Here is a 49,332-nt window from a genome sequence, read left to right on the forward strand (position 1 = left end):
GATTTGGCTTCGGCGTGGATTGTAATGGCTCTCGGAATAATTGGCAGCGTTAATGAAACCCCTGTAAATCAAATCCATTACCATATTCTTCCGCATTTCACTTTTTTGTAGTAACTTTGCAGGACATATCTACTATTATATAGTCGTTTTTTGAGTATTTTGTTCTTCATATTCGTAGTATAGGAAGTTAAATCAATTAAAAGAAGCATTATGAATAAATATTTTCTTGTTGTATTGTTGTCATTATTCATGCAGGTTGCTAAGGTGGCAGCAGCCCCCTGGCAATGGTCAGTGGAAATAAAAGAGCTGATTTCAGAAGAGACAAACGCCCACCCTTCTGCCTATCTATGGATACCGGAAAACTGTAAACAAGTCCGTGCCGTCATCATCGGGCAACACAATATGACCGAAGAAACAATTTTCGAGCATCCTGAATTTCGGAAGAATATGGGCAAACTGGGAATTGCAGAGATATGGATCACTCCCGGAATAGACCAACGCTGGGACGTGACAAAAGGTACCCAACAAATCTTTGAAACAATGATGAAGAACTTGTCTGAAATAAGCGGATATACAGAACTGGAGTTTGCCCCGGTTATACCCATCGGACACTCGGCAATGGCTACTTATCCGTGGAACTTTGCCGCCTGGAATCCTGAACGTACATTGGCCGTACTCTCTATTCACGGTGATTCTCCCAGAACTCATTTGACGGGTTACGGGCGTGCGAATTTGGATTGGGGAACCCGTACGATTGAAGGTATCCCCTCATTAATGGTAATGGGAGAGGACGAATGGTGGGAAGACCGGTTGATAACCTCTTTCGATTATCGTCGTGAATATCCGAATGCTCCCCTTTCATTTCTTGCTGATGCAGGACACGGACATTTCGACATATCCGATGAATTGATTGATTATCTTTCTCTCTTTCTGAAAAAGACAGTGGAATATCGGTTGCCGGAGCATTCGTCATTGGATGCTCCGATTCAGTTAATTCCGGTAGAAGCAAAGAATGGCTGGCTGGCAGACCGTTGGCGAAAGAATGAAAAGCCTACAGCCGAAGCCGCTTCCTATGATAAGTATAAAGGAGACAAGAACCATGCGTTTTGGTATTTTGATAAGGAAATGGCAGATGCCACAGAAAAATATTACGCCAATGAGCGTGGAAAGACAGAGCAGTATATCGGCTTTGAGCAAAAAGGAAAACTGATAACTTTCAATCCGAAATCCCATGTACGTATGTCTCCTTCTTTTCAACCCGAAGCGGACGGAGTCACTTTCCACCTGAAAGCAGTGTACACAGATACGTTAAGGAACGAATATTCAAAAGAACACAGTACGCATCCCATTCGAATGTCGAGAATTTGCGGTCCGGTGGAAGTGGTGAATGATACAACTTTTACTGTTCGTTTCTATCGGATGGGATTGGATAATCCTAAACGTACAGGAGGCATCTGCCTGATGGCTTCCGTAAAACAGGATCATAAATACCGGAGTGCCGTTCAGCAGGTAGAGATTCGTATTCCTTACCGGAATAAGGAAGGGATACCCCAAAGTATAATTTTCCCGAAACTATCCGATGTAAAAGCTTCAGTGAAAGAAATAAGTTTAAATGGAACTGCTGACTCCGGCCTTCCGGTTTACTATTATGTAAAAGAAGGTCCGGCAGAGATAAAGGGAGATAAACTGGCATTGACTAAAATTCCCCCACGTGCAAAATTTCCGGTAAAGGTGACAGTGGTAGCCTGGCAATATGGGCGTAGCGGAGAACCTAAAGTGCAGACTGCTGAAGCAGTAGAACAGAGCTTTTATATTACTGCCCGTTAGTTTGACAAAGAGATTGTCCAAGGAATCAGAGTACTAATTCCTTGAACAATCTTTCCAAAGTCTTATCTAAATCAGTAGAAAATCCCGGATGTGGGCGAGATACTTGTATGCAGGAACTTTTTACTGCAGTCAGCCAACGAAATCTGTCAGGAATATCCATATTGGCTATGGCTCCTCCCTCTTTATTTCCCATGCATATCTTGTCAAAGACCTGTAACCCTTCTTTCAGGCAATTCATATCCAGTTCGGAAGAAAACAGTTTTAGTTTGTTCTCATCTATCGTATAGAGGGATTTCAGGTATTTGGCTTGTTTGGAAAACAACACAATCCCCATATTGATAAACTCCTCCCGTTCTACTTTAGGAACGAAACGGATGACTGCGTATTCATATAAGTGCCTTTCTTGCATTTTGCGCTTCATTTACAAATGTTTCGGAATGTTTCATCCTTTCTTCTAAGAATCGAATATAAATGTCTCTCAAATCCTGTGGAGTTTCTGTGCCTTCTGTCCAGTTCAACCAGTCGTCGGGAATAGCATTGACTATCTCACGGATTTTATCAGAAGTCAATATCTGTCTGAATTCGATATCTACTTCTTCCAGTCTATCGGCAAACGGTAATAATACATGATCTTTTATCTGTACAAAAGGAACCAGTGCCTGTTTTTGCCAGTTAGTCCAGGAATGGTGGAAATAAAGGGACGCCCCATGATCTATCAGCCATAGTTCTTTGTGCCATATCAACATATTGGTGTTTTTAATGGTACGGTCTACGTTAGTCAGCAAGGCATCCAGCCATACTACTTGCGAAGCCGTTTTTCCATCTACTTGATGTACTATCGGATCAAAGGTCAACGAACCGGAAAGGAAATGCAATCCCATATTCAGTCCTCGACTCCATTGAAGTAAATCCTGTATCTCTTCGTCTGCTTCCGTTCGTCCGAAGGCCTCGTCCAGATTCAGAAAAACTATTTCGGGGACTCTGAAACCCAGTGCACGGGCTATCTCCCCACCAATCAGTTCGGCAATCAGCGCTTTTGTTCCGTGTCCTGCCCCCCTGAATTTGACTACATACTTAAATTCATCGTCAGCTTCGGCTAGAGCAGGCAATGAGCCTCCCTCACGCAGAGGAAGAATATATCTTGTAACATTTGCCGTACGTAAATCCATGTAGCTCCTTTCTTTAATTTGGGGAATAAAGATAGGACGTTTTAGATGAATTTTATAAGAAAGTGGGCTTTAAATTAAAGAATTGTAGCTTAATTAAATAATTTTGTGGCTTTGAGTGTTTAAGGCACCTTGTTCGTATCTTATAGATAAAAGATAGAAATAATATGAATAAGAAAGTTTTAGTTACGGTAATCTTGTTTGGTTCATTGACAGTATCGGGTATAGTGTCAGCTCAATCTGTATATCCCGGACAACATCAGGGAAAGTTGAAAAAGGAAACAGTCGCTCCCCTTCAGGCGGAAAGTTTTGATTTGAAAGATGTTCGCCTGTTGCCAAGTCGTTTCCGTGATAATATGCTTCGGGATTCTGCCTGGATGACGTCAATAGATGTGAATCGTCTGCTACATAGCTTCCGTACCAATGCCGGTGTGTTTGCCGGACGTGAGGGCGGATATATGACAGTGAAGAAACTGGGTGGTTGGGAATCTTTGGATTGCGAACTTCGCGGACATACTACCGGACACATGCTCTCGGCACTTGGTTTGATGTACGCAGCTACCGGCAGTGAGATATTCAAACTGAAAGGCGATAGCTTGGTTAACGGATTGGAAGAAGTGCAGAATGCACTGAAAAACGGGTATTTGAGTGCCTGGCCCGAAGAACTGATAAACCGGAATATTCAGGGAAAAGGTGTATGGGCTCCCTGGTATACTCTGCACAAACTTTTCTCCGGGCTGATAGATCAATATCTGTATGCGGATAATAAGAAAGCATTGACTATCGTCACCCGAATGGGTGATTGGGCATACAATAAATTGAAACCCCTTAGTGAAGAAACACGTAAACTTATGATCCGCAATGAATTTGGCGGTATCAATGAGTCATTCTATAATTTATACTCAATAACGGGAGATGAACGTTATCGCTGGCTGGCGGAATATTTCTACCACAATGACGTAATCGACCCATTGAAAGAACTTCGTGATGACTTGGGAACGAAGCATACCAATACTTTCATCCCGAAAGTGATAGCCGAAGCCCGCAACTACGAGTTAACCCGCAACGAGACAAGCAGGAAACTATCGGAATTCTTCTGGCACACCATGATTGACCATCATACTTTTGCTCCGGGATGTAGCAGTGACAAAGAACACTACTTTGATCCGAGGAAGTTATCCCAACATCTGACCGGCTATACCGGAGAAACTTGTTGTACCTATAATATGCTCAAACTTAGCCGCCATCTTTTCTGCTGGACGGGCGATTCATCTATTGCGGATTATTACGAAAGGGCATTGTATAATCACATCTTGGGACAACAAGACCCTGAAACAGGTATGGTAGCTTATTTTCTGCCTTTGCTTTCCGGGTCTCATAAACTGTATAGCACAAAAGAGAACTCTTTTTGGTGTTGTGTCGGTAGCGGATTTGAGAATCATGCAAAGTTTGGAGAAGCCATCTACCACCATAACAATCAGGGAATATATGTAAATCTATTTATCCCTTCACAGGTAACCTGGAAAGAAAAAGGACTGACAATCCGTCAGGAAACGGAATTCCCACAGGAAGAAACAACACGTTTTACTCTTCAGGCAGAAAATCCTGTCCGCACGACTATTTATCTGCGCTATCCTTCGTGGAGCAAGGATGTAAAAGTTTCGGTGAATGGTAAGAAAATATCTGTAAAACAGAAATCTGGTTCTTATATTGCCATTACCCGTGAATGGAAAGATGGCGATCAAATCTCGGCTACTTATCCGATGCAAATCAAACTGGAAACTACTCCGGATAACCCGGATAAGGCAGCCCTGTTATATGGCCCGTTGGTATTGGCGGGAGAACGGGGAACTGAAGGTATGCAAGCCCCTGCTCCTTTCTCAAATCCTGCTCTTTATAATGATTATTATACCTATAATTTTCATGTCCCAGCACATTTGCGTACCTCTTTGAAACTAGATAAGAAACACCCTGAACGTGCTTTGCAACGTGTAGGAAGTGATTTGAAGTTTACGACAGAACAAGGAGATGTGATTCGTCCGCTATACGATTTGCATCGCCAGCGCTATGTCGTATATTGGGATTTACAATCAGAAAAATAGATAGTAAACAACGAAATGAAGAATCGTTTATTAATTGCCGCTTTTGTAAGTATCTGCTTTTTGTCCGGTTCTTGCAAAATATCATCCGGTCAGGGAAGTCGGTATGACTTCTCTTCTTTGGATTCTGTTATCCAAGGATGGGTAGACAAGGGATATTACCCCGGAGCATCCATTTGTGTAGTGAAGAATGATACCGTCATTTTTCAGAAGAACTATCGGGATTATACACCCGATACAAAAGTATATGTCGCTTCTGCCGGAAAATGGGTAGCGGCTGCTGTCATAGGCGCGGTGGTAGACCGTACTGATTTGGGATGGGATGATCCGGTAGAAAAATGGTTGCCGGAATTTAAAGACGATGCTAAAGGTAAGATTCTTCTCCGGCAATTATTATCCCATACATCAGGAGTACGTCCATATCTTCCCGAGCCTCGTGTAGATAACTATAATCATTTGGATTCGGCAGTCACTGAAATTCTTCCTTTGGATACAGTCTTTACTCCCGGCACTCGTTTTGAATATGGTGGACTTGCCATGCAAATTGCCGGAAGAATGGCAGAAGTGGCGATGGGAAAGGAGTTTGAAACGCTTTTTCAGGAACTGCTGGCACAACCTTTGGAAATGAAGAACTCTCATTTTACCCCAATCAACACGGACGGCGGACATGCACCCATGTTAGGGGGCGGACTGTGTACTACAATGAATGATTATCTTCACTTCCTGTCCATGATTTATCACGATGGAATGTATAATGGCAAGCAAATTATATCAGCAGAAACTGTGAAAGAAATGCAGGCCGACCAAGTGAAAGGCGCCATAATCCCTTCGAATAACTCGGATAATTATGTAGCGAAAGGACTGGGACAATCCCACAATGGAGTCTACGGATTAGGAGAATGGCGTGAATTAATAGATAAAAAGACAGGTGAAGCTTATCAGATTAGTTCACCGGGATGGGCCGGTGCTTATCCGTGGATAAATAAACACGATAAAGTTTACGGATTCTTCATCTCCCATGTAACAGGTTCTTCTGCTAAAGAAGATGGTTTCTCTTCTTTCTTTGGCAGCCCTGTCATTTCACGGACTGTTTCAGAAATACTGAAAGGCAAGCCATTGGTTGTCAAACAAGGGCGTATCAATGTAGGAAACGGCTCTCTATACTATGAAGAAGCCGGTCAGGGTGAACCGATAATTTTTGTTCACGGTCATTCGCTCGACCATCGTATGTGGGATGAACAATTTTCTGTGTTTGCGAAAAAGTATCATGTCATTCGCTATGATTTAAGAGGATACGGCATTTCTTCTTCCCAAACAGAAGATTATCAATTTATGCATGTTGAAGATCTGGTTACTTTAATGGACTCTTTGCACATCAAGAAAGCGCATATTGTCGGGCTTTCTTTGGGCGGGTTCATTACTGCTGATATGTTGGCGTATTTCCCAGACCGGATGTTATCGGCTTTTTTAGCCAGTGGAAACATCCGGAAATCGAAGGGTCCCAGTGAGCCGATGACTAAAGAAGAAGCAAAGGTGCGTGATGAAGAAATAGCTGCCCTGAAAAAGAAAGGAGTGGAGGTGATGAAGAAAGAGTGGTTTGAAGGATTAATGAAATCCGGTGGAAGTCAACGTGAACGGATGCGTGCTCCTTTGTGGCAGATGATTGACGAATGGGATGCATGGCAACCGCTACACAAAGAAGTACGGGTAGTAGCAGGGCTGGATGCTATTGAAGAATTGAAGAAGAGTCACCCTGCCGTACCTTCCTTAATTGTTGAAGGTCATTCTTCTGATAACAAATTTTCAAAAAAAACTCCCATATTGGAATATCTACCTAATGGAAAGCTGAAAATCATAGAGGATTGCGGGCACATGATGAATATGGAGCGACCGGAGGAATTCAATGCAGCTTTAGAAGAATTTTTAATCAATATTGAACAGTAAAATGAAAAAGCAATAAATATCATGAAACAAATAGTTCTATGCCTGATCGGAATATTATTTGCATCGTTTGTATCTGCACAAAAGATAAATCATCCTTCCCTTTTGTACACCCCTCAACGTATTCAGCAGGTAAAACAACGTATGCAGAATGAACCGAAATTGCGGGAAGCCTGGGAGGATATTCAGAAAACCGCCGATGAAGCTTTGCAAAAGGAAGATTTCAATCGGTTGGATTATTTGTCGTTGACCTATCTGATGACGGATAATAAAGAGTATGCAAATATAATCAAAGAAATTCTTTTGAAAGCTGTGGAAGCCGAATCCTGGGGAGATATGGAAATGATGGCACGTATTCCAGTCTGGCGTTCGCAACTGGGCATGGCACATAAGAGCTTCCTTTCTGCCATAGGATATGATGCGGCTTATAACATAATGTCTTCTTCGGAAAGAAAAAAGATTGCCGAAGGCTTGAAACGATTGGCTGTAGAGTCTGCCTTGGGCGACTGGCTGTTGGAACCTACCCGAATCCATTCTTTGAACTCTATGGGACACAACTGGTGGACTTCCTGTGTATGCCAGGGTGGAATATTAGCATTAAGCCTACAAAATGAACTTCCCGAAGTAAAAGATTGGGTGGAGCAACTTCATGAATCACTTCCCGAATGGTTTGACTTTGCAGGCGATGCCTTGCAACAGAAAGCAAAGAGTTTTGATGAGGCTGGAGGAATGTATGAAAGTCTGAATTATGCAAACTTTGGTATTCAGGAAGCTCTATTGTTTCGAATCGCTTGGATAAACACTCATCCGGGACAAAATCCCGGCAATATACCCCAATTGGCAAAACTTCCGAACTACTTTTCTCAAGTATGCTATCCGCGTACAGGAATGCTGCATAGTTTGAATTTTGGAGATAGCCATAAAAATGTATCGGCAGAATCCAGTATGATGTTATTGTATGCATTGGGGATGAAAGATCCAACAATATTGTGGTATATAGCCCAAGTGGAACAAGGACAACATCGTGATGGCTTTTTCCTGAATCGTCCGATGGGCTTTCTCTATACCCCTGATTTGAGTAAAGCTCCCGTAACTCCCGATTTGAAAACCTCACAGCTATTCTCGGATTTCGGTTGGGCCACCATGCGTACTTCTTGGGAGAAGGATGCTACGATGCTTGCTGTGAAAAGCGGTCATACGTGGAATCATTCCCATGCGGATGCCAACTCCTTTATTGTTTTTCATAAAGGCGTTGATATTATCAAGGATGGAGGAAACTGCTGGTATCCCAATCTTGCCTATCGCAACTATTTTTTTCAAAGCCAGGCACATAATGTAGTCCTGTTCAACGGGGAGGGGCAACCTCGTGAACAACAGTATAGCGGCTCTACTTTGCGAGGAAATCTTTATCATCTCTTGGATGCGGGTAATGTGAAATATGTTTTGGCCAATGGAACAGGTCCTGTCTCTAATAATTTCAGCCGTAACTTCCGTCATTTCCTGTGGATGGATAATGTGATTTATATGATCGATGATTTGAAGACACATAAGGTAGGACAGTTCGAATGGTTATGGCATACCAATGGAACTTATAAGAAATCGGGCATTGACGTGAATGTGACAAACGGAAATTCTTCAGTAGTCATCCGTCCTTTATATCCCCGCATGTTGGCTAAGTCCGATTTTGTGCACGACTATCCCGAAGATTTATATTGGGAAGAAATAGAAGCTCCTACGGAAGATTTGAAAGGAACCGAAAAATATTATTCATTCCATTTACCAGCCAAGGTGAACCGTGTGAAAGGACTGACAGCTATTATTCTGAAAGACACTCCCGATGAAAAAGACCTGCCTAAAATGGAAAGACGTGAAGGGCAGGACTGGATAGGGCTTCGTATCCGTCATAAAGGTAAAATTACCGATTTATATATCAACCAACTGGCGGACGGAAGATTAATGCACAGTAATTCATGGATTATGCCCGACGGCTGGATGACAGATGCTTATATGTTTGCAGTTTCTTACCCAGAAGGTACTGAAGCAAAGAACGCTAAGGACTTCTTTATTGCTTATGGAAGTGCATTGAGACGGGGTAATGAAACTTACTTTTCATCATTGGCTAAGCTGTTCGTTATTCAGAAAGCAGAAGATAAGAAACTTGATCTTTGGATAGACGGACAGCCGAAGATAAATACCACCTTTAGAAGCACAAAGAAGCCTGTGTCTGTAGAAGTGAATGATAAGAAAATCCCGGTAGTTTATCAGAAATCGCAGGTGAAAGTGAAATTATAAATTCTACAACATCGTTCTTGTATATATGCTGTTATCTTTTTCTAAGGTAGTAAATTCTTTATTTTTGTTACTCAAATATTTTTCAAATAACATTGAGTAAATAATTTAATCCCTTCGTATTTGTTTATGTGCATATAGAGAATACGAAGGGATGACTTTTTTAATTATAAGTACTTCCTTTTGGAGATTTTTATGTATGTTTGTCACATGTTTAATATGAAAGGAAGCAGTTGTAAGTGAAAGACACGATTAAATATCTGATTCTTATATTAATATATTTGGCTTGTGGTGTGGAACTACAAGCTAAAGACTATATATTCCGTAATATTGTCATGTCCGACGGGCTGTCAGGACTGTTGGTCAATGCTATTTATAAAGATTCCGAAGGTTTTGTGTGGTTAGGGACAGATAATTGTCTCGACCGTTTTGATGGAGTGAAAGTACGCCATTTTGAATTCCGGGGTATTGAGTCAGGAAGAAAGAAGCGGGTAAACAGCGTTACAGAAACAGCCAACAAACAACTGTGGGTAGGAAATGGAATCGGACTTTGGCGATTGAATCGTACAAACAGTCAATTGGAAAGAATTGTCCCTGAAAAGATTGATTTTGCTGTAAATACTTTGTTGGCTAATAAGGATATTCTTTATATTGGAACAGAGAAAGGCTTATTCATTCATAAAGACGGTCAATTACTACAGGTCTTGACAGACCGGAATATGTTTGCCGCCTGTAACAGAATCATGGATATTTGTCTGAATGAAGATAAAACCGTATTATGGCTGGCTACGGTGCAGGGGCTGTATTCTTATTCACTGAAAGACGGCAATATTAATTCCTGGCATTTTCAGGAGAATGTGCCCGAAGCCGATTATTTCCGTTGCCTGACCCGTATTGGAGAAACGCTTTATTTAGGCACAATGAGCCAAGGTGTAGTACGTTTTGATATAAAAAAGGAAACATTCTCTCATACAGTATCTTTAGGCTGCGATGTCATCTCTGATATATCCAGCGATGGGAAAGAGACTGTTTATATAGCTACTGACGGTAATGGCGTCCACTTCCTTTCACACAAAGACCAACAAGTGACACGTCGTTTTTACCATGATGTCAATGATAAGGAAGGAATTCGCAGTAATTCTATTTATTCCTTACTTGTAGATGATAGAGGTGCCGTCTGGGTGGGGCATTTTCAGGCAGGGCTGGATTATTCACTCTATCAGAACGGCCTTTTCCGTACGTATGCCTATCCACCTTTATTCAATTCGGCAAATCTTTCCATTCGTTCTTTCGTAAACAGAGGACAAGAGAAAGTTATCGGTTCACGTGACGGTTTGTTTTATATAAACGAAGCCACCGGAGTAGTGAAAAGTTTTGTAAAGCCCGTTTTGACTTCAGATCTGATACTGACAATCAGCTTCTATCAAGGAGAATATTATATCGGTACGTATGGTGGCGGTATGATGGTACTGAATCCGGGAACATTATCTCTGAAATATTTTGCACAAGGCGATACGGAGCTTTTTCAAAAGGGACATATATTCTGTGTGAAACCGGATGCAAAAGGAAATCTTTGGATAGGGACTTCACAAGGACTCTTCTGTTATAACGGACAGACCAAACAGATCAAACACTTTACTAGTGCTAATTCCCAACTGCCGGAGGGCAATGTGTATGAAGTAAGTTTTGATTCTACAGGCAAAGGATGGATTGCCACCGAAACCGGTATGTGTATTTATGATCCGGCTTCTCAAAGTTTACGCTCTAATGTGTTTCCGGAGGGATTCGTTCATCGGGATAAAGTGCGTACTATCTACGAAGATGCTGGACACAATCTCTATTTTATCCGTGAGAAAGGGAGCTTGTTTACATCTACTTTAACGATGGATCGGTTCCAGAACCGCTCTATCTTTTCTACTCTTCCGGACAATTCGCTAATGTCTGTTATAGAAGATAACCAAGGCTGGTTGTGGGTGGCTTGCAATGACGGGTTATTGCGTATCAAAGAAGAGGGAGAGGAATATGATGCTTTCACTTTTAATGATGGAGTGCCGGGACCAACTTTTACGAATGGAGCTGCTTATAAAGATGAAAAAGGACTATTGTGGTTTGGTAACACTAAAGGACTGATTTATGTCGATCCGAAACGTGTGGACGAAGTGCGTGGCAAGGTTCGTCCGATTGTATTTACCGATATACTGGCTAATGGCGTACCTTTTACCAGTTCCTCTTTGAAATACAACCAGAATAATTTGACTTTCTGTTTCACAGATTTCGCCTATGGTCTGCCATCTGCCTTACTATATGAATATCGATTGGAGGGAGTGGACAAGGACTGGAAACTATTGGCTGCGCAGAACGAAGTCTCTTATTACGGACTTTCTTCTGGAACTTATACTTTCCGTGTACGCCTTCCGGGAAATGAGCAATCGGAAGCTATCTGTCAAGTGACAGTACGCCCTATGATACCTTGGTGGGGATGGACGCTTTCCATTTTATTAATCGTAGGAATTATAGCCTTTATACGGTATTATGTCTGGAAACGTATGCGTCGTTTGCTTGTTTCTTCTGCTTCGCTGGTTTCGGCATCATCAGTAGAGGAGGCGATACAACAAAGAGAACAGTCTGTAGAACATCCGGAAGTAATTTCAGAGCAACAACCTTCCGTTGTTGAAGAGAAATATAAGACCAATAGACTGACTGAAGAGGAATGTAAAGAACTCCATAAGAAACTGGTGGCTTATGTGGAGAAAGAAAAGCCATATATCAATCCCGACTTAAAAATGGGTGACCTGGCTGCTGCATTGGATACTTCCTCACATTCATTATCGTATCTTTTGAACCAGTATCTTAATCAGTCCTATTATGACTTTATAAACGAATACCGTGTCACTCAATTCAAGAAAATGGTGGCGGACAGCCAATATTCACGTTATACATTGACTGCATTGGCGGAACTTTGTGGATTTAGTTCGCGTGCTTCTTTCTTCCGGTCATTCAAAAAGAGTACGGGAGTTACTCCGAATGAATACATCCGTAGTATTGGCGGCACAGCCAAAGAAGAGTAACTTTTCGACTTATTATCCCTGAAATCTATTTTGCATCCATATTCCCTTCACCCTTCACTTCTCCCTGTTCATCGGGGTTAGAGGGTGAACCCTGCCCTTTCACTTGGTGAACCCCTTCTCTTTTATTCTTTTCCTATCTCCAATCTGTTATTAGATAAGTTCTTCTTCTCCCCATCTAAACTTCCTTTTCCTTAATTGCAAAGTTGTTTTTTATAGGAAGCAAACTTTAAATGCAAGTTTTGTTTTTATAATCAAAGCTTGCATTTATAAAAACAAAGCTTGCAATTATATAATCAGAACTTTCATTTATAGTTTATCATTAACCAAAAGCAACTTTGCAACAAGGGCAAAACAAGTTTATCATTAATGAAAAGGAACTTATCTCTTAATGTCCTGCATCATCATTAGCCTGAATGTAAGATAAAGGGAAGGCCAAAATGGTGAAGAAAGGGACTAAAGAGGTGAAGGGGGTGAAAGCAAATGGGTATAAGGAGAGCGAAAATACATTGTTTTTTAGTAAACAGAGTATCAGATTATAAAATGAGACTCTGTTTGCTGTGAGTGTAACTAGCTGATATTTAGTGAAATATATGCGAATAAGTCTATCTGGATTCTCAGAGATTACTCCGCCCTATTTTCAAGCTGTTATATCCGAAATCCCCTCTATATTTGCATCGTGATCAAAACCGAAAAAGATAGTATTATGGAGACAATAGCTAACACTTACAACGACATTATCACCCGTTCTTATGAAGAATATTATCAGGTGATTCTTACCTATATTACTTATCGTATCACTCATCGCTACGAAGCGGAGGATCTAACCCAAGATGTATTTGTACGTCTGCTGGACTACAAACAAATGCTCCGTCCGGACACTGTGAAATATTTCCTGTTCACTATTGCCCGCAATATTGTAATCGACTATATCCGTCGTTATTATAAGAAGCAGGAAATAGATAGCTACATCTATGATACTATGTCTACTTCTACCAATGAAACAGAAGAAAAAATTATCGGTGATGATTTAATGACAATGGAACGGACTCGTCTGGCTGCCATGCCCGAACAACGTCGGTTAATTTATACATTAAACCGTTTCGAAAATAAAACTTCTCCGGAAATCGCTAATGAATTGAATCTAAGTTGTAGGACGGTAGAAAATCACTTATTCCTTGGACGCCGTGAAATGCGCGAGTTTTTCCGAAATTGTATATAATCTTATTCATTAATAAATAACCCTTTGTGCTTATGGAAAAGGAGTCAGTATTTACAAAGAGACATCTATATGCCTCACTTTATTTTAGAGAACAAAAATTTAATACTATTTTTAAACCTCAAATTTAATTTTATGAAACGAAGAGGATTAATTTTTAATTCGCAACCTAACAAGACAGTCGTGTTTGCGTTAGGATTAATGCTGGGACTATGTCCTGCTACACAGATCTGGGCTTTTGATAATGCGGATGAGAATCAAGTTGTACTACAATCTCATAAACAAGTAAAAGGACAAATTGTTGATGCAATGGGAGAGCCGATTATTGGTGCAAGTATACTTGAAAAAGGAACTACAAATGGGGTAATTTCTGATATTGATGGAAATTTCTCTTTGAATGTAAGTGCACCAAACGCTATTATTGTGATTTCATATATAGGCTTTAAATCACTAGAACTTCCTGCCTCTGATCCGAATTTGAAGAGAATCGTGATGAAAGAAGACACAGAAGTGTTGGATGAAGTTGTTGTAGTTGGTTATGGTACTCAAAAGAAGGAGTCTTTGACTGGTGCGGTGACTGTTGTAGGAGCTAAACAATTGGAAAATAAGGGAACAATGTCAAGTCCTTTGCAAGCTATGCAAGGAACAGTTCCGGGAGTTATTATCACGCGTAATTCTGGAGCACCAGGAGATGAAAGCTGGGGTATGAAACTCCGTGGTGCATCTTCTTCTAATTCTACAGATCCACTTATAATTGTGGATGGAGTGGAATACAGTGATGGTATTAATGGTATGCGCAATCTGAATCCGGATGATATTGAATCTATAAATTTCTTGAAAGATGCTTCTGCTGCAATATATGGTTCGAAAGCGGCCGGTGGTGTCGTTCTGATTACAACTAAAAAGGCAAAAGCCGGAAAAACCGTTGTTCAGTATAATGGTTCCTTTACAGGAAAAGTTGTTGGATTACAACCGGAACTGATGTCCTTAGATCAATGGGCAGATGCTGTAATCACTGCACAGACTAATGATGGTTATTCAGATTCTAACTGGATTCGTTATGCAAAACTGGCCAAGCTTTATAAAAATCAATATATTGACTTAAATCATAGTACTCATCCTATTCCGGAAGGTTTTAAAGACGTTGAAGATTTTGTATTTATGGATAATGATTGGCAGGATATATTGTGGGGAAACTCATGGTCTACCCAGCACGATCTAAGTGTCTCCGGAGGTACCGAGAGGAATTTATTTCGTTTATCATTGGGATATATGTATGACAACAGTACTTTGAAATGGGGAAATAATAATAACCAACGTTACAATATGCGTTTGAATAATCAGTTCAAATTATCGGATAATGTAATGTTGACATCCAGTATTGGCTATAATCGTCAAGATCAGGTGTCTCCCAGTATGATTGGCAAGGTCCTTTCCCAGTCTTCCCCTCAACCGGGTTTACCTGCTTCGACAATAGATGGACGCCCGTATGGCTGGGGTACTTGGCGTGCATTGAATTGGTGGGCTGAAGAAGGTGGCGATAACAAACTGAAGGTTTCGGCCATTAATATTAGTGAGTCATTGAATTGGAAAATATATTCAGATCTTGATATGGTTGTGAATGTGGGATATAACACGTCTACAGCAACACGTGAGAAAGTGGAAAAATCAATAGATTGGTATAATTACGCTGGTACAACATTGTTGGCAACAGAACCTACACAGGAAAATAGTAAATATTCTGATTCTTTCTCAAGGACTGATTATTATATGGCATCCGGTTATTTAAACTGGCATAAGACATTGGCAGAGGTGCATAACTTGAGTGCTATGGCTGGCGCACAGTATAACTATACACAATATAAATATACTTTTGTATCAGTAAAAGACATAAATCCATCTTTGGAAATTCCTAATGGTGCTGGAGAAGTTTTGATTAAAGACGGGGATAGCAAACCGGCGAAATGGCATGAAGCTATGATGTCTTATTTCGGACGTTTGAATTACGATTATAAACAACGTTATTTGTTGGAAGGTAATCTTCGTTATGATGGTTCTTCAAAATTCCGTCCTGAAAATCGTTGGCAATTCTTTTGGGGAGTATCCGGTGGCTGGCGCTTGAGCGAAGAGAGCTTCATGCACTCATTGTCTTCCGTAGTTAACAATCTGAAATTGAGACTTTCATACGGTGTGCTAGGTAATCAAAGTGGAGTAGACCGTTATGATGGAACACAGCTATATAATTTTGCTTCTTCCAACGGAGCATATATTGGTAGCGGAAAAGTTTCCACTATTGATACGAACGGAAAGATAGTGACTACAGACCGTACTTGGGAACGTATTCATAGTTATAACTTGGGAGTGGACTTTGCTTTTCTCAATAACCGGTTGACTGGTACTTTCGAACTTTTCATGAAGAAAAATAATAATATGTTGATTGATGCCCAGTATCCGGGTGTGTTGGGAGACAATGCTCCTACAATGAATCTAGGGAAGTTTGAGGCCAAAGGTTGGGAAGGAAACATTACATGGTCGGATAAAATCGGACCAGTTCAATATCATATTGGTGGAACTATAACTTATACCACTAATAAATTGATTGATTTGGGTGCAACTTCTGTTTTGAAATCAGGTTTTGTAGATAAGCAACAGGGATATCCTTTGAATTCTTATTTTGGTTTACGCTATATTGGAAAGATTCAGACACAGGAAGAATTGGAAAAATATAAATATTATTATTTGGATGGAAATGGGATAGGAATGCAGGATAATATTCGTTTAGGTGATAATATGTTTGAGGACGTAAATGGCGATGGTGTTTTGGATCAAAATGATTATGTATATTTGGGAACAGATGATCCGAAATTGTCTTATTCATTTAATGTTGGATTAGAATGGAAAGGCTTTGATTTTTCAGCTATTTTCCAAGGAGTCGGTCGCAGAACTGTTTATCGTGGTGGTGAAGGTAACGAAACTTGGCGAGTACCTATGAGTGCCATTTATTTGAATACAACTACTCAATCTATTGGCAACACATGGAGTCCTGAAAACAGGAATGCTTATTATCCTACCTATACCAGTGTAGGATCTATTAACAATTATAATTACCAATGTTCTTCCTGGTCAGTAGAGAATGGGTCTTATCTTCGATTGAAGAACCTGACTTTGGGATATACCTTACCTGTTTCGTGGTTGGCAAAAACAAATGTGATAAGTAAGTTACGTATTTACTTTACCGGAGCAGATCTTTGGGAGCATAGTAAATTAAAAGACGGATGGGACCCGGAGGCTTCACGCAAAACCAAAGATCTGGGACGTTATCCTTTTAACAGAACTTTTACTGTGGGTGTTAATGCAACTTTTTAAATAGAATATTATGAAACGATCAAAAATAACATTTTTCCTTGCTATAGTGTTAGGAATAACTTTGCACTCTTGTCTGGACATGGAACCTCAAGATCAGTTGGGGGGTAAAAACATGTGGACTTCAGTCAATGATTATAAACAGTTTGCCAATACTTTTTATAGTTGGACACGTGACTTCTCTTCTGTTGTATATGATGGAACACATAGTGATAAGCGTTCGGACTTGATTACTTACCAGAGCTATAATGAATTTAGCCGCGGAATAAACTCGATCCCTTCTTCAGATGCTAACTATACGGATAATTATAAACATATTCGTCGTACAAACTTATTGATAGAAAATGCTGAAACTTATTCCAAACCGGAAGATATAAAACAATATTTAGGGGAAGCTTATTTTTTCCGTGCATATAGTTATTTTGACTTACTTCAATTGTATGGTGATGTTATTATAACGAAGAAACCGTTGGATATTACAGATCCGGAGATGAAGGTAAAACGGAACGACCGTAGTGAAGTGGTTGATCTTATTATTGATGATCTCGGACATGCTATTGACAACTTGCCGGCTTTTAAAGAACTTAGTACTGAAGAAGAGGGACGTATTTCTAAAGAAGGTGCGCAGGCTTTCCTTTCCAGAGTTGCTCTTTATGAAGGAACATGGCAGAAATCACGTAATAATAATCAGAATACGGAACGTACCAAGAATTTACTGGATATAGCTGCCAAAGCAGCCCGAACGGTGATGGATGCTAAATATGGATATAGTTTCCGCTTATTTGGAACAGATAGTGAAACAAAAGTATTGGGTGACAGCGCACAGAAGTATATGTTTATTTTGGAGAATGAGAAATCTAATCCGGCTGGCATCAAGAAATCTGCTAATCATGAATATATTTTTGCTCGTCGCCATGACCAGATTTTAGCTTCAATCGGAAAGAATATAACTCAAGAGTGTCTGGCAAATGTACAATGGATTACTCGTAAGTTTGCCAATCTTTATCTATGTGACGACGGATTGCCCATCGATAAATCAGATCGTTTTCAGAAATATGATGAGAAAGTTTCTGAATTTCTGAACCGTGACAATCGTATGCGTTATACTTTACTAAAGCCGGGAACTCGTTATTGGGGAAATAAGTTCGGACGGACTTCTTGGCAATGGGATGAGGTAGATCTGAAGACCTCAAAGCTATATGATCCTGCGTCCGGTACTTGTTATGGTAATCAAAAATGGAGCGCTGAACGTGTTGTTCCGGATACACAAGAAGGATATGACTTCCCACTTATCCGTTATGCTGAAGTTTTGCTGAATTATGCAGAGGCAGTGTATGAAAGGGATGATAAGATAGAAAATGAAGACTTGAATATATCTTTGAACCAGGTTCGTCAGCGCGTGAATGCCAGTATGCCGGCTTTGACCAAAGAATTTGCGCAGACCCACGGACTGGATATGAGGACAGAAATACGTAGAGAACGTACTGTTGAGCTGTTTAACGAAGGTTTTCGTATTGATGACTTAAAGCGTTGGAAAACTGCAGAAAATGAGATGCCGCAAGCAATGTTAGGTATTAAATGGAAAGGTACTCAATATGAGTCATGGAATACGCCATTCAGTTTGAATGATGATGGATGTATTGTTGTAGAAACAGGTCGCCAGTGGGCAGATAAGAACTATTTGTATCCATTGCCTTCCGATCAGTTACAGTTGAATCCGAATTTGGGACAGAATCCCGGTTGGAAATAACGGAGTATGAATAAAAACAGAGAATCAATATGAAATATATAACTTTTTTATCAGCGAAATGTGTATCGGTGAGCCTTGCTATATTAGGCTTGCTATTGTCGGCAATTGCATGTGACGATAAAGAATATGGTGATGCGATGAGTGAAGGGCAATTGATGAATGATATTGAGATGAATATAGAATCATCCATAGCGTTAGCTGTAGGAATGGATATACAGGTTATTTGCAAATCTGTTCCGGAGAATGTTACTTATCCGGAGTTGTCTTGGAAATCATCAGATGAGAATATAGTATCTGTGTCACAAGAAGGTAAAATTACTGCAAAAGCAGTAGGAAAGGCAAAAGTGAATATATCCCAGAAAGCGGCCTTTGAAACACTTAAAACGATAGATGTGGAAGTAAAACCGGTAGCTACTGCGATTGAGATGGATGACTTTGAACTGTTTGAAGGCACGACTAAAAAAGCCTCTGTAAAAATTACACCTTCTAACGGATATAATGTCTTTCATTGGAAAAGTAGCAATGAGGAAATAGTAAAGGTGGATGCAGATGGTACTGTGACTGGAATTATCCCGGGAGAAGCTGTTGTTACAGCTATTGCCACTGATGGAACTTCTTTGACAGTTTCTGCTAAAGTGACTGTTCGGAAGGTAATCCCGGTAGAATCAATACAATTAGATCCGGTTGATGACATAATGATTGGACAGACTGTTGTTATTGGCTGTCATTTAGTTCCTGAAGAGGCCACTTCCGGTTTGTTAAGTTGGGTAAGTAGTGATGAAAAAGTGGCTGTTGTGGATGCCGATGGTGCTGTAACGGGAGTGGGTTATGGAACTGTGACGATTACCGCAACCGATCCTATGTCAAATATTTCGGCTACCACTAGTGTTACTGTAGGAGCCTTATTGGATTATCAGTTCCAATCTACTTTGAAACCATGTGATTTAAAACCTAATCAAGGTGGTACGGTTACATTTGATAATGGATATGCTCATATCATAATGAAAGGTCCTGACGGTAATGGAAATTGGCGCCAAGATATTAATATAGTTAATGATGCATATCAAAAGAAACTGGAGTATGCTCCTCAAACTTATAAATATTTAGCTATTAAATTAAGGAGACCGCAACAAAGTGCAACTGCGAATGCAGGTGTGTTGAAGTTTGATATAGGAGATGGAGTGACTGCAGGTAATTATTGCAATTCAGCAGATTACTATGTGTTTGATAAAGAAACTCTCACCATCGTAAAAAAAGGTACAGGAGTAGAAAAATATGGTGAGCCTAATATCTATGTATATGATATGTCTGTAGATAATGCTATAAAAGGAAGTAGCCCAATATTAACCAATGAGGCCGGTGTTGCTACTATGACATTGTTATCTTTGTGGATTGCTGATGTTAAAGAAGCCGCAATCGATAAAACGTATGATATGTATTGGATAAAAACCTTCAAAACATTAGAAGATTTGAAAGCTTACATAGAAAAAGAAAATAACAAATAAATCTGAAGTATGAAAACGAAATATATAAATGTGTTATTTAGTTTTGTTATAGCATCTTTTATGATGTCATGCAGTAGTGAAATTCCTACTGGGGACGCAAATAAGTTTAGTGATATGAAAAGTCCGGAGGAGGATATGGTAAAGAGAGATTATTTGCCATTGAACCATCCTTGTATGCTCCATACGCAGGCTGATATTAATAGGGTAAAGAGCAATTTGAACCGATCCCCTTGGGCGGAAGCTTATGCCCAATTGGAAGCAAGCCAATATGCGCAAAGTTCTTATACTGAAAACACAAGAGCTTTGCTTGACGGATATTTGAAAAGAATGGATAAGAATAATTGGTCAGGTAAATATTCGGATTATTCAAATTACACAGCATGTATGTATGATGCTGCGGCTGCTTATCAATTGGCACTTCGTTATCAGTTATCGGGAAATACATCATTTGCGGATGCTGCTGTGAAACTTTTCAATGCATGGGCTACTAATTGTAAGGGGATATTAAGAATGGAAGGTTATACCAATAATATTCCAGATCCTAATCTATATCTAATTCCTATTCAGGCACATCAGTGGGCAAATGCAGCAGAATTACTTAGAGACTATAATGGCTGGGATAGGGATGATTTTGAAAAGTTTAAAACTTGGATGAAAGATACATTTTATAGTGTTTCCGATATGTTTCTTAAAAATCATAATGGTGGACAAGGTAATATGCACTATTGGTTAAATTGGGATTTGGCACAGATGACATCTATTCTTTCAATTGGTATTTTATGTGATGATAACGTGATGATTAATCAGGCTATTGTATATTTCAAGAATGAAGAAGGAAGATATAAAGAGGCGGGAAATATAAAGAATGCAGTTCCTTATTTGCATCAAGACCCGGATTCGGATGAAATACTTGGGCAATGTGAGGAGTCCGGACGTGACCAGGGGCATGCTACTTTATGTGTTTCTTTGATGGGGACATTCTGCCAAATGGCCTATAACATTGGTGAGGATTTGTTTGCTTATGATAATTATAGGGCAGTAGCTATGGCAGAATATGTAGGAAAGTATAATCTTATCAAGGATGAGTCTTTTAACAAAGGAACATTGGTAGGGGATGATTTCATCTATGATTCTAATTCTTTCCCTTATACTTCTTATTCTAATCCCTCGTATACAAACGCAACCATATCTACAGAGCAACGTGGCACTAAACGGCCTTCATGGGAATTGTTTTATGGATATTGTAAGGAGAAAGGAATTTCTTCTCTCTATAGCGAAAAATGGGCTGACCAGATGCGTCCTGACGGAGGAGGTGGAAACTACGGACCGAACAGTGGAGGATTTGACCAGTTAGGTTTTGGTACGTTGATGCATTATAGAGAATGATAATATTCATTTTTGAATATTTTTTGTAAGGGGATTAGGTATTTACCTAATCCCCTTCGTATATATAAGCAAATAGGTTAAGAAATAGATTGTTTGAAATCAGAGATTGGATTCAGTTTTTGAAGTGATTAGTTTTTGTGAAGGTAGAAAGAACCTGTTTTTAGGAATAACGAATCTTATTTTGAATGAAATTGATTATTAAGGTATATGCGTAAAAAGATTCTGTTTTTAGCAGGAATGATGGCTTGCTGTTCATTGGCAGGTGCACAAGAAATCTCTAAGACCTGGGTGGCTGATAAGGGGAATGGAACTTATCAGAACCCGGTTCTTCATGCAGACTATTCGGATCCGGATGTATGTGCAGCCGGAGATGATTTCTATATGACAGCGTCCAGTTTTAATTGTATTCCCGGAATTCCTATTCTTCATTCTAATGATTTGGTGAATTGGTCGTTAGTAAACTATGCTTTACCGATTCAGGAGCCGGAAGAATTCTTCGATAAGGCACAGCATGGTAAAGGCGTATGGGCACCGGCTATTCGTTTTCATAACGGAGAGTTCTACATTTACTGGGGTGATCCGGATTATGGAATCTATATGATTAAAGCCAAAGACCCGAAAGGAAGATGGAGCAAGCCTGTATTGGTGAAAGCCGGGAAAGGAATGATTGACCCGACACCACTTTGGGATGAAGATGGAAAAGTTTATCTTGTACATGCATATGCTGGTAGTCGTAGCGGAGTGAATAGCATCGTAGTTATTTGCGAACTGAATGCTGAGGGAACAGAAGTAATTTCCGATCCGGTGATGGTATTTGATGGAAATGATGGAAAGAACCATACGGTAGAAGGACCGAAGCTCTACAAACGCAACGGATACTACTATATTTTTGCTCCGGCAGGTGGAGTAGCAACCGGTTGGCAATTAGTACTTCGCTCGAAGAACATTTACGGCCCTTACGAATCGAAGATCGTAATGGCACAAGGAAAGACAAATATCAACGGGCCTCATCAAGGTGGCTGGGTAGATACCAACACAGGAGAATCCTGGTTCGTTCATTTTCAAGATAAAGGAGCTTACGGACGCGTGATTCATCTGAATCCGATGACTTGGGTAAATGATTGGCCTGTAATCGGAGTAGATAAGGATGAAGATGGTTGCGGTGAACCGGTAACGACCTATAAGAAACCGAATGTAGGAAAGACATATCCGATAGCCACTCCGCCGGAGAGTGATGAATTCAATACCCGTCATTTAGGGTTACAATGGCAATGGCATGCCAATAAAAAAGACACTTACGGGTTCACGACCGACTTGGGGTATATTCGTCTTTATGCAGGCAGTCTCTCAAAAGAATTTGTGAACTTCTGGGAAGTTCCTAACTTGTTGATGCAAAAGTTTCCGGCTGAAGAGTTTACGGCTACAACCAAATTGACATTTACTGCCAAGCAGGATGGGGAACAAACCGGAATCATTGTAATGGGATGGGATTATAGCTATCTCTCCATTCGTAAGGAGGGAGATCAGTTTATTCTGCAACAAGCAGTCTGCAAGGATGCGGAACAGCAAAATCCCGAACAGATAAAAGAATTGGCAAACATTCCGGTGGAACATCTGAAGATGCCGGGAGTAGCAGATAATGAGTGGCAAACAGTTTATTTGCAAGTAAAGGTTCGTAAAGGAGCCGTTTGTACATTCGCTTATAGTCTGGACGGAAAGCAATACATGACAGTGGGAGAGCCTTTCACAGCCCGACAAGGCAAATGGATTGGAGCCAAAGTTGGAGTATTTTGCGTAACTCCGAATGAGGGCAATCGTGGATGGGCAGATGTAGACTGGTTTCGGATGACTAAGTAACTGACCGATCAAGTAACTGACAAAGAGAAATAAAGATTAAGAATTAACGCGAATATATTTGAACTAAGATGAAAAAGATTGTAGTAGGTCTGGCTGTGATGTTAGGTTTTTGTATGTGCACTCACAAGCCTTCCGGTACATTGGATGTGAATAGGGCATTAGACTACTGTGCAGAGCAGACACAACGTACGCTTACGGAACTGAAAACAGATTCCGGCATTGACTATACGATGATGCCACGTAACATTATGGCTGACGAACACCACTGGAACTGTCGTAAGGCAACGAAAGAAGAATGGTGTGCCGGTTTCTGGCCGGGTGTGCTCTGGTATGATTACGAATATACACAGGATAAGCATATTCTGGAAGAAGCGAAGAAGTTTACGAACTCATTGGAATTCCTTTCTCGAATACCAGCTTATGACCATGATTTGGGATTTCTCGTATTCTGCAGTTATGGAAATGGCTATCGCTTGACGAAAGATCCTGCTTATAAGAAAGTGATTCTGGATACGGCCGATTCGCTGGCTACTTTATTCAATCCGGTTGTAGGAACAATGCTTTCGTGGCCTCGTGAAGTGGAACCACGCAACTGGCCTCACAACACAATCATGGATAACATGATTAATCTCGAAATGCTTTTCTGGGCAGCAAAGAATGGTGGAAATCCTTATTTGTATGATGTTGCCGTTTCTCATGCTGATAAAACAATGAAATGTCAGTTCCGTCCCGATTATACATCCTACCATGTAGCAGTCTATGATACCATCACTGGTAATCTGATAAAAGGAGTAACCCATCAGGGCTATGCAGACAGTACCATGTGGGCGCGTGGTCAAGCATGGGCAATCTACGGATATACTGTAGTCTATCGGGAGACGAAAGATCCTAAATATCTTGATTTCGCACAGAAAGTGACAGATGTTTATCTCGAACGTCTGCCGGAAGATAAGGTTCCTTATTGGGATTTCAGTGCCCCGGGAATACCGGATGCTCCGCGTGACGCTTCGGCTGCGGCAGTAGTGGCCTCTGCTTTGCTTGAACTATCTACTTACCTCCCGAATGGAACCGGAAAACGTTATAAAGATGCAGCTATTGAAATGCTGGCAAGCCTGAACTCTGACAGTTATCAGAGTGGCAAGAGCAAACCGTCCTTCCTGCTTCATAGTGTAGGACATTGGCCGGCTCATTCAGAGATAGATGCCTCTATTATTTATGCAGATTATTACTACATTGAAGCATTGCTTCGGTTGAAACGTCTGCAAGAAGGAAAGAATGTAATTAAATAAAGAAGATTTATATAGAATAAAACACTATCTTTATCACAGTTATTTAACAATAAATCTATGTTGTATGAAACAGTGCATTAAAACAAATGGAGTTTTATTCTTTTTTTGTTTGATATCATTAATCATTACTGCACAGGAGCAATCAGTGCAGTCTAATATCAAATGCTTGAATTATCCTAGTTCGTTTGAGTTATTGCTTCGGCATTTTAAAGGAAAAATTGTATATATTGATGTAATGGCATCTTGGTGTAAACCCTGTCTGGCAGAACTCAAAGAATATGAAAAAACAGATGATTTTTTCAAAAAGAATGATATTGTAAGACTTTTTATTTCAATAGATGAACCCAAGGATTGGAATGCCTGTTTGAAAAGATTGGATGAAAGATTATTAAATGGGTATTTTGTCACCTATCATCGACCAGAGAATAGTGTTGAGAATAATAAATTTTCTGTTGAAGTGGAGAAGTTGTTTGTCACTTATGATGAGAAAGGTAATTTCGCCGGGCTTTCAGTTCCTCAGTTTATTATTGTTAATAGGGAGGGAACTATTGTAGAATATAAGGCACAAAGACCAAGCAATCCGGAGGAATTGAAGAATCAGTTGAAACAATACTTGGAATAATATGAGGAAAGACTCCCAAAAACGAAAAGCTCTGCAAGAACGAAGGTTCCGTGCAGAGCTTTTTTTACTGGTTAGGGTTAGGTTTATTTTATTGTTTTACCTTGATGATGTCATAATTCAGATCGCTGACAGCTTCTTGCAAGCTATCGTTCACCAGACGAAGAGTGGTGTCATTTACAATCACGAAATACATCGGAGCTTCACCATCCTTCGGAGTTAACTTAACAGCAGTAACAGGTTTTTTGTTCACAACCTTGTGTACTGTTTGTTGTTTTCCTTTTGAAGTGAAAGTCTTGTTTTGTCCTTGACCTTCAGCATCGAGGTAAGTCATATCCAGTGTATACGCAGTATCTACACCGTCAGTTGCAGCGTTCAAGGTTAGTACATAGTCAATACCCGGACCGTCGGCAGCAGGAAGAGTACCTTCATAAACTTCAGTCAATTCGGTAATCGGAGTCATAGCAAGAGCTAGACTGTCTGCTTGAGCCTCTGCGGCTTTGTTTGCTTTTGATTGGCATGATGCCAAAGCAGCTACGACTGCTGCTAACATAATTACTTTTTTCATCGTTAAGTGCTTTAAGTTAATATAAATATAGTGAGCTATTGCTCGTTTTTTGCTATCCTATTCCTGCTCTTCGTCCCGTTTGATGACAAGCAGTTTGTCTACTCGTCCGCGGTCCATGTCCACCACTTCGAATTGCAGATTCTTGTAGGTGAAGATGTCTCCCGCTTTCGGGATACGGCCAATCAGGAACATGGCTAATCCCCCCAGAGTGGTGAAGTCTTCCGATTCCAGATCTTCATAGGATAAAATCCCCATTTCCTCCATGAAGTCGTCGATGTTCATTGAAGCTTCCACCAGCATCGAACCATCCTGCCTTGTGACGATTTCTTCTTCTTCCGTTTCATCCTCTTCAAGGATGTCTCCGAAGATACTTTCGGTCAGGTCGTGCAGTGTGATAATGCCTTCTGTGCTGCCATACTCGTTAACAACAACTCCGAACTTGTTTTTGTTCTTCTTAAATAGCTCTAAAACTTTATTTGCATATAAACTTTCCGGAATAAAGAGGGGAGGACGGGCTATTTCGCGTAAGTTAAACAGCTTTTTACTGCCTATCATCAGGATAATATCCTTTACGGAAACTACACCGATAATCTCATCTTTCCGTTCGTCCACCAACAGATATTTGCTATAATGTTCTTCTTCGATTGTCTTCATCACCTTTTCCTGCGTATCATCAGGGTGAAGGATAATGAGATCTCTGCGATGCGTCATCAGTTCGTTAGCCCGTTTGTCGGAGAAGCGGAACACATCGCGTATCATTTCCGTTTCCTCTTTGTCAATCACACCCTGTTCCGAACTTTGATGGAGAATCATTTTGATTTCCTCCTGCGTCATGGGGCGTTCTTCGCTTTTCAAACCGATGAGTTTATTCAGTAGCCGGGTAGAGACACTCAGCAACCATACAAAAGGATAAGAAACCTTTGTCAGGAGAATCATGACCGGGCTGAACAAAGTGGCGTATCGCTCCGGATTACTAAGAGCGATAGATTTGGGTACTAGCTCTCCGATAATCAGAGAAAGATAGGTAATGATTGCTACGGTAGTAATCATTGCCAGGTTGCGTGCATAAGCTTCTGCGCCCGGAATGAGGGAAAAGAAAGGAACGAGGTCGTCGGCAATAGCCACACCACCATACGCACCGGATACGATACCGATCAGCGTAATACCGATCTGAATGGTAGATAAGAACTTTTCCGGTTCTTCCAATTGTTTTAAAACTCCACGGGCTGATTTGTTACCTTTTGCGACAAGTGTTTCAAGACGTGCTTTGCTGGATGATACCAGCGCAATTTCATACATGGCAAAAATGCCATTCAGTACAAGTAAGAGAAGTATGATAAGAAATTCCATAAATGGATTAAAATGGTTATAGGGTCGAAATTACAAGAAATCAGGGCACTATGCAAATCTATGTTATAGATTAATGATTTTTTAATAATAGTGTGTCCTTTTTTATCAAAAACAGAGGAGGAGATACTGCGGTTGACAAACCGCAGTATCTCCTCCTCTGTTTTTGATTTAGGAACGATGTCCGTTATTATTTAGCGTAGGTTGCTGCTTTTGCTTTTGCACGTTCGATACGTTTCATGGTATCCGGGTGTGACGAGAACATCTTTTGCAGGTAAGAAGCTTGTGGAGCATCTTTCGACAGTTCGGACAACTTAGTCAGTGAGTTAGCCATTGCATACGGGTCGATACCGTTCTTTACACAGAACTCTACTCCGTAATCATCCGCTTCGCTTTCCTGCTTCTGTGAATATTGTGCGCCTGCCAGAGCTTCAGCCATAGCTCCCAGCTCGGAGTCGGTCAGTTTGGCTACTTTATCGCTGCTGGCACCTGCTGCATTCTTCACGGCTGAACGGAGATAAGCATTCTTCATGGCATCTTTAGAATCTGTGTGAACTACGTGGCCAATCTCATGTCCTACCACTGCCATCACTTCTTCATCCGTCATCACATCCATCAGACCGGCGCAAATACGTACACTACCGTCGCCACAAGCGAAAGCATTTACGTCTACCACTTCATATACACCAAAGTTAAGTTTCAGTCCATCCACTTCTTTGATATGTCCCGTCAATTTCTCCAGACGTTTGCCATATTCAGTATCAGGTTTGGTCAATGGATTATGAGCATCCATCCATACCATATACTCCTTACTCATGTTGGCGATGTCCGCATCAGATAAAGTAACGGCTGATACTACGTCTTTACCGGCTTGTAACGCTTTTCCCAAATTAATCTTCTTGCCGAATTGTGCAGAAGCTGTCATACCCATGCCTAACAATACGAAGGCAATCATAGCGATTTCTCTTTTCATACTCTTTTCTAGTTTACAGTTTTATGCATAAATTAATACTCAAATGTTATTCCTAATGTGGGGAGCAATGTCCCGCTCGATTGTTTGAGGCGTTTCATTTTATAGTGTTGACTGTCGGCAGGGGCTTCCGGATTTTCGATGATACCGGTGCTCATCAGTACATCTTGCTGTTTCAGTTTGCTTACCGTGATATTTTGCAAATCAAGATAGAATCCCAGCATACAATGTTTCAGATAAAATGTCTTGTCGATACGGAGGTCTACCTGTGCAAAAGCCGGAAGACGTTCTTTATTATATTTAGAATAGTCGTAATATGCTTTACCTTGTGCATCCCAGGCAGATACCAGAGATGACTTTTCTTCATCATAAGGCGTATAAGGAGCACCGCCGATGCAACTGACTTTCATCCCGACACTCCATTGGCGCGGCAGATTGTAGGTTCCCCGTAAGTTGAAGATATACCGGTTGTCCCATGCGGATGCAATGTATTCACTCTCTTTGTCGTTGCGGTATTCGCTTTTAAATAAGGTAAAGGAAGAAGCCAGATTCAGTTTCTTGGCGATCAGCCATTTCACCAAAATCTCCGCACCATACGAACGTCCCTGGGCGGTGGAGGTCAGCAATTCGTTGCCAATCACCCCGTAGTCATTTCCTTTGCAGGTAAGAGGAATGCCATCCACAACGGAGAGCGGAATTTTATCATAATCTTTGTAGAATCCTTCCACGGAAACTTCGAAAGTATCTCCTTTGCGCCAACTGATACCCAGACTTTCCTGGCTGACTTTCATATAGCGGAGATTGTATTTGTTTACATACGTTCCGTTATTATCCTTAAAACCGAGAGCCGTGTAAGGAGGCAACTGGTAATAAAGTCCTGCATTTCCGCTTATGAACCAGTGTTCGGCAAGTTGATAGGAAAGCGATATGCGCGGTGAAAGCTGGTCGGAGAGTGATTTCATCGCTGATGAATAATTGTTGGCATCCGCTCTCAATCCTAGAGAAGCTGTGAAGCGTTCGTCCATCGAAGAGTAGCTGATAGTGCCGAAAAGTCCCCAACGCATCATCCCCAAATAGGTATGGTAATCAAACGTTTGTGCCTGATTGGTATACGCCTTTTGAAAGGTGGTATTGGTATATTGACTATAATCAAGGTTCACTCCGAGATTGATTTTCCAGTTGCGGAAAGAAGAATTGTTTTCGAAACGGAACTTTGTCTCTTGTTCGGTAGAACGGAGGCGGAGCATCAGATTCTCCGGAATGCTTTCATCATTCTGCCGGTATTTGGTATTGCGGTTGTTCAGATAACTGTGGCTGACTACCACCGATTGCACATGCGGACCTGCATAATGACGATATACAGCACCTAGGGTAAACGTTTCCTGCTTGATTTTCGGCAGGTAACTAAGGATATATTCATTGTCCTCGCTATCTGCTTTCGTATTCAGTCGCATATTATCGATCCCTCCAAGTCCCAATACCGTCAGCTCGTTCTGTTCGTTAAACCGGGTTTTCAATTTGAACTGCGCATCGGTGAAAGTCGGCAGGAAAGGGAGGTCGAGCATATCAAACAGGAATTGCAGATAAGATTGACGTACAGATACCAGATAAGAGGTCTTTTTCCCGATATGCCCGTTGGAGGCGAGCGACACTTCGGATGCTCCGAGGGTAGCCTTTACAGAGTTATGCTCCATATTTCCGTCGCGCAACTTGAAATCAAGAACGGAACTAAGTGCGTTTCCTCTATCAGTGGGGAAAGCACCAGTGTAGAAATTGACTTCACGTATCAGGTCGGCATTAAGGATTCCCACCGGACCGCCGGATGCTCCTTGCGTACTGAAGTGATTGATATTGGGTATTTCCACTCCGTCCAGATAAAAACGGTTTTCAGAAGGAGAACCACCGCGCACAATCAAGTCGTTGCGGTAGCCGATAGGCGAGAAGGCAACTCCCGGATAAGACTGAACAATACGTGAAATGTCCCGATTAGCTCCCGGACTTTTTTCTATTTCCTGCAATCCGATGATGCGCAGGCTGACTGGACTTTCCAGATCGCGCCGGAAAGGAGAAGCGGTGACGGTTACTCCTGCGAGTTCGGTCAGGTTCTCTTCCATTTCTATCGAAATGTTCAGATCTTTGGTAGATAAGATATATTCGGGGGTGGTGACACTTTTGTAGCCGATGGCAGTTGCTTGCAGGCGGTAGATGCCGGGAGGCACTTGTTCGATGGTGAAATGGCCTTCCGCATTGGTGACGCCACCTTTGTTCAGCCCGAGAACCATTACGTTAATGAACTCTAATGGCTGACGGCTGTTTTTCTCAATAACCGTTCCCCTGATTTGATGTACAGGTTGTGCCTGTAGCAGGGAAAGCAGAAGGTTTGAAAATAGTAGCAGTGTCAACAGTCTTTTCATGTGATTGCGAATTATTGCTGCGAAAGTACGAAAAAAGTATTAAAGAATGATACCTTCCGTAAATAAAAACAGAATCACTTCCTGTTTGGTTCGTTTTACCTACTGATAAAGTTAGCCGGATTTTGTTTCACATTTCATTTTTATATCTTATTTTTGTGGGACATATTAAAACAGATTCCTTATGAAGACTGTAAAATTGATAACTTGTAATGATGCGATGAAGGCACATATCCTTCAGGGAGCGTTGGAGAATGAAGGCATTGAGTCTATTCTGCACAATGAGAATTTCTCTACTTTGTATAAGAGTTGTGTGAGCAATATAGCAGGAGTGGATATATTGGTGGCGGATGAGGACTATGAAAATGCTGTCCAAGTGTTGAGGGATAACGATAGTTGGCCGGAAGAGTTGACGCTTTGTCCGTATTGCGGTTCATCGGACATTCAGTTGGTTCTAAGAAAAGGAAAGCGGTGGCGCGCTTTGGGTGCCGCTATCATTTCTGCATTGATGGTCACTCCTCCGGGAGATAACCACTGGAACTATACCTGTAAACAGTGTCATAAAACCTTTGAAATGCCGGTTTCTAAATTTAATCCTTCTGCAGAGACAGAGGAATAATTATATCTAACTATTATAACACACAATGAAAAAGAAAAAACTCTTATTAATTGCTCTTCTTTTAGTATGGGTGGCTCCGTCTTTTGCTGCCAAAGTAGATACCTTATTAATTAAAAGTCCTTCCATGAATAAGGATGTGCAAGTGGTGGTGGTAACGCCGGATGCTGCGTTGGGAAAGAAAGCTGTTGCTTGTCCCACCATTTATTTATTGCACGGTTACGGTGGAAATGCTAAAACATGGATTGACATAAAACCGAATCTTCCTCAAATTGCAGACGAGAAAGGAATCATATTCGTTTGTCCGGACGGAAAGAATAGTTGGTATTGGGATAGCCCAATCAATCCGTCTTTCCGCTATGAGACCTTTATTTCATCGGAATTGGTGAAATATATCGACGAACATTACAAGACGATTGCCGACCGCAAGGGACGTGCCATCACCGGATTGAGTATGGGTGGACACGGAGCAATGTGGAATGCGATCCGTCATAAAGATACGTTTGGTGCCGGTGGAAGTACGAGTGGAGGAATGGATATTCGCCCGTTCCCGAAGAACTGGGATATGTCCAAGCAGTTGGGAGAATATGAATCAAATAAAGAGGTATGGGATAATCACACCGTTATCAATCAGATTGATAAGATAGAGAATGGTGATTTGGCTATCATTGTCGATTGTGGAGAAGGAGATTTCTTCCTGAATGTGAACAAGGATTTGCATAACCGTCTACTGGAAAGAAAGATCGATCATGATTTTATTACTCGTCCGGGAGCACATAATGGACAGTATTGGAATAACTCCATTGATTATCAGATTCTGTTCTTTGATAAGTTTTTCAAGAAATAAATCCGGAAATACTTGACTTTGGCTTTTCAATGTCGTATCTTTGGATACAGAATCATAAAATAGATTGAGGTTAAACTGCGATAGAAGGAGGAGGCGAAAGCTTTCTCCTTTTTTGTTATATGCTGCGGTGACGGAGAATCTCACCCCGGCTTGTAGCGGTTGTAAGCCCGGGTGTAAAGACACTTTAGCTGCCGGGGGATGGGAAATCAGGTGTTTTATCTGAGTAAATCATACGCTTGGTTAAGTGTAAACCGATGCTTTGTTAGATGTAAACCAACGCTTTGTTTAGTAGAATCAGACGGTCTGTTTTGAAAAGGTGGAATAATGGGATTCTTTTGTTAATGATGCGTAAATCTGCTATTGACAAGAAGTGTGGTGAAAAACGAAAAGAAGTGCTCCCCAAAAGTTTCTTATATAACTTTTGGGGAGCACTTCTTTTCATTCTATTTGGTTCTTGCTTTGCTTCTATTTAATCTTTAGACCGCCACCACCGACAAACCGCCTACTTGCGGGACTAATAACACTTTTCTCAATCTTGAATTGTGCTTTTGTAGTTGTATCTTCTTCTTTTTCCGGGGGATAAGTGCCTTCTATAACACCGATGGCTACTTTTAATAATCTTTCATTTGGGTCACCGAATGGCAGAAACTCACTGTAATTAGTAACTCCATCAATGGTCGTTTCACTGATTTTAAGATCTGTTGCAGGTGAGATAGCTCCTCCGGCATCGTGATTGGAATCATAAACAGTACATACTACCGGGTTGACTGACCACAGAAATTCTTCATTAATGAATTGTTCTGTTGCTACGTTTTGTCCTTTTGTGACACCACCGATGGTTACGACAGGATAGCTGTCTTTCAGGAAGAGACTTCTGATTAACATTTCCGGTGCTCCAGCTGTTGTACTGCTTGTGATAGCAAACAGACCGGGCAGGTCTAAATTAACACCGCTCTTTAATATTTCACTATCAAAGTTGATGGTGGCATCCTTGTCCCTGTTTTTATTATTATACTCCAGATAGGCCATCGGCTTATTTAATCGTACTTCTGAAGTCAAAATTGTACCTAATAACTGAACGCAGTCCAATGAACCACCGGCGTTATAACGTAAGTCAAGTATAACATATTTTACGCCTGCTGTCTTGAATTCTTGTGAAATTTGTCGCAGTTCGTTATTGTACTTGTCCGGATCACTGTTGGTGCCGGCTGTGAAACTACTGTACATGAGATACCCTACTTTGATTTTTTGGCCATTCTCTTCTGCTGGCAGTACTGTATACTTATGTACCGGATTATCTTCAACGGATCGTGCCGCAGGTAGTTTTAGGGTTTTGCCGTTAGGTACTACTTTGTACACATATTCTGTTTCTCCTTCTCCTCCTTCTTCCGTATCAACGTTTGTTTGATCTTCCTCTTCTGTCACAGGAACTTTTTTCCATTCACCCATCACCAAATCCCGGGCTTTGGTTCCCTGTAGCAATTGAGTCTCGTATTTCTTGCTGATGTAAGAAGTATCGACTTTCATAATCCAGTCACCGCGCACCAATCCGGCCGCTTCTGCCGGTGAACCGGGAATGACGTAAGTAATTAACGCATTATAAGCTGTATCAATATCCGCACTTCGAACTAGTGAATAATCAAATCCATAGGTAGGTAGGGGAGTTTCCATCACAGAATCTACAAACGAGTAACTGTCGCTTTTCGATTTCACTTTAGACAAGAACGAGGCAGGTTCCAAAAACAGATTCACATCATCGTAGGAAGGTAGATCTTGATACCACAGATAGTTCTGCTGCATGATGTCGTACATCCATGTATCCAGTGCGGTCTGATGGGCATACTCCGGCCAGCGGTCGACACCACAGGAGAAAAAGCCACTGATAAATACGATGCTCAGGGCAGGTATGAGGATTATCTTTCTTAATTTCGTCATCATAAAAAGCTTTTTACTGTGCAAATGTAGGAAATACTTTGCTTATCTACCACATTTATGGTATAAAAATGCCTTCAATATGTGATTGGCTGTTAGAGATTCTTGCCTTATCTTTGTAGCATAGAATTTTTTAATAGGTATTAGCTTACATATAGAACGTTATTAATAGACGAATCATTATTCATGGATATAGCTGCATTATTATCAGGAGGTGTCGACAGTTCGGTTGTTGTACATCTCCTTTGTGAGCAAGGATATAAGCCCACTCTTTTTTATATTAAGATAGGCATGGACGGAGCGGAATATATGGACTGTTCGGCAGAGGAAGATATTGAATTATCTACTGCTACGGCACGTAAGTACGGTCTGTCTTTGGAGGTAGTGGATTTGCATCAGGAGTATTGGGAGAATGTAGCGGCCTATGCCATTGATAAAATCCGGCAGGGACTGACGCCTAATCCGGATGTGATGTGTAATAAGCTTATCAAATTCGGTTGCTTTGAACAGCGTGTTGGGAAAGACTTCGACTTTACGGCAACCGGTCATTATGCCACCACCTTGCAACGCAACGGTAAAACTTGGTTGGGCACAGCGAAAGACCCTGTGAAAGACCAGACAGACTTTCTCGCACAGATTGATTACCTGCAAGTTTCCAAACTCATGTTTCCCATTGGAGGTTTGATGAAACAAGAAGTACGTGAGATTGCCAATAAAGCCGGATTGCCGAGTGCCAGAAGGAAAGATAGTCAGGGTATCTGTTTTCTCGGGAAGATAAACTACAATGATTTTGTCCGTCGCTTTTTAGGAGAAAAGGAAGGGGCGATTATTGAATTGGAAACCGGAAAGAAATTGGGTACACATCGCGGCTATTGGTTTCACACAATCGGCCAGCGCAAAGGGCTTGGATTGAGTGGTGGTCCCTGGTTCGTAGTCAAGAAGGATATTGAAGAAAATACAATTTATGTGTCCCGCGGTTACGGTGTGGAAACACAGTACGGCAATGAATTCCGGATGCATGATTTCCATTTCATTACTGATAATCCCTGGAAAGGGCAGGAGAAGGAGATAGACATCACTTTCAAGATTCGTCACACTCCCGACTTTACCAAAGGAAAACTGATACAGGAAGGAGAGAAGCAATTCCACATTTTGTCCTCTGAAAAGCTGCAAGGCATTGCTCCGGGGCAGTTTGGGGTGATTTATGATGAAGAGGCGAAAGTTTGTGTGGGAAGCGGAGAAATCATCTGTTAAATAGTTCCCTTAGAGGGGTAGAGGTTAGTGAATAGCGGTGTCAGATATAGTATTCGGCTAAATCCACAATCCCTGCCCTCATCGCATATTTAGTAGCCTCGTGCACATTATTCACCCCCAATTTGCGAAAGATATTCTTACGATGGCTGTTGATCGTATGGAAACTAAGATTTTTCTCTGCTGCAATCTCTTTCGTTGTTTTCCCTAATGCAATTTCTTTTAGGATATTCTTTTCTGTCTGCGTCAGCAAATGGTCGTCCATGCTTGACGCTGCCAGCGGAGAAGAAGTTCCCGAAAGCAGCAGATTGCTGACATGATTGCAAATATACCGTTGTTTGCGGGTGGCGCATTGAATGGCAGTCATGATTTCTTCTTTTGAGTTATCTTTCATCACTATCCCGAAAGCCATGCTGCTGAATAATACCTGACGGAGAAAGTTCAGGCTTAGTTCGTCAGAGAATAGAATCCAGTCGGCTTCCTTGAATCTTTCCTGCAGGACAATCAATTCATCTGCCCCCGCAAAATTGAACAAGGTGTAATCCAGGATAATCACTGCTTGCGGATACAATCGTAGCTGCTGAATCAGTTCAGCTTTGTTGTCAGCTTCTAAAAGAAGGGATACCTCCTTTTGTTTACTCAACAGGAACATCATTCCTGCCTTACTGATATCCTGATTGTCTGCAATGATAAATTCTCTCATAAGCCATACTGAATAAAAAAAAACTCCGCTACAAATGTACGCATTTTGCGTGATTTGTAGCGGAGTTATGATAAGATTCTTGTATCCGGATTACCAGGAACGTCCCTTGAAGATATTTGACTGGTCAAGCGGAACGATATTTCCGTTCAATGTCAGGTTGTTGTTGCTGAAGTTCGGGCTGATACTAACCGAAGCTGTATTGTTTCCACTGCTCATATTAATAAATACTTGAGCGGAGATGCCGATACCCTGAACACTGAATGAACAGTTCACATTTCCTTTTTTGTCGATATTCATCTTCATATCCGAAGAATTACCATCTACTGTCACACCACCGATTCCGTTAGGACCTGGGTAAGGAGTGTTGAAAGCAGTCTGTACGGTAGCTCTGTTGCCGTTCATCAGGACGAAGTTGGTGTTTGAAGTAACAAAAGCACTCATACCGTTGCGGAAGACAACCTGATTAGCTTCCAATACAAATTGCTTGTTTTTCAAAGCCTGTACAGCTTGTTGATAGGCTGCCATGTCCTGCACCTCTTCTTCGGCACGGAGTTTCGCTCTCTCTGCATCTCTTTGAGCTTTTCTTTCTGCGCGGCGTGCTGCTGCGTTACTTTCTTGTGCATACATCATTGTGCTTGCACTCACTAATACTAATGCTACTAATGCAATAAACTTTTTCATAACTTTTTTTTGTTTAGGTTTAATATGTTGTTCGTTTATTGCAAAAACAAAGTGTATGCCAGATTGTTCACGAACGTCGTGCAATTTTATATCCGATGGCTGCCACGGTGATACTCATTAAAGGACTGATAATGTTGAAAAAACAATAAGGGAGATACACAAGTGTGGGTACACTCAAGATAGTGGCTTGAGTCATTCCACAGCTGTTCCACGGGATCAATACGGATGTAACGGTTACTGCATCTTCCGTGGTACGGCTTAGTAAGCAACTTTCATACCCTTTCTTGGCATAAATATCGCGAAACATATTTCCCGTCAGAATAATACTGATATATTGATCGGCAGTGGTCAGATTAAGAAACAGACCGGAACAAACCGTCGCACTGACCACGCTGACTGTTTTCTTCATAAAGCGCACAAAGATGGAAGTGATACTTCCCACCATGCCGCTTGCTGTCATTGCTCCGCCGAAACACATGGCACATAGTATCAACCAAATCGTATTCATCATTCCTGACATGCCACGTGTGGCAATTAAATCTGTCAGAACGGCATTATCCGTGTGTAAATTTGTCTCTCCGTAGATAGTCATCATTAGTCCTTTAAACAGTGAATCGAATCCGGAAGCGGCAATTCCTGAAATTTCTTCCAACAAATCCGGCTGAAAGATTAAAGCAAAAACAGCAGCCAGCAGGGTAGACAGGAACAGCGTAACGATAGACGGCACTTTCTTCGCTATCAATATCCCGGTTGCTACGGGAACTATCAGTAGCCACGGAGTGATATGAAACTTTTCATTCAGAGCTGTTGCCACTTCTGCGATGTGTTGTGTATTGTTGGCATCATGAGAGAATCCTGCTACGGTGAAAATAATTAGCGTAATGACAAGAGATGGAACCGTAGTAATCATCATATAACGGATGTGACGGAACAAGGGAGTGTCTGTGATAGAAGAGGCCAGGATGGTGGTTTCGGATAAAGGAGATATTTTATCTCCGAAGTATGCTCCTGAAATAATGGCTCCGGCAATCCAGCCGTCTTCAAAACCTTGCGCCTTTCCGATACCCATCAGGGCGATACCGATGGTAGCAATGGTAGTCCACGAACTTCCGGTCATAACGGAAATCAATGCGCAGATGATGCAGGTAGATGCCAGGAAGAAACTGGGATGGATAATTTGCATCCCGTAGTAGATTAGCGTAGGCACTACTCCACTAATCATCCAGATCCCGCTCAACGCACCGATTATCAATAGAATAATAATGGCTGTTGCCACTCCGGCAATATTGTTGGTGATGGCGAGCTCATAATCTTTCCAGGGAATTTTATAGAACACCATACCGATAAGGATACAAATAGCTGTAGTGGTGAGTAGTGACACTTGGCTTCCGCCGCTTAGGGCATCACTGCCAAATGTGCGGATAGTGGCAAACAATAATAACACCAGTACAATGATCGGTATCAATGATACAATGGGAGAGGGGGCTTTCTTCATGTTGATTCTTATAACCTTTTATTTGTTTTCCGGCTACTGTTTTGTTTATAGCCGCGCAAAGATACAACAAAAAAGAATGAAATCTTTTGCTTCAAAACGTCAGGCAATAAAAATTATTATAAGTTTGTATTTGATTGGAATATGTATAAGACCGGCTCAATTAGCGAAAGTCTTACGCCTTATCCACCAGTAACGGATGAAAAGTACCCCTGTCAGGATGAGGGCAATGGATAATCCGGTATAGAAAACAGAAATGAACGTTTCGGGCAGAAGATGGAAGCTACGTATGGTAATTCCCAGAGAAATCATGAAGATCATTGTAATCCAACTTTTCACATCGAAAAAGGAGAACGGGCAATTTCTGTGTTCTTTCTTTTGTTCGATTCGCTGGGTATGTTTATAATAAAGCCTTCTGAACACCAGAACGAAGAATAACAAGAAAACGACGGTAGCTTCTCCTATTTTGAACATCCAATCTTGGGAGGTGTTTAACCAGGTTACAATTCCTATTCGCAGAATATTCGCACCGGCTATAATCCAGACGGTGCCGGCTGTGATAAGTAAGATTTGTCTGTTAACTCCGTATTTCATTGGCTTTTTTATTGTAATAAACGGTTTGACCGTCCGTTTTGTTGACTCACTTCTTGTAGAAAGTCGTAATTAATAAAGAAATTCCGGTTAAAACGACTCCGGTACCGATAACTCCGTGCCAACCATACAGTTGCCAAAAGCTGCCCGCCAGAAATGTTCCCATTGAACCGCCAATAAAGTAAGTAGTCATGAAAACTGTATTGATACGGTTCGAAGCGCGCGGGTCTAGTTCGAAGATACTTGTTTGGTTGCTAAGTTGGATGCATTGCATCCCTATGTCAATGATGATGATTCCGGCAATGATACCAATAAAAGTGTTTTCACCGATGAAGAACAGTAACCAGGCAAAGAGAATCAATCCGCAACCGATAAAGTTAAAGCGGCGTACACCTACTTGCTTTACGTATCTTCCTACGAAAGAAGCAGTCAATGCTCCGGCCACTCCGCAAAGTCCTAGCATACCGATTACGTCGCTGTTGGCGAAGAACGGGGCTTGTCCCATTTTAAAAGCCAGACAGGACCACATGGCGAGGAGGGAACCGAAATTCAGTGCCGCCCGGATCGAATAAATGCGCAGTTGCGGGTATTCTTTCACTAAGGCTAACAGAGATTTCATCAGGCCGCTATACTTTCCCTGAAAGTTGGTCTGAATGTCAGGAAGGACTTTTAATACAACGATTGCGCAGATAAACATCATGCCTGCAGCGATGTGATACATTTCCCGCCAGCCAATCAGTTCACCGATAAATCCGCTGACGACACGTGAAGCCAGAATGCCGGTCAATAGTCCTGATAAGACAATCCCTACATTTCTGCCTTTATTTTCCGGACGGGAGAACTGGGCGGCTATCGGAATGAATATTTGTGGAATCATCGAACAAACTCCCGTGAGGAATGAAGCGATAAGTATCAAATGAAAATTGTGCGTCAGGGCGATAGTCAATAGAGAGAATATCAGAACGGTGAAGTTGACCAGGATGATTTTCTTACGCTGATATAAATCTCCCAGAGGGGTGATAAACAACAATCCTGCCGCATAGCCTATTTGCGTGACCATGGCAATCAGGTTAGTTCTGAACTCTGATATGCCAAGTTCATGGCGTATCATATTTAATAGAGGTTGAATATAATAGATGTTAGCTACCGAGACACCGGCCACAATAGCAAGTGTCCAGAGGATAGATGCCGGTAGTCCACCGTTTTCTTTTAATGGCTGTTTCATGCGGCAAAGATAATAAAATAAGATGTTTATTCGATGAAGAAAGTGGTGGAAACTGTGTTACCTTCTCCGTCTACTGCCGTCAGGGAATGTTTGCCGGGAGCAGGTTGCAGGGAAATTTTGTGGAAATCCTGTGTCTGTGTCTGATAGGTGTCGTCGAGATGCCAGAAGATAGTGGCATTGGGATTGCTGTGTGCCAGTTCCACCGTGATAAAGCCTTTGCTGCCGTCCAATTGCTTGGGCAGCTTGATGTGGGCGTTCATCGGAGGGTAGATGAACTGCATGGGTTGGAAAGAATCTTCTCCGCAGCCGGCTTTGAAAGGTGGCAGCGGTTTATATTCCGGATGATGCTGTTTATAGTACCATTCCCATACGGGCGGCAGGGCAAACCATGATTTCTGAATGGTAGGTTCCGTGTTTGCACAGTTTTCATAGATGCGGTGGCTTTCGTCGGCGGATAGTGTGACGAGATGATGGTAAGGACAAGCCTCTGTCCGTAATCCGACGGGAAGGATCAGTACGGTGTCGGTTTCTTCACAGAAACGTCCTTTCAGATGACCGGATTGACGGCATATCTCTGCATCAACAAAAATTCCTGTGGGACGTTCGAACCAGGGTGAAGATGGGAGATAATTGAATATATCGAATAATACGGGACCGGCCGTTTGTGCACCGACCAATCCGGGTTTTCCCTCTCCGGTTGCATTTCCTACCCATACGCCTACTGCATAGCGGGGAGTTACGCCAACGGCCCAGGCGTCACGGAATCCGTAGCTGGTTCCGGTCTTCCATGCGATAGCCTGCATCGAGGGGATTGATTTCCAGTCAATTTCTTCAGGGCGGTTGACTTCTGTTAAGGCGGAAAGGGTGAGCCAGGCCGCTCCTGCCGAAATGACTCCTTCTGAAATAACTCCTTCTAATATATCCTTTCTCGAAGTTGTTTTTCTTGAAATGGTCTTTCCTGAAGTAACTTTTCTTGAACCATCTCTTTCCGAAACTGTCTTTTCTTCTGTTCCCAGTAGTATCTGCACTTCCTTTTCTTGGGGAAGGTCGTTGGAATGACTGTTGGAGAGGATTCGTCCCATTTGTGCATAAGCATTCGTCACATCCCATAAAGTAGCTTCGGCACCTCCTAAAATGAGTGATAATCCATAATGGGCGGCTGATCGGTTGATAGTCTTGAACCCCATTTGTTGCAGCATGTGATGAAATTTGGGTACTCCATATCTTTGTAACATGGTGACAGCCGGGATATTCAATGAGCGGGCAAGAGCTTCGGAAGCGGGGACGGCTCCTTCAAACTGCAGGCTGAAGTTTTGTGGAGTAAAGCCATTGATATTAACGGGTACGTCCGGTAACAGCATTTGCGGTAATAGACTTCCCTCCTGTAGCATGGCACCATAGAGAAAGGGTTTTAAAATACTGCCTGTACTTCTGGGAGCTTGAATCACGTCTACTTGATTCCCCCCTTGCTTACGGTCGAAATGTACATTTCCGCAGTATGCTACCACTTGATTGGTGGGAATGTCTATAATTAGGATAGCCAGGTTACGGATATCACTTCGATTAAATTCATTGCTCCACCGTTCCGCCAAACTCTCTATATGGGTTTGTATTCCTTTATCGATGGTTGAGCGGGTATATAATCCGTTTCTTTCTTGATAAAAGCGGGTAACCAGGTGGGGGGCTATTTGAGGAAGAGGCTGTGGTTCGTCGGGTAACGGTTCGCTGATAGCCAATTCATAGGTGGACGCATCAATAATCTCTTCTTCAAAAAGTTGTTTTAATAAACGGTTGCGTTTGGAAAGTAGTGTTTTTCGTCCTTTGGATAGATGAATCATGGCGGGGGCATTGGGCAGGACGGCCAGCATGGCTGATTCCGCCCATGATAAATCTTCGGCAGAATGACCGAAGTAGCGCCAGGCAGCAGCATCCAGTCCTACTACATTTCCTCCAAATGGTGCATGAGAGACATACATGGATAAGATTTCCTCTTTGGAAGTCCGAAACTCCAAACGGGTAGCCCAGATCATTTCGATGACTTTCTCTCCGATAGTTCTGGGTTTGTTTCGGGCGAGACGAATGGTCTGCATAGTAAGGGTACTGCCTCCGCTTACAACACGTTTATTCTTTAAATTCTGATAGAGTGCTCTTCCGGTAGATAGCGGATTAACTCCCCAATGGTGGTAAAAGTGTTTATCTTCAAAGGTAATAAGACATTGCTTGATTTTTTCAGGTGTTGTCTTTCGGGGAGGAAACCGCCATTGACCATCCGAAGCGATACGTGCTCCCAGTAATTCTTCGTTTCGATCAGTCACAACGGTGGAGTAGGGTACATGAAACAGTTGCCGGGGAAGGCAAAAGATGTATCCTATCATCAAAAGAGCAATGCTTATTGTCATTACTTTCTTAGTAACAGATAATCGTTTGAAGAATTTATATATAGGATTCATTTAAATGTTAAGAGCTAAGAGACATATCTTTGTGACAAATAATTAGGCACGGATTACACGGATTACGCATTTTTGGTTAACGAGTAGAACCGTGTAATCCGTGCCTGAAATTTATCGACTGACAGTTGTTCTTCCCGCTTTGCTGCGTGCCTGTACATTTACATCATACATTGCTTCACATTGAACGGCAGGAAGAATAAAGTTACCTGCATAAGTCGCTTGCAGTCTGACAGTGAATACTTTTGTTTCACCACGACGCAAATTGAAATAAGTTAATACCCTGTCATCGCGTATATCCAGATAATTATATTTGCTGACGGATTTACCGGAACCGTCGGCTGCTCCGCTTTCCGTTTCGGGGGCAACCATTCTTTCGTTATATATTTCCCAGCCGGACGGTATGATATGCGTCAGTGCCAGATTGGTGTAATCGGAAGTTCCGCTAATATTGGATATGGAGGTGATAGCCATAAAGTCAGTTCCCTGTATAATATCATTGACAGAGATCGGTGTACCGTTCAGGTTGGCATATCTTATATCCATGCGAAGATTGTCGCTGATGGCCGGTAATGTATCGTTCAACAACTGTGTGCGTGTGATAAGGTCAACGCTAAGCGCTCCTTTTCCTTGATTTTTCACAGCAATCATACCGGATTTGGGAGTGGTGGCGATTTCCTTTTCAAACACAGCTTTAGCCGATTTCACGGCAGGCTGTTGTTTGTCGTTCCATGTCCATACGAAATCCAATGTGCCTGACAGCTTTTCAGCCAGACGTCCCATTGCCATAAGAGCAAAAGCGGTGGATTGTGTACTGAACCACTCCTCTTGTGACAGATTCTTTGAAACGACTTTTGCCTGCTGCAAAGCATCCCGTTCCCGGTTCATCAGGATCAGTGTTTCCAGAATCATAGCTTCATCACGGTCGGAGGAACCGTAAATCTGATTCATGGAAGAGTAGGGGCTTACTGTTGTTTCCGCATTATACACCAGTTCTTCAGCCGGTTTCATCTTTCCGGTCAGTACATAGGTTGCTGCCAGTCTCCATTTAGCCTGAATGGATAATCCTGCCTGTTCTTTCATCCGGTTCATGGCCCCATATTCCGGTGCTCCTGCCAATGCAAGCGTATATAAACGGAAAGCCTGTTGCAATTCCGACTGCCATTGTTGCCAGCCGCTTGCATCCTGCGGCATCCGCCAGTTCTGTGCGGCGGCACGTTGGAAACGCTTCCACTTGTTCAGTACATTCGAATGAACGGCGTATCCTTTTTCTTGTGCCAGTGTCAGGAACATTCCTGCATAAGAACTGATCCATTCGTCGGCAACAGCATTTCCCGGCCAATATACAAATCCGCCATTGGGGAGTTGACGACCATAAATCTGCCGGATAGCTTCCTGTACATTTGTCTTTATCTTTTCGGCTTCTATCTTATCTATTGTTTTGAATTGGCCGACAAACAGAAGAGGCAAAGCCTTGGAAGTCAACTGTTCTGTACAATGATGCTGATAGTTGTATAAGAAGTCGAACCGGCGGCTGATATCAACCGAAGGTATGCGTGATACTTCCAGCTTTATCTGGTTATTTGCAGAAGAACTGCTTAGATTGTATGAAAGTTCTTTGCTTTGTCCGGCTTCTACCCATTGGCTGTTGCGCAGGGTTACTACCGGATTCGGGTTGCGTACTTCTATTTCAATGGTTTCTTTAGTTTGTTGTCCGCCACCATTGGCTGTCAGATGGATGGTAGCCTTTCCTGTTTTACTACCTGTTTTTAAAGTAAAGAACACAAGTTGGTCACCCGGTTGGCTAAATTTGAGCGACTGTTGGTTAGCTCCTACAATCTGTACTCCTCCACCGGACGTTTGAAGTGATATGGTTACATTCTTCACTTGATTTTCCATCGCAAAGATATTTACCGGAACGGTGATTTCTTCCTGAATACTAAGCACACGGGGCAAGGTGGACAACATCATTAACGGAGTCCGTACGAAAGCCGTTTTTTCCGCATTGCCGTACGCTCCCTCTTGTCCGGCAACCACCATGGCACGTACCGAACCTACATACATCGGAAGTTTCAGCGTATGCGTCTGGCTCTTACCTTTTCCCAGATAGAAAGGACCTATAAACTTGACTACCGGTTTGAAGCGGTTTGCTTTTGCATCGGCAGGTTTTAATGTGGCGTCTCCACCCGTACTGAAAAGTGAACTGTAACTTCCGGCGGAAGCTCCCAATACATTATCATACATATCCCATGTCCGGATGCCGAGTGCTTCGCGTGAATAGAAATCATTCCATGGGTCCGGGGTTTTGAAATTGGTAAGATCCAGCAAACCGTCGTCTACAATAGCTAATGTATAAGTCATCGGTTTTCCGGTCTTTTCGCTGACGGTTACATTGAAGTTGGTTTCCGGGCGTAACACTTCCGGCATCTGTATCTGCGGTTGCAACACCGTCTGACTGTTAGTCACGAATACCGGAACGACGCCATACATACGGATAGGCAGGTCATTGACTGTTTGCGCGTGAGGCTGTAACAGACTGATATGCAGATATACATTCGGAGTCATCTCCGGTGTAATCTTGAATGTATATTTCGTATCTCCTCCGTTGGAAACCTCTATCCATTCTTGTCGTAATACGGTAGAACCGTTTTCTATGGATACCAGTGCACGTCCTCCCGCTGCTGCAGGAATGATTGCTGTGGCTGTTTCTCCTATTTCATAAGAATCTTTGTTCAGCGAGAAAGCAAGCATCTTGATACCGCTGGGATCAGTCTTGCTCGAACGTCCCCGCCATTCCGGCCAGTCAACATAAACTGTACCTCCGGTGGCATGTCCACTCTCTTTATCTTTCACGTAAACCAGGTAGCGTCCCCATGACGGATAATCAATACGGAATTTGAAAGATGCTTTTCCGCCTCTTGTCTGTAAATTGCCGCTGGCAACAGGAGTGATGGAACTATTGTTGATATACGTTCCGAAAGATTCACCGCTGTTTTCCCACCACCAACTCCAGCCGATGCGGTATATTTTGTATTCCAGATTAGAACTGTTCACTAACTGTCCCTGCGTGTTTACAGTTACAATATCGAATACATGATCTTTGTCAGTTTCAATATATTTCCCTTTTGGCTGGTTCAGATTGATACCGACATAAGAGGTGAATGGTGAGAATGGAATTGTTTGAGTGTAGATGCTGGCATCTCCTCCCGGTTCGAACACGCGGGTGGTGAAAGTGGCGTTCAGCATACCCGGTGCTTCCGTTGCGGTCGGAACTTTCAGCGTGACATTTGCTTTTCCTTCTGCATCCAGTGTGCCGTCAAATATATCTGTTTTGATAGTCGTGAAATCCGTAGCCGGATTGTTAAAGATATATTGTCCGTAATTCTTGAACTGTGTATTCACTTTCGATAAAGACATTTCTACTTTGGCTTTCAGTTTGGAGGCAGTTGCTCCTGTCAGCCAGGTTGAAGTGAGTGGGGCATAGACATCCTTGTCCGTAGCTTGAAGTACCTTCGGCAATGCCAGATTTATTTTCAAGCGGTTGGGCTTTATGGTTTCGATACGCAGACCTTTGTGGAAGGTGGTTCCTCCCACCTTAATATACGCATTCCAAAGTCCGGTCGGGTCTGTTGCCTGTGTCGGAACGTCGAATGTATAGAATCCGTTCATTCCTTGTGTTGAAATCATTTTCGTGTAGAACTGTCCTCTCGGATTGTAAATCTCCAGTGCTACGGGGTGCTTGTCGGGGATTCTCTTTTCGCGGTCTTCCAATATAAAGGAAATGTGCAGCGTGTCTCCCGGGCGCCATACCCCTCTTTCGCCATATATAAATCCTTTCAGTCCCTTTTGAATATCTTTTCCTCCCACGTCGAATCTGCTGACGGACTGTTCTTCACCGTCCACAACGCGCACATACGCCTTTTGCTTTTCCGATTCTGCCACGATAATGAAAGGCACACCGTTCGGAGCGATTTCAACGAATCCTTCTCCATTGGTTTCTCCTTTCCCTATGGGTTGTAACTGGAAGTTATATGCTGTTACCTGTGCTTTTCCTATCGGTTTTGTATCCAAAATATTACTAGCGGCAATCCACAGTTTATTCAGTGAGTTCCGTTTTACAATCATTCCCAGATTGGAAGCAAAAACGTTGCAGGCAGCTGCCCGGTCTGAATCCATATAATAAGACGGATGGCAGGGGTTGTCGCGTTCCGTCCATCGGTACACACTCCAGTCCATTGTTCCGCCATTGTAATAATAGTAGGCTTCGGGGGTATTCCAGATTGCTTCATCTTCTTCGGACAAAACACTTCCACTTACTTTGGTCAGCCCGTCGGAGGTGCTGCTGTCGGCGAATTTCATATCCTGATTCTCGCCTCCTCCACAAGGATAAGCGGAGTATTCCTGACGAAATGAAAGTATGACACGATAGATGGCACCCGGTTCCTGGTGGATTAATCCGGCAAGGTCTATCGAGTAATCTCCCCAATGATGAATGTCTTTGGAAGCATCTTTGGCAAGCCATAATGTTTTCTTGTAAACCAGTCTTCCCGAACGGCGTAGCTCATTGGCCGAGGCCAGTAAATTGGTTTGCATAAACATCAATACATTGTTCTCGAAAATGCGGATCACGCTCAAATCCACAGCGTATAGGTTGACAGCCCTGAAAGGAATAATCAGACTTTTCGAATCGGGCAGGATAGCGGCGGTAGTAGACATTTCCACTTGTGGCTTCAGACTTACTTCACTGAATGAGATCGTATGAGAAGTTCCCAATGCTTTACCTTGACAGTCTTTGACTCCTTCATGGATATTCAACGTCAGTTTGTTCTGTGTGTTTGCTTCGAAATAGATAAAAACTCTGTTCTCACTGATTTGGAAGATCGATGAGGAGATTTCCGGGATCTCAATCAGTCCTTTTAAATCTTGAGTAGTGGATAAGGGAGCGGAGAAAACAATCTCGATTCCATTTTCCGGTTGGTCGATGCGTTCGGCAGACATGAAACGGAAACAATCTTTCGCCGGTATCAGTACTTCTTCGCTTTGTTTACGGTCGATGCCGGCTGCGTTGCCGTTGGCTGTGATAGTCAAGGGGTAATCATCAGCTTCTCTGGGGATTTGTCTGATACTAAACAAATACCGGGTATGATTGTCGGTTGCGGTGACTTCCACCGGATAACTCTTTTTTCCGTCACTGGCAGTCAGCATCTTTTCTACCTCTTCCTTTTTCACTACGTCGCTGAAACGTATCTCTCCTTTAATATTTATTTCATTCGGTTGGGTAGCTGTAATCGGCAATGATTCCAGTTGCAGGGTGAAGTTACGTTCCTGTACACGGAATGAGAAGTTGAACTCTTTCAGCTTTTTGTCCACTTCGATGAAGTCTCCGAGCCGGAAAGTTCCTTCGTAAAGTGTTCCCGGTTTCAGCGCTCCTTCTTCGGGCACAAATTCAATGGTGTTGTTGCTAACCCAATATGCTTTTCCTTTTAATGAAGGTGAGAAACTAAATGGGTTGTTTTTTAACTCATTGTTCATATCCACCATGGGTTGGTCGTGGGTCAGTTCTATACGTATGGTCGAATTTTGCGAGATGACTCCTCCCGTATACGCATTTACATACGGTGCATAATCGGCAGAAGGAATGATGTCTTTTTGAGTGCGTGTGCATGAATATAGGCCCACAGTCATCATGATAAGTAAGAATAGTCCGGTAGCACTGATGCTACGTGTAGTCTTTGTTTGTCCCATAGTGAGAAGTTTTTTATAGTTCAACAAACAAATATACAGTTTTTATGCTAAATCCTTTGTTATTCTGATTATTTTTGCAAGTTCTTAATCAATTTATTTATGGGGAAAAAGAAAGAATACAAAGAGGCCAATCGGCGATTTTTGAAAAAACTGTCTTTTCAGGAAGGTGTTTGCGCGTTGCCGTGTGGAATCTATTACAAAGTTTTGGAAACTGGCGAAAGTACGATTTCTCCGGGTGCGCGGAGTATTGTTACCGTGCATTACAAAGGAAGTCTGATTGATGGTCGGGTGTTTGATAATTCTTATGAGCGTACTTGTCCCGATGCCTTACGTCTTAGTGATGTAATAGAAGGGTGGCAGGTGGCACTTCAGAAAATGCATGTTGGTGATAAATGGATTATTTATATTCCTTATGCAATGGGATACGGTATCAAATCTTTTGATTCTATTCCTGCTTACTCGACATTGATCTTCGAAGTGGAACTGCTTGGCGTTGCATAGAACATAAAGATGAGCTATATACAATCAGATACATGGATATTTTTCTTTTAGCTTTTTCATAAAAGACTTGCTTACTTGTAAAAGTTCCTTCTCATTAAATGGAGGAAGCAATATGCAATTGTTGTCTTCAATCGAAACCAGATAGCTTATATTGATAATGTGTGACTGGCTAATCTGGATAAGATAGGGATGCAGACTCAATATCTTTTGTGAGTTTGTATTTCTTTTGAGTGCCAGGGTATGATTATTATTTAATACAGCTTCCCATAGTTTACTCTTGGAGTTATACCGGAAATAGCCAATCTGTTCTAAATGGATTAGTTGCAAGTTTCCAGTAATGGTAGTATATAAAAAGATCTTTTCTTCTTGATGTTTTTCTGTGTCGGTGTGATTACAATTGTCAATATTCATATTCTATTTATCTTAGTATTCGATTAATCTGTTGATGATGCCAACGTCGTAGTTTTATTTTGCATCAAAAGTAACGGATTGCTTTTAGCTATAAAAATAAAAGAGGTTGTGTCAAAACGTTGGCACAACCTCTTTTATATTTTACAGTTCTGCTATATTTTCTTTTGGCTATGCTGCTTTTTCCTCATGCATTTGGCAACAAGTTGCTATATTCCAATT

General features: G+C 41.9%; 32 protein-coding genes. 17 read left to right on the plus strand and 15 right to left on the minus strand.

What is annotated here, in order from left to right:
• Positions 1–210 precede the first annotated feature (210 nt).
• Complete coding sequence (locus N5O98_RS21910; RefSeq protein WP_004308579.1) at positions 211–1,827, plus strand: alpha/beta fold hydrolase; 1,617 nt, start codon at positions 211–213, stop codon at positions 1,825–1,827.
• Between the two features lie 25 nt (positions 1,828–1,852).
• On the opposite strand, the gene N5O98_RS21915 is transcribed toward N5O98_RS21910, so the two are convergent.
• Together N5O98_RS21915 and N5O98_RS21920 are read right to left on the minus strand one after the other, a co-directional pair.
• Positions 1,853–2,236 carry a DUF3037 domain-containing protein gene (locus N5O98_RS21915; protein ID WP_004305884.1) on the minus strand — a complete coding sequence of 128 codons (384 nt, stop codon included), beginning with the start codon at positions 2,234–2,236 and terminating at the stop codon, positions 1,853–1,855.
• Positions 2,214–2,996 carry a HipA family kinase gene (locus N5O98_RS21920; protein WP_004308580.1) on the minus strand — a complete coding sequence of 261 codons (783 nt, stop codon included), beginning with the start codon at positions 2,994–2,996 and terminating at the stop codon, positions 2,214–2,216. The genes N5O98_RS21915 and N5O98_RS21920 overlap by 23 nt, the downstream gene beginning before the upstream one ends.
• Positions 2,997–3,160: 164 nt before the next feature.
• On the opposite strand from N5O98_RS21920, the gene N5O98_RS21925 reads away from it, so the two are divergent.
• From N5O98_RS21925 to N5O98_RS21980, 12 genes are all read left to right on the plus strand, one after another.
• Positions 3,161–5,095, plus strand: coding sequence for a glycoside hydrolase family 127 protein (locus N5O98_RS21925; RefSeq protein WP_022199392.1), 1,935 nt, complete (start codon positions 3,161–3,163; stop codon positions 5,093–5,095).
• Between the two features lie 15 nt (positions 5,096–5,110).
• Positions 5,111–7,036, plus strand: a complete 1,926-nt coding sequence (locus N5O98_RS21930) for an alpha/beta fold hydrolase (protein ID WP_004308582.1) — start codon at positions 5,111–5,113, stop codon at positions 7,034–7,036.
• A 21-nt stretch (positions 7,037–7,057) separates the two neighbouring features.
• Positions 7,058–9,325: a heparinase II/III domain-containing protein gene (locus tag N5O98_RS21935; RefSeq protein ID WP_118161476.1), complete on the plus strand. Its 2,268-nt coding sequence runs from the start codon at positions 7,058–7,060 to the stop codon at positions 9,323–9,325.
• 236 nt (positions 9,326–9,561) lie between these two features.
• A complete protein-coding gene (locus N5O98_RS21940; protein WP_004308584.1) occupies positions 9,562–12,390 on the plus strand; it encodes a ligand-binding sensor domain-containing protein in 2,829 nt (942 codons plus the stop codon).
• A 703-nt stretch (positions 12,391–13,093) separates the two neighbouring features.
• Positions 13,094–13,609, plus strand: a complete 516-nt coding sequence (locus N5O98_RS21945; RefSeq protein WP_004308586.1) for an RNA polymerase sigma-70 factor — start codon at positions 13,094–13,096, stop codon at positions 13,607–13,609.
• A 132-nt stretch (positions 13,610–13,741) separates the two neighbouring features.
• Positions 13,742–16,972 (plus strand): SusC/RagA family TonB-linked outer membrane protein, encoded by a 3,231-nt coding sequence (locus N5O98_RS21950; protein ID WP_022199389.1) that lies wholly within the window; start codon positions 13,742–13,744, stop codon positions 16,970–16,972.
• Positions 16,973–16,982: 10 nt separating this feature from the next.
• The gene (locus tag N5O98_RS21955; protein WP_004308589.1) at positions 16,983–18,719 is read left to right on the plus strand and encodes a RagB/SusD family nutrient uptake outer membrane protein; all 1,737 of its coding nucleotides are present in this window, start codon (positions 16,983–16,985) and stop codon (positions 18,717–18,719) included.
• A 29-nt stretch (positions 18,720–18,748) separates the two neighbouring features.
• Positions 18,749–20,224, plus strand: coding sequence for an Ig-like domain-containing protein (locus N5O98_RS21960; protein WP_004308591.1), 1,476 nt, complete (start codon positions 18,749–18,751; stop codon positions 20,222–20,224).
• Positions 20,225–20,233: 9 nt separating this feature from the next.
• Positions 20,234–21,610 carry an alginate lyase family protein gene (locus tag N5O98_RS21965; protein ID WP_004308593.1) on the plus strand — a complete coding sequence of 459 codons (1,377 nt, stop codon included), beginning with the start codon at positions 20,234–20,236 and terminating at the stop codon, positions 21,608–21,610.
• 207 nt (positions 21,611–21,817) lie between these two features.
• Entirely contained in the window at positions 21,818–23,467 is a 1,650-nt protein-coding gene (locus tag N5O98_RS21970; protein WP_004308595.1) for a glycoside hydrolase family 43 protein, read from the plus strand.
• Between the two features lie 68 nt (positions 23,468–23,535).
• Positions 23,536–24,756, plus strand: coding sequence for a glycoside hydrolase family 88 protein (locus tag N5O98_RS21975; RefSeq protein WP_004305903.1), 1,221 nt, complete (start codon positions 23,536–23,538; stop codon positions 24,754–24,756).
• Between the two features lie 64 nt (positions 24,757–24,820).
• Positions 24,821–25,378 carry a TlpA family protein disulfide reductase gene (locus tag N5O98_RS21980; protein ID WP_004296965.1) on the plus strand — a complete coding sequence of 186 codons (558 nt, stop codon included), beginning with the start codon at positions 24,821–24,823 and terminating at the stop codon, positions 25,376–25,378.
• An 88-nt stretch (positions 25,379–25,466) separates the two neighbouring features.
• Here the strand turns inward: N5O98_RS21980 and N5O98_RS21985 are convergent, their stop codons facing one another.
• From N5O98_RS21985 to N5O98_RS22000, 4 genes are all read right to left on the minus strand, one after another.
• Complete coding sequence (locus N5O98_RS21985; protein WP_004296964.1) at positions 25,467–25,943, minus strand: copper resistance protein NlpE N-terminal domain-containing protein; 477 nt, start codon at positions 25,941–25,943, stop codon at positions 25,467–25,469.
• 57 nt (positions 25,944–26,000) lie between these two features.
• On the minus strand, positions 26,001–27,293 hold the full coding sequence (locus tag N5O98_RS21990; RefSeq protein ID WP_004305907.1) for a hemolysin family protein: 1,293 nt from the start codon (positions 27,291–27,293) through the stop codon (positions 26,001–26,003).
• 187 nt (positions 27,294–27,480) lie between these two features.
• Positions 27,481–28,263, minus strand: a complete 783-nt coding sequence (locus tag N5O98_RS21995; RefSeq protein WP_008774941.1) for a M48 family metallopeptidase — start codon at positions 28,261–28,263, stop codon at positions 27,481–27,483.
• Between the two features lie 32 nt (positions 28,264–28,295).
• Positions 28,296–30,674, minus strand: a complete 2,379-nt coding sequence (locus N5O98_RS22000) for a TonB-dependent receptor (RefSeq protein ID WP_022199388.1) — start codon at positions 30,672–30,674, stop codon at positions 28,296–28,298.
• A 181-nt stretch (positions 30,675–30,855) separates the two neighbouring features.
• Between N5O98_RS22000 and N5O98_RS22005 the strand changes: the two genes are divergently transcribed.
• Together N5O98_RS22005 and N5O98_RS22010 are read left to right on the plus strand one after the other, a co-directional pair.
• On the plus strand, positions 30,856–31,290 hold the full coding sequence (locus N5O98_RS22005; RefSeq protein WP_004296960.1) for a putative signal transducing protein: 435 nt from the start codon (positions 30,856–30,858) through the stop codon (positions 31,288–31,290).
• Positions 31,291–31,315: 25 nt separating this feature from the next.
• Complete coding sequence (locus N5O98_RS22010) at positions 31,316–32,134, plus strand: alpha/beta hydrolase (RefSeq protein ID WP_004308602.1); 819 nt, start codon at positions 31,316–31,318, stop codon at positions 32,132–32,134.
• Positions 32,135–32,599: 465 nt separating this feature from the next.
• On the opposite strand, the gene N5O98_RS22015 is transcribed toward N5O98_RS22010, so the two are convergent.
• Positions 32,600–34,072: a S41 family peptidase gene (locus N5O98_RS22015; protein ID WP_004308603.1), complete on the minus strand. Its 1,473-nt coding sequence runs from the start codon at positions 34,070–34,072 to the stop codon at positions 32,600–32,602.
• Positions 34,073–34,252: 180 nt separating this feature from the next.
• Here N5O98_RS22015 and mnmA point away from each other — a divergent pair, with 180 nt between their 5' ends.
• Positions 34,253–35,320: a tRNA 2-thiouridine(34) synthase MnmA gene (mnmA, locus tag N5O98_RS22020; RefSeq protein ID WP_004305927.1), complete on the plus strand. Its 1,068-nt coding sequence runs from the start codon at positions 34,253–34,255 to the stop codon at positions 35,318–35,320.
• A gap of 40 nt (positions 35,321–35,360) precedes the next feature.
• Here mnmA and N5O98_RS22025 read toward each other — a convergent pair whose 3' ends face one another.
• The 7 genes from N5O98_RS22025 to N5O98_RS22055 all read right to left on the minus strand — a co-directional run bounded on the left by N5O98_RS22025 (position 35,361) and on the right by N5O98_RS22055 (position 48,201).
• Positions 35,361–36,020 carry a LuxR C-terminal-related transcriptional regulator gene (locus N5O98_RS22025; RefSeq protein WP_004308604.1) on the minus strand — a complete coding sequence of 220 codons (660 nt, stop codon included), beginning with the start codon at positions 36,018–36,020 and terminating at the stop codon, positions 35,361–35,363.
• Positions 36,021–36,110: 90 nt separating this feature from the next.
• Positions 36,111–36,701: a DUF4251 domain-containing protein gene (locus tag N5O98_RS22030; RefSeq protein WP_004305931.1), complete on the minus strand. Its 591-nt coding sequence runs from the start codon at positions 36,699–36,701 to the stop codon at positions 36,111–36,113.
• A 67-nt stretch (positions 36,702–36,768) separates the two neighbouring features.
• The gene (nhaC, locus tag N5O98_RS22035; protein ID WP_004296953.1) at positions 36,769–38,196 is read right to left on the minus strand and encodes a Na+/H+ antiporter NhaC; all 1,428 of its coding nucleotides are present in this window, start codon (positions 38,194–38,196) and stop codon (positions 36,769–36,771) included.
• A 156-nt stretch (positions 38,197–38,352) separates the two neighbouring features.
• Entirely contained in the window at positions 38,353–38,787 is a 435-nt protein-coding gene (locus N5O98_RS22040; protein ID WP_004296952.1) for a hypothetical protein, read from the minus strand.
• Positions 38,788–38,833: 46 nt separating this feature from the next.
• Positions 38,834–40,009, minus strand: a complete 1,176-nt coding sequence (locus tag N5O98_RS22045) for an MFS transporter (protein ID WP_004305938.1) — start codon at positions 40,007–40,009, stop codon at positions 38,834–38,836.
• Positions 40,010–40,035: 26 nt separating this feature from the next.
• Entirely contained in the window at positions 40,036–42,459 is a 2,424-nt protein-coding gene (pbpC, locus tag N5O98_RS22050) for a penicillin-binding protein 1C (RefSeq protein WP_004308608.1), read from the minus strand.
• A gap of 111 nt (positions 42,460–42,570) precedes the next feature.
• Positions 42,571–48,201: an alpha-2-macroglobulin family protein gene (locus N5O98_RS22055; protein ID WP_004308610.1), complete on the minus strand. Its 5,631-nt coding sequence runs from the start codon at positions 48,199–48,201 to the stop codon at positions 42,571–42,573.
• Positions 48,202–48,300: 99 nt separating this feature from the next.
• Here N5O98_RS22055 and N5O98_RS22060 point away from each other — a divergent pair, with 99 nt between their 5' ends.
• Positions 48,301–48,702, plus strand: coding sequence for an FKBP-type peptidyl-prolyl cis-trans isomerase (locus N5O98_RS22060; protein WP_004305948.1), 402 nt, complete (start codon positions 48,301–48,303; stop codon positions 48,700–48,702).
• A 24-nt stretch (positions 48,703–48,726) separates the two neighbouring features.
• On the opposite strand, the gene N5O98_RS22065 is transcribed toward N5O98_RS22060, so the two are convergent.
• Positions 48,727–49,113 (minus strand): LytTR family transcriptional regulator DNA-binding domain-containing protein, encoded by a 387-nt coding sequence (locus N5O98_RS22065; RefSeq protein ID WP_004308611.1) that lies wholly within the window; start codon positions 49,111–49,113, stop codon positions 48,727–48,729.
• Positions 49,114–49,332 lie beyond the last annotated feature (219 nt).

Origin of the sequence: Bacteroides sp. LFL-34, assembly GCF_027257075.1 — a bacterium.
Taxonomy (GTDB): Bacteria; Bacteroidota; Bacteroidia; order Bacteroidales; family Bacteroidaceae; genus Bacteroides; species Bacteroides ovatus.

Excerpts from the sequence above, each read along its gene's own strand:
- N5O98_RS21910 (WP_004308579.1), top strand. The coding sequence starts at position 211 with ATGAATAAATATTTTCTTGTTGTATTGTTGTCATTATTCATGCAGGTT.
- N5O98_RS21915 (WP_004305884.1), bottom strand. The coding sequence starts at position 2,236 with ATGCAAGAAAGGCACTTATATGAATACGCAGTCATCCGTTTCGTTCCT.
- N5O98_RS21920 (WP_004308580.1), bottom strand. The coding sequence starts at position 2,996 with ATGGATTTACGTACGGCAAATGTTACAAGATATATTCTTCCTCTGCGT.
- N5O98_RS21925 (WP_022199392.1), top strand. The coding sequence starts at position 3,161 with ATGAATAAGAAAGTTTTAGTTACGGTAATCTTGTTTGGTTCATTGACA.
- N5O98_RS21930 (WP_004308582.1), top strand. The coding sequence starts at position 5,111 with ATGAAGAATCGTTTATTAATTGCCGCTTTTGTAAGTATCTGCTTTTTG.
- N5O98_RS21935 (WP_118161476.1), top strand. The coding sequence starts at position 7,058 with ATGAAACAAATAGTTCTATGCCTGATCGGAATATTATTTGCATCGTTT.
- N5O98_RS21945 (WP_004308586.1), top strand. The coding sequence starts at position 13,094 with ATGGAGACAATAGCTAACACTTACAACGACATTATCACCCGTTCTTAT.
- N5O98_RS21950 (WP_022199389.1), top strand. The coding sequence starts at position 13,742 with ATGAAACGAAGAGGATTAATTTTTAATTCGCAACCTAACAAGACAGTC.
- N5O98_RS21955 (WP_004308589.1), top strand. The coding sequence starts at position 16,983 with ATGAAACGATCAAAAATAACATTTTTCCTTGCTATAGTGTTAGGAATA.
- N5O98_RS21960 (WP_004308591.1), top strand. The coding sequence starts at position 18,749 with ATGAAATATATAACTTTTTTATCAGCGAAATGTGTATCGGTGAGCCTT.
- N5O98_RS21965 (WP_004308593.1), top strand. The coding sequence starts at position 20,234 with ATGAAAACGAAATATATAAATGTGTTATTTAGTTTTGTTATAGCATCT.
- N5O98_RS21970 (WP_004308595.1), top strand. The coding sequence starts at position 21,818 with ATGCGTAAAAAGATTCTGTTTTTAGCAGGAATGATGGCTTGCTGTTCA.
- N5O98_RS21975 (WP_004305903.1), top strand. The coding sequence starts at position 23,536 with ATGAAAAAGATTGTAGTAGGTCTGGCTGTGATGTTAGGTTTTTGTATG.
- N5O98_RS21980 (WP_004296965.1), top strand. The coding sequence starts at position 24,821 with ATGAAACAGTGCATTAAAACAAATGGAGTTTTATTCTTTTTTTGTTTG.
- N5O98_RS21985 (WP_004296964.1), bottom strand. The coding sequence starts at position 25,943 with ATGAAAAAAGTAATTATGTTAGCAGCAGTCGTAGCTGCTTTGGCATCA.
- N5O98_RS21990 (WP_004305907.1), bottom strand. The coding sequence starts at position 27,293 with ATGGAATTTCTTATCATACTTCTCTTACTTGTACTGAATGGCATTTTT.
- N5O98_RS21995 (WP_008774941.1), bottom strand. The coding sequence starts at position 28,263 with ATGAAAAGAGAAATCGCTATGATTGCCTTCGTATTGTTAGGCATGGGT.
- N5O98_RS22000 (WP_022199388.1), bottom strand. The coding sequence starts at position 30,674 with ATGAAAAGACTGTTGACACTGCTACTATTTTCAAACCTTCTGCTTTCC.
- N5O98_RS22005 (WP_004296960.1), top strand. The coding sequence starts at position 30,856 with ATGAAGACTGTAAAATTGATAACTTGTAATGATGCGATGAAGGCACAT.
- N5O98_RS22010 (WP_004308602.1), top strand. The coding sequence starts at position 31,316 with ATGAAAAAGAAAAAACTCTTATTAATTGCTCTTCTTTTAGTATGGGTG.
- N5O98_RS22015 (WP_004308603.1), bottom strand. The coding sequence starts at position 34,072 with ATGATGACGAAATTAAGAAAGATAATCCTCATACCTGCCCTGAGCATC.
- mnmA (WP_004305927.1), top strand. The coding sequence starts at position 34,253 with ATGGATATAGCTGCATTATTATCAGGAGGTGTCGACAGTTCGGTTGTT.
- N5O98_RS22025 (WP_004308604.1), bottom strand. The coding sequence starts at position 36,020 with ATGAGAGAATTTATCATTGCAGACAATCAGGATATCAGTAAGGCAGGA.
- N5O98_RS22030 (WP_004305931.1), bottom strand. The coding sequence starts at position 36,701 with ATGAAAAAGTTTATTGCATTAGTAGCATTAGTATTAGTGAGTGCAAGC.
- nhaC (WP_004296953.1), bottom strand. The coding sequence starts at position 38,196 with ATGAAGAAAGCCCCCTCTCCCATTGTATCATTGATACCGATCATTGTA.
- N5O98_RS22040 (WP_004296952.1), bottom strand. The coding sequence starts at position 38,787 with ATGAAATACGGAGTTAACAGACAAATCTTACTTATCACAGCCGGCACC.
- N5O98_RS22045 (WP_004305938.1), bottom strand. The coding sequence starts at position 40,009 with ATGAAACAGCCATTAAAAGAAAACGGTGGACTACCGGCATCTATCCTC.
- pbpC (WP_004308608.1), bottom strand. The coding sequence starts at position 42,459 with ATGAATCCTATATATAAATTCTTCAAACGATTATCTGTTACTAAGAAA.
- N5O98_RS22055 (WP_004308610.1), bottom strand. The coding sequence starts at position 48,201 with ATGGGACAAACAAAGACTACACGTAGCATCAGTGCTACCGGACTATTC.
- N5O98_RS22060 (WP_004305948.1), top strand. The coding sequence starts at position 48,301 with ATGGGGAAAAAGAAAGAATACAAAGAGGCCAATCGGCGATTTTTGAAA.
- N5O98_RS22065 (WP_004308611.1), bottom strand. The coding sequence starts at position 49,113 with ATGAATATTGACAATTGTAATCACACCGACACAGAAAAACATCAAGAA.